Source organism: Acinetobacter sp. Ver3, assembly GCF_000632455.1.
Lineage (GTDB): Bacteria > Pseudomonadota > Gammaproteobacteria > Pseudomonadales > Moraxellaceae > Acinetobacter.
In genome coordinates this window covers 57,672-104,826 of the sequence record NZ_JFYL01000003.1, presented here as the reverse complement: position 1 = coordinate 104,826, position 47,155 = coordinate 57,672, and the positions used below count along the sequence as shown (strand labels likewise).

Annotated in this window: 51 protein-coding genes; 26 read left to right on the top strand and 25 right to left on the bottom strand. The window is 39.6% G+C overall.

Features of this window, described 5'->3' with window-relative positions; all coding sequences use genetic code 11:
- Positions 1 to 16: 16 nt before the first annotated feature.
- The 6 genes from bfr to gmk form a co-directional block, all read right to left on the bottom strand.
- Positions 17 to 481 carry a heteropolymeric bacterioferritin subunit Bfr gene (bfr, locus tag CL42_RS01830; protein WP_035264352.1) on the bottom strand — a complete coding sequence of 155 codons (465 nt, stop codon included), beginning with the start codon at positions 479 to 481 and terminating at the stop codon, positions 17 to 19.
- Between the two features lie 231 nt (positions 482 to 712).
- Complete coding sequence (locus CL42_RS01825; RefSeq protein WP_035264349.1) at positions 713 to 907, bottom strand: bacterioferritin-associated ferredoxin; 195 nt, start codon at positions 905 to 907, stop codon at positions 713 to 715.
- A gap of 153 nt (positions 908 to 1,060) precedes the next feature.
- Positions 1,061 to 1,444, bottom strand: a complete 384-nt coding sequence (locus CL42_RS01820) for a RidA family protein (protein WP_035264336.1) — start codon at positions 1,442 to 1,444, stop codon at positions 1,061 to 1,063.
- A gap of 76 nt (positions 1,445 to 1,520) precedes the next feature.
- A complete protein-coding gene (locus tag CL42_RS01815) occupies positions 1,521 to 3,623 on the bottom strand; it encodes a RelA/SpoT family protein (protein WP_035264334.1) in 2,103 nt (700 codons plus the stop codon).
- Positions 3,624 to 3,826: 203 nt separating this feature from the next.
- Positions 3,827 to 4,108: a DNA-directed RNA polymerase subunit omega gene (gene rpoZ, locus CL42_RS01810; RefSeq protein WP_035264331.1), complete on the bottom strand. Its 282-nt coding sequence runs from the start codon at positions 4,106 to 4,108 to the stop codon at positions 3,827 to 3,829.
- A gap of 75 nt (positions 4,109 to 4,183) precedes the next feature.
- A complete protein-coding gene (gene gmk / locus CL42_RS01805; RefSeq protein ID WP_035264330.1) occupies positions 4,184 to 4,804 on the bottom strand; it encodes a guanylate kinase in 621 nt (206 codons plus the stop codon).
- A 134-nt stretch (positions 4,805 to 4,938) separates the two neighbouring features.
- Here gmk and ispH point away from each other — a divergent pair, with 134 nt between their 5' ends.
- The 12 genes from ispH (at position 4,939) to rplS (ending at position 15,696) form a co-directional block, all read left to right on the top strand.
- Positions 4,939 to 5,889, top strand: coding sequence for a 4-hydroxy-3-methylbut-2-enyl diphosphate reductase (gene ispH / locus CL42_RS01800; protein WP_035264328.1), 951 nt, complete (start codon positions 4,939 to 4,941; stop codon positions 5,887 to 5,889).
- Between the two features lie 154 nt (positions 5,890 to 6,043).
- Positions 6,044 to 6,475, top strand: coding sequence for a pilus assembly FimT family protein (locus CL42_RS01795; protein WP_035264326.1), 432 nt, complete (start codon positions 6,044 to 6,046; stop codon positions 6,473 to 6,475).
- Positions 6,475 to 6,993 (top strand): type IV pilus modification protein PilV, encoded by a 519-nt coding sequence (gene pilV, locus CL42_RS01790; RefSeq protein ID WP_228133218.1) that lies wholly within the window; start codon positions 6,475 to 6,477, stop codon positions 6,991 to 6,993. Before CL42_RS01795 ends, pilV begins: the two co-directional genes overlap by 1 nt.
- On the top strand, positions 6,993 to 8,030 hold the full coding sequence (locus tag CL42_RS01785) for a PilW family protein (protein WP_035264319.1): 1,038 nt from the start codon (positions 6,993 to 6,995) through the stop codon (positions 8,028 to 8,030). The genes pilV and CL42_RS01785 overlap by 1 nt, the downstream gene beginning before the upstream one ends.
- Positions 8,027 to 8,770 (top strand): pilus assembly PilX family protein, encoded by a 744-nt coding sequence (locus tag CL42_RS01780; RefSeq protein WP_081403224.1) that lies wholly within the window; start codon positions 8,027 to 8,029, stop codon positions 8,768 to 8,770. The genes CL42_RS01785 and CL42_RS01780 overlap by 4 nt, the downstream gene beginning before the upstream one ends.
- Positions 8,771 to 8,782: 12 nt before the next feature.
- Positions 8,783 to 12,454, top strand: a complete 3,672-nt coding sequence (locus CL42_RS01775) for a PilC/PilY family type IV pilus protein (protein WP_035264316.1) — start codon at positions 8,783 to 8,785, stop codon at positions 12,452 to 12,454.
- 9 nt (positions 12,455 to 12,463) lie between these two features.
- On the top strand, positions 12,464 to 12,961 hold the full coding sequence (locus CL42_RS01770; protein ID WP_035264313.1) for a type IV pilin protein: 498 nt from the start codon (positions 12,464 to 12,466) through the stop codon (positions 12,959 to 12,961).
- Positions 12,945 to 13,409, top strand: coding sequence for a type IV pilin protein (locus CL42_RS01765; protein WP_035264311.1), 465 nt, complete (start codon positions 12,945 to 12,947; stop codon positions 13,407 to 13,409). The genes CL42_RS01770 and CL42_RS01765 overlap by 17 nt, the downstream gene beginning before the upstream one ends.
- Positions 13,410 to 13,553: 144 nt before the next feature.
- Entirely contained in the window at positions 13,554 to 13,811 is a 258-nt protein-coding gene (gene rpsP / locus CL42_RS01760; protein ID WP_035264308.1) for a 30S ribosomal protein S16, read from the top strand.
- Positions 13,812 to 13,829: 18 nt separating this feature from the next.
- Positions 13,830 to 14,378, top strand: coding sequence for a ribosome maturation factor RimM (rimM, locus tag CL42_RS01755; protein ID WP_035264305.1), 549 nt, complete (start codon positions 13,830 to 13,832; stop codon positions 14,376 to 14,378).
- A gap of 26 nt (positions 14,379 to 14,404) precedes the next feature.
- Complete coding sequence (gene trmD, locus CL42_RS01750) at positions 14,405 to 15,145, top strand: tRNA (guanosine(37)-N1)-methyltransferase TrmD (RefSeq protein WP_035264302.1); 741 nt, start codon at positions 14,405 to 14,407, stop codon at positions 15,143 to 15,145.
- A 179-nt stretch (positions 15,146 to 15,324) separates the two neighbouring features.
- A complete protein-coding gene (gene rplS / locus CL42_RS01745; RefSeq protein WP_004787066.1) occupies positions 15,325 to 15,696 on the top strand; it encodes a 50S ribosomal protein L19 in 372 nt (123 codons plus the stop codon).
- Positions 15,697 to 15,757: 61 nt separating this feature from the next.
- Here the strand turns inward: rplS and CL42_RS01740 are convergent, their stop codons facing one another.
- From CL42_RS01740 to CL42_RS01710, 7 genes are all read right to left on the bottom strand, one after another.
- The gene (locus CL42_RS01740) at positions 15,758 to 16,738 is read right to left on the bottom strand and encodes an esterase/lipase family protein (RefSeq protein ID WP_035264296.1); all 981 of its coding nucleotides are present in this window, start codon (positions 16,736 to 16,738) and stop codon (positions 15,758 to 15,760) included.
- A 143-nt stretch (positions 16,739 to 16,881) separates the two neighbouring features.
- Positions 16,882 to 17,859, bottom strand: a complete 978-nt coding sequence (locus tag CL42_RS01735) for a lipase family alpha/beta hydrolase (RefSeq protein WP_035264294.1) — start codon at positions 17,857 to 17,859, stop codon at positions 16,882 to 16,884.
- Positions 17,860 to 18,087: 228 nt separating this feature from the next.
- Complete coding sequence (locus CL42_RS01730; RefSeq protein ID WP_035264290.1) at positions 18,088 to 19,062, bottom strand: esterase/lipase family protein; 975 nt, start codon at positions 19,060 to 19,062, stop codon at positions 18,088 to 18,090.
- Between the two features lie 158 nt (positions 19,063 to 19,220).
- Positions 19,221 to 20,210, bottom strand: coding sequence for a lipase family alpha/beta hydrolase (locus CL42_RS01725; RefSeq protein WP_081403225.1), 990 nt, complete (start codon positions 20,208 to 20,210; stop codon positions 19,221 to 19,223).
- Between the two features lie 221 nt (positions 20,211 to 20,431).
- The gene (locus CL42_RS01720; RefSeq protein ID WP_035264289.1) at positions 20,432 to 21,415 is read right to left on the bottom strand and encodes an esterase/lipase family protein; all 984 of its coding nucleotides are present in this window, start codon (positions 21,413 to 21,415) and stop codon (positions 20,432 to 20,434) included.
- Positions 21,416 to 21,697: 282 nt separating this feature from the next.
- The gene (locus CL42_RS01715) at positions 21,698 to 22,684 is read right to left on the bottom strand and encodes a lipase family alpha/beta hydrolase (protein ID WP_035264287.1); all 987 of its coding nucleotides are present in this window, start codon (positions 22,682 to 22,684) and stop codon (positions 21,698 to 21,700) included.
- A 37-nt stretch (positions 22,685 to 22,721) separates the two neighbouring features.
- Positions 22,722 to 23,762: a lipase secretion chaperone gene (locus CL42_RS01710; protein ID WP_035264286.1), complete on the bottom strand. Its 1,041-nt coding sequence runs from the start codon at positions 23,760 to 23,762 to the stop codon at positions 22,722 to 22,724.
- Between the two features lie 146 nt (positions 23,763 to 23,908).
- On the opposite strand from CL42_RS01710, the gene truB reads away from it, so the two are divergent.
- The 3 genes from truB (at position 23,909) to CL42_RS01695 (ending at position 26,201) form a co-directional block, all read left to right on the top strand.
- The gene (truB, locus tag CL42_RS01705) at positions 23,909 to 24,814 is read left to right on the top strand and encodes a tRNA pseudouridine(55) synthase TruB (RefSeq protein WP_035264283.1); all 906 of its coding nucleotides are present in this window, start codon (positions 23,909 to 23,911) and stop codon (positions 24,812 to 24,814) included.
- 12 nt (positions 24,815 to 24,826) lie between these two features.
- Positions 24,827 to 25,594 (top strand): sulfite exporter TauE/SafE family protein, encoded by a 768-nt coding sequence (locus tag CL42_RS01700; RefSeq protein WP_035264281.1) that lies wholly within the window; start codon positions 24,827 to 24,829, stop codon positions 25,592 to 25,594.
- Positions 25,595 to 25,742: 148 nt separating this feature from the next.
- Complete coding sequence (locus tag CL42_RS01695) at positions 25,743 to 26,201, top strand: hemerythrin domain-containing protein (protein WP_035264279.1); 459 nt, start codon at positions 25,743 to 25,745, stop codon at positions 26,199 to 26,201.
- A gap of 38 nt (positions 26,202 to 26,239) precedes the next feature.
- Here CL42_RS01695 and CL42_RS01690 read toward each other — a convergent pair whose 3' ends face one another.
- The 3 genes from CL42_RS01690 to serA all read right to left on the bottom strand — a co-directional run bounded on the left by CL42_RS01690 (position 26,240) and on the right by serA (position 29,469).
- A complete protein-coding gene (locus CL42_RS01690; protein ID WP_035264278.1) occupies positions 26,240 to 27,118 on the bottom strand; it encodes an EamA family transporter in 879 nt (292 codons plus the stop codon).
- A gap of 113 nt (positions 27,119 to 27,231) precedes the next feature.
- Positions 27,232 to 28,101, bottom strand: coding sequence for an EamA family transporter (locus tag CL42_RS01685; protein ID WP_035264275.1), 870 nt, complete (start codon positions 28,099 to 28,101; stop codon positions 27,232 to 27,234).
- 135 nt (positions 28,102 to 28,236) lie between these two features.
- On the bottom strand, positions 28,237 to 29,469 hold the full coding sequence (gene serA, locus CL42_RS01680) for a phosphoglycerate dehydrogenase (protein ID WP_035264273.1): 1,233 nt from the start codon (positions 29,467 to 29,469) through the stop codon (positions 28,237 to 28,239).
- Positions 29,470 to 29,821: 352 nt separating this feature from the next.
- Between serA and CL42_RS01675 the strand changes: the two genes are divergently transcribed.
- From CL42_RS01675 to CL42_RS01665, 3 genes are all read left to right on the top strand, one after another.
- Complete coding sequence (locus tag CL42_RS01675) at positions 29,822 to 31,231, top strand: FAD-binding oxidoreductase (protein ID WP_035264271.1); 1,410 nt, start codon at positions 29,822 to 29,824, stop codon at positions 31,229 to 31,231.
- Between the two features lie 77 nt (positions 31,232 to 31,308).
- Positions 31,309 to 31,737, top strand: coding sequence for a hypothetical protein (locus tag CL42_RS01670; protein ID WP_035264268.1), 429 nt, complete (start codon positions 31,309 to 31,311; stop codon positions 31,735 to 31,737).
- Between the two features lie 236 nt (positions 31,738 to 31,973).
- Positions 31,974 to 32,333 (top strand): hypothetical protein, encoded by a 360-nt coding sequence (locus CL42_RS01665; RefSeq protein WP_228133217.1) that lies wholly within the window; start codon positions 31,974 to 31,976, stop codon positions 32,331 to 32,333.
- Positions 32,334 to 32,394: 61 nt separating this feature from the next.
- Here CL42_RS01665 and CL42_RS01660 read toward each other — a convergent pair whose 3' ends face one another.
- The gene (locus CL42_RS01660) at positions 32,395 to 33,123 is read right to left on the bottom strand and encodes a YoaK family protein (RefSeq protein WP_051586500.1); all 729 of its coding nucleotides are present in this window, start codon (positions 33,121 to 33,123) and stop codon (positions 32,395 to 32,397) included.
- 305 nt (positions 33,124 to 33,428) lie between these two features.
- Here CL42_RS01660 and CL42_RS01655 point away from each other — a divergent pair, with 305 nt between their 5' ends.
- Both CL42_RS01655 and CL42_RS01650 read left to right on the top strand, forming a co-directional pair.
- Positions 33,429 to 34,310 carry a pirin family protein gene (locus CL42_RS01655; protein WP_035264267.1) on the top strand — a complete coding sequence of 294 codons (882 nt, stop codon included), beginning with the start codon at positions 33,429 to 33,431 and terminating at the stop codon, positions 34,308 to 34,310.
- Between the two features lie 170 nt (positions 34,311 to 34,480).
- Positions 34,481 to 35,704 carry an MFS transporter gene (locus CL42_RS01650; protein WP_035264265.1) on the top strand — a complete coding sequence of 408 codons (1,224 nt, stop codon included), beginning with the start codon at positions 34,481 to 34,483 and terminating at the stop codon, positions 35,702 to 35,704.
- Positions 35,705 to 35,732: 28 nt separating this feature from the next.
- On the opposite strand, the gene CL42_RS01645 is transcribed toward CL42_RS01650, so the two are convergent.
- The 4 genes from CL42_RS01645 to CL42_RS01630 all read right to left on the bottom strand — a co-directional run bounded on the left by CL42_RS01645 (position 35,733) and on the right by CL42_RS01630 (position 38,872).
- Positions 35,733 to 36,023, bottom strand: coding sequence for a DUF3817 domain-containing protein (locus tag CL42_RS01645; protein ID WP_035264262.1), 291 nt, complete (start codon positions 36,021 to 36,023; stop codon positions 35,733 to 35,735).
- Positions 36,024 to 36,291: 268 nt separating this feature from the next.
- Entirely contained in the window at positions 36,292 to 36,870 is a 579-nt protein-coding gene (gene sodC, locus CL42_RS01640; protein WP_035264260.1) for a superoxide dismutase family protein, read from the bottom strand.
- Positions 36,871 to 36,991: 121 nt separating this feature from the next.
- Positions 36,992 to 38,101, bottom strand: a complete 1,110-nt coding sequence (locus CL42_RS01635; protein WP_035264258.1) for an AI-2E family transporter — start codon at positions 38,099 to 38,101, stop codon at positions 36,992 to 36,994.
- A gap of 126 nt (positions 38,102 to 38,227) precedes the next feature.
- A complete protein-coding gene (locus CL42_RS01630; protein ID WP_035264379.1) occupies positions 38,228 to 38,872 on the bottom strand; it encodes a ParA family protein in 645 nt (214 codons plus the stop codon).
- Between the two features lie 132 nt (positions 38,873 to 39,004).
- Between CL42_RS01630 and CL42_RS01625 the strand changes: the two genes are divergently transcribed.
- Positions 39,005 to 39,472, top strand: a complete 468-nt coding sequence (locus CL42_RS01625) for a Holliday junction resolvase-like protein (RefSeq protein ID WP_035264256.1) — start codon at positions 39,005 to 39,007, stop codon at positions 39,470 to 39,472.
- Between the two features lie 30 nt (positions 39,473 to 39,502).
- Here CL42_RS01625 and CL42_RS01620 read toward each other — a convergent pair whose 3' ends face one another.
- A complete protein-coding gene (locus CL42_RS01620; RefSeq protein ID WP_035264378.1) occupies positions 39,503 to 40,135 on the bottom strand; it encodes a class I SAM-dependent methyltransferase in 633 nt (210 codons plus the stop codon).
- A gap of 244 nt (positions 40,136 to 40,379) precedes the next feature.
- Between CL42_RS01620 and CL42_RS01615 the strand changes: the two genes are divergently transcribed.
- Positions 40,380 to 40,946, top strand: a complete 567-nt coding sequence (locus CL42_RS01615) for a hypothetical protein (protein WP_171076732.1) — start codon at positions 40,380 to 40,382, stop codon at positions 40,944 to 40,946.
- Positions 40,947 to 41,025: 79 nt separating this feature from the next.
- A complete protein-coding gene (locus CL42_RS01610) occupies positions 41,026 to 41,463 on the top strand; it encodes a protease inhibitor I42 family protein (RefSeq protein WP_035264253.1) in 438 nt (145 codons plus the stop codon).
- 49 nt (positions 41,464 to 41,512) lie between these two features.
- Here the strand turns inward: CL42_RS01610 and CL42_RS01605 are convergent, their stop codons facing one another.
- Entirely contained in the window at positions 41,513 to 42,088 is a 576-nt protein-coding gene (locus tag CL42_RS01605) for a hypothetical protein (protein ID WP_035264249.1), read from the bottom strand.
- A 53-nt stretch (positions 42,089 to 42,141) separates the two neighbouring features.
- A complete protein-coding gene (locus tag CL42_RS01600) occupies positions 42,142 to 42,915 on the bottom strand; it encodes a class I SAM-dependent methyltransferase (protein WP_035264246.1) in 774 nt (257 codons plus the stop codon).
- Between the two features lie 121 nt (positions 42,916 to 43,036).
- Between CL42_RS01600 and CL42_RS01595 the strand changes: the two genes are divergently transcribed.
- The 3 genes from CL42_RS01595 (at position 43,037) to CL42_RS01585 (ending at position 46,369) form a co-directional block, all read left to right on the top strand.
- Entirely contained in the window at positions 43,037 to 44,299 is a 1,263-nt protein-coding gene (locus tag CL42_RS01595; RefSeq protein ID WP_035264244.1) for a hypothetical protein, read from the top strand.
- A 305-nt stretch (positions 44,300 to 44,604) separates the two neighbouring features.
- A complete protein-coding gene (locus CL42_RS01590) occupies positions 44,605 to 45,345 on the top strand; it encodes a TetR/AcrR family transcriptional regulator (protein ID WP_081403222.1) in 741 nt (246 codons plus the stop codon).
- A 70-nt stretch (positions 45,346 to 45,415) separates the two neighbouring features.
- Entirely contained in the window at positions 45,416 to 46,369 is a 954-nt protein-coding gene (locus tag CL42_RS01585) for a 2-hydroxyacid dehydrogenase (protein ID WP_035264243.1), read from the top strand.
- Positions 46,370 to 46,480: 111 nt separating this feature from the next.
- Here the strand turns inward: CL42_RS01585 and CL42_RS01580 are convergent, their stop codons facing one another.
- Positions 46,481 to 47,113 (bottom strand): hypothetical protein, encoded by a 633-nt coding sequence (locus tag CL42_RS01580; protein ID WP_155756940.1) that lies wholly within the window; start codon positions 47,111 to 47,113, stop codon positions 46,481 to 46,483.
- Positions 47,114 to 47,155 lie beyond the last annotated feature (42 nt).

Here is a 47,155-nt window from a genome sequence, read left to right as displayed (position 1 = left end):
TTTTTTATTTCAATCATTAAATTTGGCTTTGAATATAATTCTCTACACCAACTTGATCGACAAGATCGAGTTGAGTGGTCGCCCAATCTAAATACTCTTCTTCTTTTTCTAAAATCTCTTGTACTAAATCACGTGTAACATAATCGAGTTGTTCTTCTGCTAATTTCACAGCAGTTTGAATCGTTTCAATATTTTCTTTTACTTTCCGAACATCGCATTGCAGCACTTCAATGGTGTGTTGACCAATATAGAGCTTACCCAGATGTTGCAGATTTGGAAGACCTTCTAAAAATAAAATGCGCTCAATGATTTTATCTGCATGCTTCATTTGACGGATAGATTCTTTATATTCCGCTGAACCGAGTTGTTCGATGCCCCAATCATTAAACATACGTGAATGTAAGAAATATTGGTTGATGGCTGTAAGATGGTGGTAAAGCACCTGATTTAACTGATGAATAACGTCACGGTTGCCTTTCATGATCTTAGCTCCAAACTCAAAATTCAGCCTATCATAGAAGGCTATCGATAGAGATTATCTTAACCCAACTTGCTAAAGCCTGACGAGTAATTTATTGAACAGCAAATGAAAATCGCAATCAAATACACTTTTGCAAAAAATAACCCCACTGAGTCAAAGCGGGGGGGAGAAATTGGAAATCTGAATTATAGTTATAGAATGAGTTGTTATTATTTTTTAGCACATTCTGAGTTAAGCGGCGATTGAAATTCTGGCAGCTATTTCAGCAAGTTCTTCATTAATAATACTGCGTGCTTCAGGAACACAGCGTCCGCAACAAGTGCCTAGATCAAGCAAGTCACGAATTTCACGATAAGATTCAGCGCCATTTGCCATAGCATCTTTAATATCTTGATCTGTAATTCCACGACATAAACAAACGTACATTTCTGCTCAACCACAAGGATAAATGCGATAGTTGATATTATTGATAATTATTATCGTTTGTCAATGAAATTCATTTAAAAATGCTGTTTAATTCATCGGTTTTCCAGATAAAAAAATACCACCTCATAGGTGGTATTTTTTAAGATATTGAAATTATTTAGAAATAATCACAACACCATCCATTTCAACCAGTGCGCCTTTAGGTAAACTTGCAACGCCTAATGCTGCACGCGCTGGATACGGCTGAGCGAAATATTCACCCATAATTTGGTTTACCAGTTGAAAGTGAGATAAATCAGTGAGGAAAATATTCAGTTTGGCAATATCAGCTAAAGAACCACCAGCAGCTTCACAAACTGCTTTTAGATTATCAAAAACACGACGAATTTGAGCTTCAATGCCCTCAACCAATTCCATGCTATATGGATCTAATCCAATTTGTCCTGAAAGATAAAGTGTATCGCCGACAAGAATGGCTTGAGAGTAAGTACCAATTGCAGCAGGTGCATTTTCAGTATGAATGACTTGGCGGGACATCTATTTCTCCATTATTCAAATCTAGCTTCATCATAAAGGATGAACACTATAGGTGAAAGCTCTAATCTGTATTTGTTTAGCAGGCTTGTGAGACTTCTTCAACGGCAAGAGGGGCTGACATGCGTGAAATACGCGGAAAACCAAATTGCATGCGGAGTTCACGAATGATTTGCGCAATTTGCTGACGACTATGAACAACAATACTCAGATAGGTTTTTGATTCGTATTGTCGAACGGACTCGATTCCTATTTTTGATTTACGGCAGATATAAATCAGTTCTGAAATTTGCTCATCACTTAATAATAGATCGATACATAAGTAAGCATTGAAGTTGATTTCTGATTCACCTTCATCTTTCCAATGCAACGGCATAATATTTTCAGGGTGTAACTGTTGTTCGTGTAAAAGGTTCTTACAGCGAGCACGGTGAACAATAAGACCGCGGCGAGATAAATGTCCCTGAATAGGATCGCCTAGCACTGCATTACAACAATGGGCATATTTTACATCTACACCATCAGTACCTAAGATCAGGCGACTTGATGCTTGATCTTGATGATGATCTTGAGCAAAGAGATGGTTCGCCACAAGTTGTGGGAGCAAATCACCTACAGCAATTTGTTCAAAAAGTTGATTCTTGGTTGGAATATGGCGCCATTGTAATAGTTCAGTCCAATTTTGATCGGTTAGATCATGAATAGACGTATTAAATAACTTTAATGCACGATTTAAGGCTTGTTGACCGACAAGGCGCTGTTCATCAATATCTTGGTCTCGCAAAATATTTTGAATAGAGCGTCTGGCTTTTTGAGTGTTGATAAAGCTCAGCCAATCCGGGTTGGGTGAAGCGAGAACATCGGTAATCACCTCAATGACTTGACCACTTGAGAGTGGTGTAGAAAGCGGTTTGATTTCACCATCAATTTTACAGCCGACGGCATGGTTACCTAAGAACAAGCTTGCAGAATAAGCGAAATCTACTGCTGTCGCTCCTTGTGGTAACTCATGTAAGTGACCTTGAGGAGTATAGACCCATATTTTTTCTTGATGTAAATAATCCAATAGATCATTAAACGTGGTCTTAGCACAATCGCCACCGACTAAGGTATGCAAATTCTGCATAGATGCTTGAATGGCAGATCGGCATGTTTGAGGAGCATTTTCACCTAATACTACCCCAAATCGCGCAGCCTTACGCATAAGTTCAGTTTGTATGGTGAGCGAAAGCGTTGTTTTCTCGCCTTTCAAACGCAGCATCAAGGATTGATTGCCACCAGGGAGAGGGCGGCGGATATGATCTTGGTAATTTAAAACTTGGAAGTTATCTTTTAGTAACTCAACTAAACGATCGCAATCGGCAATGGTCTGGAGTACGATTTCAAACGCATGACTATGTGTGAGTTCTTGAAGGTTAATTTCGTTTTTAACAAAGTGGCGTAGCAATTCAATGTTATTGTTTTTCTTTTTAATCCGCCCAGGAATATTGGAGTTTTCCAAGAGGTCACTCAAATGCTTTTCCCAAATGGCTTGGTACTTACAGCGCTGCGGTTTGGTTTGCGCCAAAGCATCTTGAACATCATTGAACATATCTAAATCAAGATTTTGATAGCAGAGGTGTTCAAGGTTGTCAGCCATTTCATTCATGCCGACCAAACGCGCCATTGGCACGAATATATCAAAAGTTTCTTGCGCAATACGGGCACGTTTATCCGGTCTTAAAGCTTCCAAAGTCGTCATATTGTGATAACGGTCTGAAAGTTTAATGATGATCACACGAGGATCTTGCAATGTGGCTTGTAGGATTTTTCGGAATGAGGCTGCTTTATTATATTCTTTGTCACTAGAGTGGCTTAATTTCGTAACACCATCGACCAGCTCAGCCACTGTTTTGCCAAATTTTTCAGTAATGTCTTCTTTGCTAAAGTCGGTATCTTCAATGACATCGTGCAGTAGTGCTGCCATCAACGTTTCTGGGTCTAGGCGCATATGTGCCAGAATACAACTTACGGCTATCGGATGCAGAATATAGGGTTCACCGCTTTTGCGTGTAATACCATCATGTGCCATGTCAGCATAATCGCAGGCCACAAGCACTCTGTCGACGTCCTTTTCAGATAAATACGCGTCGATGATGACTTTTAGCTGTTGCTTAGCTTGGCTGACCAATGGGCCTGGCATACTACACCTTTGAATCCGTGGAAGAGAGTAAAAAGTAAAAGACTTTACTAAAAATTCATATTGCTACAATGCTCTATTTTTAAATAGAGAATAGCTCTAATTTTTTTAACAAATTTTTTCAATTTTGTCGAATCATTCTCTAAAAAATTCAATAAAAAAAGCCTAGTCATTGGACTAGGCTCTTTTAAATGCAGGTCTTAAGCTTATTGGAAAGAAAAACCATCTAAGTTTAAGTTATTTGCAGAAAGTGCTAAATCTAAGCTAGACGTTTGATAATCTTGCTCACGTTGTTTCAAGATATCTTTAGTGACATGACCTTCAGCGATTTCACGTAAAGCAACCACTGTTGGTTTGTCATTGTCCCATTCTACAGTTGGTTCGATACCTTGACGAGCAAGTTGACGCGCGCGTTTGCTTGCCACTAGTACAAGCTCAAAGCGGTTGTCTACATGGTCTAAACAATCTTCAACGGTTACGCGTGCCATAAGAGTTCTCGTATGTATGAAATTTTTTAACAGACTGCGCAGTATAAAATGCTTTTTCTATAGACTCAAGTTTAATCACGAATTCGGTGTGATTAATTTTTGAATTAAATCTTTATGTCGGTGAGCCTGTTGTGATAATGAAAGACGGTTCGCATTAATGACAGACTCAAGATCATGTAAAGCTTTATTAAAATCATCATTCAAGATGATGTAATCGAAGTTTACGTACTGTTGCATATCTTCTACCGCACAACTTAAGCGATGTTCAATCACTTCAACAGAATCTGTACCGCGGTTTGATAGGCGTTGGCGAAGATCAAATTGAGTAGGTGGAAGAATGAAAATTTGTTTTGATTCAGGAAAAAGTTTGCGAACCTGTTCTGCACCTTGCCAATCAATTTCAAGTAAAACATCATGACCCTTTGCAAGTTGTTCTTTTACAGTCGCTTGTGAAGTGCCGTAGTAGTTACCGAAAACTTCCGCGTATTCGATGAAACCACCTTGATTCACTTGCTCAATGAAAGATTCTTTGCTGGTAAAGTGATAATGCACACCATCTAGTTCACCAGGGCGTTGACCTCGAGTAGTGTGTGAAACAGAAACGTGTAAATTGCTTACGCGCTCAAGTAGGGCTTTAACTAATGATGTTTTGCCAGTTCCAGAAGCAGCTGAAACGACAAACAAGAGACCCGACATGATATTTTTCCTGATATGATAAAATATCTTCTCTATTTTAGAGCAGAGTGCTTTTAAACTAAATAGCAATTCGCATTTGTTTTAAAAAATATTCTGATTCATTGATCAAATTTTAGCGATCGTTTGAGGGTCTTATGGAAATTGTTTTAGCTAATCCACGTGGTTTCTGTGCTGGTGTAGACCGCGCTATTGCGATCGTTAATCGTGCACTTGAAAGCTTTAATCCTCCCATTTACGTTCGTCATGAAGTGGTACATAACAAATTTGTTGTGGACGATTTACGCCAACGTGGTGCAATTTTTGTAGATGAATTAGATGAAGTTCCTGATGACAATATCGTGATTTTTAGTGCACATGGTGTATCAAAAGCTGTGCAGCAAGAAGCTGAGCGCCGTGGATTAAAAGTATTTGATGCCACATGTCCTCTCGTGACAAAAGTGCATATCGAAGTCACAAAATATGCGCGTGAAGGGATTGAAGCCATTCTGATTGGTCATGAAGGGCATCCTGAAGTTGAAGGCACCATGGGTCAATATGATCTAAAAAATGGTGGTGCAATTTATCTGGTTGAAGATGAAGATGATGTTGCTGCTTTACAGGTGAATAATCCTAATAAGTTAGCATTTGTCACTCAAACGACACTTTCAATTGATGATACTGCAAAAGTCATTGATGCTTTACGTGCTAAATTCCCAGCCATCCAAGGGCCACGTAAAGATGATATCTGTTATGCAACTCAAAACCGTCAAGATGCGGTCCGTGATTTAGCGACTCAATGTGATGTCGTTTTAGTGGTTGGCTCTCCAAACTCCTCGAACTCTAATCGTCTTCGTGAGTTGGCAGAGCGAATGGGTAAGCATGCTTATCTCGTAGATAATGCGGATGAGCTGAAAAAGGAATGGTTTGCTGAAACCACTAAAATTGGTGTTACCGCAGGTGCTTCAGCACCTGAAATTTTGATTAAACAAGTGATTCAGCGTCTACAAGATTGGGGCGCTACGTCACCACAGGAATTAAATGGGCGAGAGGAGAATATAATCTTTAGCTTGCCTAAAGAATTGAGAATTCAAGTTACTCAAGCTTAATAATTAATTATCAATGACATAGCAGGGTAAGTGAGCAGATTGTAAAAAGTGTGACCTTATCCTCATTTTAATACCATTTGTCATAACTGTGTTGGCTTTATTATTATAAAATATTACTTTTGTAACATTAATAATTAAATACAAAAGTTTGAATATGAAAGACTTACAACGGGGCTTTACCATTATTGAGCTGTTGATTACCACAATTGTGCTATCAATCACAGCAACCATGGCTATTCCATCTTTTAAAAATATTGTTGCGCAATATCGCCTAAATTCAGATGTACGTGAATTATCAAGCGTGCTGATGATGGCGCGTAATCAAGCAACATTGTTAAGAAAAGATGTGACTGTAGATCTTCAGTCGAATCAATCAGATAGCAATACAATCTTTCATTGGACACCCAAAGCGCAAAATAAATTGACTTCATCACAAGAAAAAGTCACATTCTGGGTGGATGGGGGAATTTCTGACTTTACATCTGACATAAATTTTTCTATTTGTAATAAGGTGTTAGGTGTTTCTAAAACGATAGCAATTACAAGAATGGGAACACAATATTTAAAAGCAGAGGGGACATGCTAATGCGTGCTGCGCAACAGGGGGTAGGAATGATTGAAATTCTAGTTGCCTTATTGGTTTTGGCCATTGGGGTATTGGGGTTTTCATTTTTACAAATGCGCGCAATTGATGCTTCACATGAAGCAATGTCTAAATTACAAGCCATGAATTTAGCGCGTGACTTATCTGAGAAGATACGTGCGAACTCAAATGCTTATACTCAGTATCAAGCCAGAATAAATGCAGAAACACAAACAACTACAGCCAAATCATGTGTGCAAAAAGGAACGACGAATCCATGTGTTCAAGCAGCCGATTTTACCCATTATGATGCTGCCCAGATAATAAAAAATGCCAATGGTCTTGGTATGAGTATCAAAATGCCGAATTGCCAAGTCAGTAATAATTTGCAATCTCGCCGATGCATTTACGTAGCATGGGGAAAAACCAAACCTATTGATGATGCTTCTGCAAAAGATGCATGTACCCATGTTGGAAGTTATTTACCAAAGGCGCAATGCATTGTTATGGAGCTTTATTGATGCAGCATCGTAGGTATACGCAAAAAGGTTTGACGCTAGTCGAGCTTATGATCGCTTTGGTGCTTGGATTATTGATTACCGCTGCTGCGGTACATCTGTTTTTTACAGGGCAGATGGGATTCACGATGCAGAAAGGGATGTCGGAGGTTCAAGATAACGGCAACTTTGGTCTGCGCTTTCTTACTTATGAAATTCGTAAAGCAAATTATGGTCAAGTAAATATCATTAATGATCGTTTGACGCATGGTGGCATTGTTATCACTTCAGCTCAGTCTCCAGTGGTGCCTACATCTGGTGATTTGGCATTTAATGCGACCAATATTCCCGTCAATATTTCACGAAATATTCCAAATACGGAGGTTGTGCCTGTATCGCAATCTGGTATGCCGAGTAATATAGAGTTGGTTTCAGCTGAATCTTCACAACCTGCTCAAGCGGGAATGAGCGACCAATTGGTCATGCAGTTTTATGCTGATACACAAGGTGTGGATTGTGAAGGTAATAATTACGATGCTGGACGATATATTGTTCAACGTTTTTTTCTACGTAAAGATGCAAATGCAAATATTCAAAAAGAACCACACGATGCATTGGTCTTGGCCTGTGAAGCAGGGTGGTACACGCGTAACAGCACTCAAATTCTAAAAAATTTTAATAATAAACAGACTGTCTTTGGAACAACGAATGGTGAAATTTTGATGCATCGTGTTGATCACTTTCACTATCTGTTGGGGATTTCTAATGACGATAATACGGCACAGCAAAGATATATAAGTATTGAAGATTATAAAAAGCTCAATGTTTATCCACGGCCACGCATCAATTCAATACAGGTCGGTTTATTAGTAAGGTCATCTGAGAATGTAGGTCAAAATCAAGCAATTTCTCCTCATCAAGAATTTGAAGTTCTTGATCAAAAAGTAAAATTAAAAAAAGCACAAAAAACCGTCGCGACTAAATTTATTCGACAAGTCATTACACAAACGATCGCGATTCGAAATGGTATGAGTGTGATGGATTCAGCGGAGGGCTTATGATTCAACATCAACGTGGTGCAACGCTGATTGTGGTACTGATTATGTTAGTTCTGCTCACCATTATTGGTACTTGGGCGATTCGACAAAGTATGGTGAGTTTGAATATCACCACCAACAGCCAAGCGCAACAATTGTTAATGCAATCTTCCGATACTGTTTTTTATCGATTGGGGCATGGCGGCTATGCTGCCTCCAGTGGTAACCCTCTGAGCTTAATTGGTTACTCGATTCAGAATGAAGGTGACGAAGTCGTATTCTGTTTTAGAAACCAATCCAATAGTGCGATGTTTAATGTTTCCAACAGTAGTGTATTGCGTTGGAATGAAGCAATGAGTGATGTCTCAGTCGATGGTGTTTCTGGGTTTTGTTCCTTATCAAACGATGGGGATTATGCCAGTGCTCGTAAGGCGCAATTAACTCAGGTGTCTGTAATCGTAAGCCCTCCATCAGACAGTGATCATGATATCCCACTTTCAAACGCAAACGTTGGAACTGACACTGAAAGTATAGGACAACCTTCTGATACTAAAAAAATAACAGTCTATTCAACATCGCTCTTACCCGCATTGTCTTCGACAGATTTAACGGATGAAATCCATCTTTGTTTGCGCCGACCACATACAGCACCATTGGTGGGTAATGCACAAACCATTTCATCTTGTTTAAAGGATATTGGTGTGCCCTATAACACCCAAATTCAAAGTTACATTTTTGATGCTTATCAGCGCGCTGAATCTTAATGGGGATGTATTGTGAATAAAAATATAAAGAATCATTTTACAAAAAAGATGATTGCGCAAAGTATTGCAGTCGTGATGGCATTGGGTGCGATCCCATTGCAATTGAGTGCCAGTGATCTACAAATTTATCAAAATCCTGTAGCAAAAAATAATCCGATTATCATGTTGGCGATTGATAACTCGATGAGTATGAGTGCAGTAGATGCAACTTATAAAGGTCGAAGTGTTAGCCGTTTGAATGCATTAAAAAACTCATTGGTAGATGCCTTAAATGCAAAGGACTTATCAGGAAATTATCGTATTCCAGATAATGTTTATATTGGGGTATCGGTGTTTACGTCAACGGGTGAAATAGGGACAACAGAAGATTGGTTAAGCTATGGTGAAAATGCTCGTTCATCTAAAATCTTACTAGAAGCAAAACAACTTACACCTGCTCACCGTACGGATTTAATCAATAAAATTAATAGTATTGGAGCCGTAGGTAGTACGCCCACACCACTATTACTCTCAGAAACTTATGCGTATTTACTAGGAAATCGTACCTTTGGGGCTAACCTAAAAGGCATCGATTTACTTCCTTCATCTAAATATTCTAATTATAGCCGTGGTTTATCTGGAGCATCATTTGCGCCAGCGGACATTCGCAAAGCGGATGGTAGTTATAGAGCGCCACTCAACAAGTTGAATAACAGTGATGCCCAATGTAGTACGCAAGGTGTTTTTTTCTTAACAGATGGGGCGCCAGTTGGTTTGAGACCAAAGACGGTACTCCCTGTCATGCAAAATGCGTTGGCAGATGACAGCTTTACTTGTGAAGGCTCGCCCTTAAAAGATGTCTATTACAATTACGGTAATGCCAAAGGTGCCAGTGGTGCCGCGACCTTCAATGGTGAGTTTAAGGAAATGGCGACGCAGCCATATCTTTTTTATGAAGATGATATTGGTAATGCTGTGTCAGCCAATCAAACCACCTGGCAAAACCGTAGTTCATGGGCTTGCGTAGGTAAGATGGTTCAGCGTTTGGCAAATCAAACACAGATGACCAGCGATGCGAATCAGAAGCGTGTTTATACATCTACTGTAGGTTTTGGTCCCTTATTCCAAAAGCATCCACGAGAAACCTGTCGTGATTATGACAATGACGGGCTATACGATCATTGTACTTTTGATAGTAACTATACAGGTTCTGGAAATGACATTTCCAATAGTATGAATGCTCAAGCATTAAAACAGTTGGGGAATGTGATTGGTAAAGGGGATACCTACGGGACTCGCCAAGAAATTGGGGGGTATACCCAAGCGACTTCTGGTGAAGATATTCAGAATGCATTGAATACCTTCTTGGTTGCCGTCTCTCACGGTAACTTTGAGGCTGCTAGTTTTGGTACTTATGTGGTGCCATTTGACCGTTTATCAACAAGTTCAGCATATCCTTATGTGTTCGCACCGCAGTTTCAACCACAGGTGAGCACAGCAAATTCGGTATTGGCTTCCACACATCAATTATGGTTAGGGAACTTAAAGAAATACAGTATTAATGCTCAAGCTGTGATGATTGATCGTGCGGGGAAAGAGGTACTTGATCGATCAGGTGCAATACGAACCAATACGCAGGATTTTTGGAACAATACTGGAATAGATGATGGTTTGAGTGCAATTCAAGGGGGCGTGTTCTCTCGGATTGTCACACCTTCACCACTAGCAGGTGTTACTGCTACAGACAAAATAAAAACGCGCCCTTTATTCACCAATGCAACGATTGCCACAACGGGTGATCAAGCAAAACGATTGGTAGGTTCTGAGAATGGACAACTGACGAAATTAACGACACAGAATGTGCTAGCCGCGACCTATATTGATTCAACCAAGTCGGGGTGGCGACAAAATGTATATCAACCCTATTTACTGTCGGCTTTGGGTTATCGACTTGATAAAAACTACTTAAGTAGCTTACCTGCTGGATACATTTGGAATGATCTAAATAAGGTTAAAGATCTTAAGGTGATGCAGCAAATGGGAGGCGTTGTTCACTCGGAACCATTGTTGGTGACGCTCGAAGCAAAATATAACGCGGGGTCTGGTACCATTTTAGCGAATACCCGTAATGCGACTCATCGAAAAGATTACGTGGTATTTGGGACGATGCAAGGATTATTGCATGTTGTGGATCAAGAAACTGGTGAAGAGGCATTTAGTTTCTTAGCTCATGAAATGGTTCAAGATCCAAGTCGACGAGACGCGTTACTTGAACAGTCCAATACATTATTGTCATCTGCGCATCCTATTTATGGCATGGATGGATCATGGACTTCAGATGTTCAATATAAGATTGATCAGAACAACAATAAGTTTATTGCTGCGAAAGCCAACATTTATGGTGGTATGCGCATGGGTGGGCGTAGTTATTATGCCTTGGATATGAAAAATCCGAACCAACCTGAATTACTTTTCCATGTTGATCCAAGTTCTGGAACGATAAAGAGTAAATCAACATCAGTGAGCGGCACAAATCAATCAGATGCCTTAAAAGCTATGGGATATAGTTGGTCTAAACCTACCATTGCTAAAATTCGTTTTGACGGCAAAGTTAAAACGGTCATGATTGTGGGTGGTGGCTATGATATGGCCTATGAAACGGATGGTTATCAGCCTCAATCTGCATTAACTGGTCAACGAGCTAATCAAGGGGCGGGCGTCTATATTTTTGATGCTGAAACGGGCGAATTATTGTGGAATGCACGCTATGGCAACCAATCGAATCAAACCAGTGTTGATGTTAAGCATGCTGAGATGAAATATAGTGTGGTCAGTCAAATTAAAGCATTTGACCGCAATACGGATGGTTTGATCGATCACCTATATTTTGGTGATTTAGGTGGGCAAGTGTGGCGCGTCGATCTCAATAATCGTCTTGGAACGAATACAACCGCGTTTGGACGAGTGACACGTCTTGCTGATTTTAGTGCGTATCACCAACGTTTTTATGAAATGCCTGCTTTGACCATCCATGATCTGAATGGTGAGCGATTTGGTGCGGTGAGTATTGCGTCAGGAAATCGCAGCTTTCCTTTAAATACCAGCAATATTTATGACAATCGAGTCTATGTGTTACATGATTATGACTTGGCACAACCGAATTTATTTCAAGCGAATTTTGCTAAAACACAAAACCTTACCGAAGCTCATTTAACTGCATGGTCTAATTTATCAGGTACAACAGTGCCACATCTGATGAACCGTAATAAGCGTGGTTGGTTCTATGTGCTGCAACGAACAACGTCTAAAAACGAAACAGCGAATACTGGTACAGTTAAAGCATTAAATGGTTATATTGCGATCGCAAATAGTCAAAGTCATTCAGATTTATATGTGTCTTTATACAATCCAAATGATGCGTCGTCACAACAACCGAACCAATGTACTGGGGGCATTAAAGGAGCAAGTCGTACCTTAAAGCTTTGCTTGCCGTATGGTGTTTGTGGAGATGCTGGATCAACGTCTAATCTTCAAAATAAAATTGTGGCAGAAATCTCAGACACTAAGTCTGATGGGATTAGTAAGCTAAACAGCGTACCTATTGTCCAGAATGGTAAAAAGAAAACGACTTTGCTGGGCGGTGGTTATACCAACTACATCACAACCAAAGTGCTGAAAGCTTATAACTGGTTTGAGCGTCAGTAGGTGGTTACCATGAATCAAAAAGGTTTTACGCTGATTGAGTTGATGGTTGTTGTAGTGATAATTGCCATATTGATGACAATCGCAGTGCCATCTTACCAAAGTTATTTAAAACGTAATGCTGCTGCACAGGCTCAGCAAGAAATATCCAAAATTATTGAACAACTTGAACGCTATAAAAGTCGTAGTTTTTCCTATCGAGGTTTTGATGCGAAGTATATCTACGATCAAGATACTTCAATGACGAGTATTTCCCTGCCTGATGCGAAGAAACCAAAATATGTGATTAGTATTGCCGATATCAGTGAAAAAACACCTAAAACCTTATTAAGTTCAGATCAGGGCTTGGGACGGGCATGGGGGATTCGAGCTGTACCAACGCAGACAGGCTATGATGCGTTTTTGGCGACGAGTCAGGGTATTCGTTGTAAAACAGAATATTTGGTGGAAAATGACTTAAAAGAAGTCAATGCATATACAGGATGTGGTGCAAATGCAAAACAATGGTAATTCAGGATTTACTTTAGTAGAGATTATGATTGCAGTGGTCATCATTGGAATTTTAGCCATGATTGCCTATCCGTCCTACCAAGAATATGTTCGTAAAACTAAACGTGTCGAAGTAAAAACCACATTGGCAGATATTGCAGCTCGACTTCAGCACTATCAGGTTGCGAATTACAGTTATATTAAACCGGATGGCAAAGCAGTCACGTTGGCTGAATTGGGATTTCAGACCAATGCGCAAAATCGAGTTGAAGTTCCGTATTATGATCCTGTCTATACGGTTGGTATAGCAGATGTAACCAACAACAGTTGGGTGTTGAGTGCAGTGCCTGTGAGTGGAAAATTGATGCAAACAGATGGTCACTTTGTCATAAATGAAGCCAATGAAAAATGTTGGGTGAAAGCAGCTTCTTGTACACCTTCTTCAAGTACAAACTGGGATGGAAAATAAATTTAAATTCAAAAATGTGGATAAATAATTTTTGAGCTTTCAATCGGATCAAAGTTCACGTAAAATACTGCCCTCTATGAAAGGGGTTTGAAATGTATCGATGGTCGGTGCAGGGATAATCCGTAAAAACTATAAGGTTCTATCATGGTTGTTATTCGTCTTGCACGCGGTGGTGCTAAAAAACGTCCGTTCTATCAAATCATCGTGACTGATAGCCGTAATGCACGTGACGGTCGTTTCATCGAACGTATCGGTTTCTTCAACCCTACAGCTCAAGGTAAAGCAGAAAAACTTCGTTTAGATGCTGATCGTTTCGCTCACTGGGTTGCTCAAGGTGCTCAACCTTCTGAACGTGTTGCTTCATTAGCTGCTCAAGCTAAAAAAGCTGCAGCTGCTGTTTAATACGGTAGAAGCTAGCCCATGACACCAACACAGAATGTTCCCGAAGATCGTATTCAGATTGGACAGCTACGTTCAGCTTATGGATTAAATGGGTGGCTCTGGGTCTATTCCAACACAGAACCTATGAGCAACATATTTGACTATCTGCCTTGGTACATCGAGACCAAAGCAGGTTGGCAAATTGTAGATGTGAAACGTTGGAAGCCACATGGTAAAGGCTTAGTTGTTTCGCTGAAAGGTGTGAGTGATCGTACTGCAGCAGACAATTTAGTTGGCGCAAATATCTGGATTTCTAAATCGCAACTGCCTCAACCAGGCGTGGACGAGTATTATTGGTCTGATCTAAAGGGTCTAACAGTGTTAGGTCTGGATGATGAAGAGCAAGAAGTCAATCTTGGTCAAATCCACGAATTGTTTGAAACAGGTGCTAACGATGTGATGGTAGTTCGCGCAACTGCTGACAGTGTCGATGGCGAAGAGCGAATGATTCCATGGCATAAAGATGTGGTGCAACGCGTTGATCTCGAAACTGGTCGTATCTATGTCAATTGGGGCGTAGATTACTAATATTTTCGGAAATACGGGAGTCTGCGATGTTTTTTGCAGTCATTACGCTTTTTCCTGAAATGTTTGAAGCGATTACAAGTTTTGGTATTAGCGGTCGCGCAGCGAAACGCGATTTAATGCAAATTCATTGTATTAATCCTCGTGATTTTGCAACAGGGAACTACAAACGAGTGGATGAGCGTCCATTTGGTGGTGGTCCTGGTATGGTGATGATGGCTGAGCCATTGGCAAAAGCAATTCATCGTGCCAAAGAGCTTGCAACGCAAGCAGGTGCTGTTCATGTACCTGTGGTGTATATGTCGCCACAAGGTAAAACCTTAAATGAACCTTCAGTACAAGATTTCGTGCAATATGACGGATTAATTGTATTGTGTGGTCGTTATGAAGGTGTTGATGAGCGTTTGATCCAAAAATATGTTGATCAGGAATGGTCCATAGGGGATTACGTTTTATCTGGGGGAGAACTGCCTGCGATGGTTTTATTGGACAGTATTATTCGGAGACTTCCGGGTGCAATGTCTGATGAACAATCACACGTTCAAGACTCATTTGTGGATGGTTTACTCGACTGTCCGCAATATACAAAGCCAGATCATTTTGAAGGTTTGGATGTGCCTGAGGTACTAAAATCAGGTCATCATGCAAATATTGAAAAATGGCGTTTTTTGCAGCGCTATCAACGAACGCTTGAACGTCGACCTGAATTGATTGAAAAAGTTGAGTTGACTAAGCAGCAAAAGAAATGGCTCAAAGATTCGCAAAAATAAATCTTTTAGATTTATTTAAGCAAATATGACCTCAAGCATATTGCTTGAAGTATTAAATAGGCTCTTTATGCATTGAAGCGGTCAAGCATAAAGGGAAAGTCAATCGGGTCTATGCGCCTTAGCCTCTAGCCCCAGTGGATATCAGACCTCTTCTGACCCACACATATTGGAGATACCCCATGAGCGGTAAGCATCCTTTAGTACAAGCTGTAGAAAATGCTCAGCTTAAACAAGACATCCCAGCTTTTGCACCAGGTGACACAGTAGTTGTCCAAGTAAAAGTAAAAGAAGGCGACCGTGAACGTTTACAAGCGTTCGAAGGCGTTGTAATCGCTAAGAAAAACCGTGGTTTGAACTCTGCGTTCACAGTACGTAAAATTTCTAGCGGTGTTGGTGTTGAGCGTGTTTTCCAAACTCATTCACCAATCGTAGCTAAAATCGAAGTTAAACGTCGTGGTGACGTTCGTCGTGCTAAACTTTATTACCTACGTGAACTTTCTGGTAAAGCTGCACGTATTCGTGAAAAGTTACCAGCTCGTAAACAAGGTTAATTTTAGCCTTGCTTCGAAGCAAAAAAATGCGCCTTTTGGCGCATTTTTTTATGATCAAAACTTACAAACCTTGAATCTTCAAACGATTGGCATGTTGTCTAAAGATTGATACTGGATCAGGAGCAAAGAAGCCTTTAAGCCCAAGTATTTGATTGACTTCATCAAAATGATTTAAGTTGTAATTATCACGAATTACTTTGCCGTATTTAGCACTACAAATAGGCACGAGACCATCGTGATTGCGTTCATTAGGCATAATCGCTGTCCCTAAGACAACAATTGCGGTATCTAAAATATCGAGAACATTGGTCACCTTTGAAGAACCAATCCAAGAATAATGATATACGCCGTTAGCCGTTTGTGATGAACCGTTAGAATTACAGTCTTTCGGGATCGCAGCGGATGGGAACGTTTGATTAAATTCTAAAGAACCTTTTACAGAAAGATCATACATGGATTGTTCGTAATTAACGCTAAGACTTGGATTACCTTCCATAATTGAAATTGCAGGTGCCAAAATATCACCAATAACTAATTTTGCTACACTATTAAGCACTTTACTATTTACGAAAGTATCTCCTAGGGGAGAGCCCTTAATACTGCCTGCAACAGCAGTTAGAGAAGCAACTTTCTTAGGAGCAATCGCTTCAACGTAACGTACAGTAGGTCCTCCATGACTATGGCCGATCAAATTGACCTTGTCTTTACCCGTAATAGCTAAAGCTGTTTCTACTTGTTGTAACAGTTGCTCACCACGAACCACAGTTGATTCGACAGGAGACATTTGAGCGACAAAAACACGTGCACCATTTCGTGCGAGGTCAGGGGTAATTTGATAGAACTGATCTAAACCGAAATGTTCTGTACCAATGCGGCTAAAACCTAATGCAAAGCCATGGGCCATAACAATAGGGTACTTAGTTTGCGCATAATTGGTATTTACGTATTTAGCTTCGACATCGATCAGGCCGGAAGCATATGTAAGTTGAGATAATCCTACCAGACTTAGCAGAAGTGCTGGGATCATTTTTTTTGTTTTCATTTTTTCTTCCTTAAAAAGACAATATTTATTGTCAAAAAATATTGTAAAGAAAAACTAAACAAAAAATAAGATAAATCCGACTAAATGTTAATCATTGTTAAACTGAAAGAAAGGGTGAAAAGCTCACCCTTTGTGTTTAGGTTTTATAGCCCTTGGAGTTTAAGTCGATTTGCATGCTGACGATAAACATCTACAGCGCTTGGTGCAAAAATGCTTTTTAAACCGAGTAGATGGTTAATTTCATCTAAATGATTCCATTTATAATTATCACGAATGACCTTGCCAAATCGAGCGGAGCAACGTCCTACAATTCCATCTCCATCTTTTTCAGCCAAAAGAGAAGAAGCTAACATGCCATAATCAGATGGATCTAAAGCGGTATTAAATGGAGAGTTACCCATAAATGAATAATAATGAGTATTGTTGACACGATAAGCCCCTTCACCACATTGGGTTGTAGGTACACCATTTGGAAAATTCTGACTAAATTTGAGTGATTCTTTCGTTCCTAAACTTTGTAGGGCTGCTTTAGCATCATAAGGAAAGACTTTTCGATCAAGACCAGATGCGAATGTAATCACTGGCGATACCAGATTGTCAAAAATCGCGCGAGCAGGTGCTTCTAAAATATTACCTACCAGAACACCTTCTAGTATATCAGCCATTCTTGCTCCTTGATTTCCAGAAGCAATTGTCGTAACAGATGCGACATGATCAGGTATAACACCTGCAATATATCGAACAGTCTGACCACCATGACTATGTCCGATTAAATTCACTTTTTGCTTACCGGTAATGGCAAGTATCTCTTCAACTTGACTCAGTGCTTGTTCGCCTCGCACTTCACTTGAGTTCATCGTTGAAACACGTGTTTGCCAGATGTTTGCACCATTTCGAGCAAGATCAGGAGTGATCTGATAAAAGTAGTCAACACCGACCATACTACCAAAGCCAAATAAGCCATGGGCAAGCACAATAGGGTATTGGGTTTGTGCATAATTTGATTTAGGTGTTTTGACGGTATGGTTAACGGCTAAATCTTTGATTTGCGTTGAGGCTTGTGCAACAGGAAGAAAACATGAACCTATGCATAGGCTCATGACTAATTTTTTTAGTTTCATTTTCGATACTCATTCAGTGATTCGTTTATTTTTATGATTCAGACGATATCCATCGCCATAATTTAAGATACTAAAATTGTGACTTAAGTCTATAAAAAAGAGATAAAGTGCAAATTTATTGATATAAATTGGATGGGTGACTCATTTATAGGATAGATATGTCATGCTAATGAGGGCTATTTAAACAGTCTGGACCCATCTAGAGATGAGTGCAGACAAAAAAATATATTACAGACCTTGTTGTTTAAGGCGATTTGCATGTTGACGATACATCGAGACTGGATCTGGCGCAAAGACACTTTTTAAACCAAGCACTTGATTGACTTCATCTAGATGATTCCAATTGAGATCATCACGGATGGTTTTACCGAATTTCGCACTACAGCGTGAAACGAGGCCATCATTCTCTTGACCACCATCAATTAATAGACTGGTAATTTTTAAAGCTGAGTCTACATCAAGTGGGTTTGTGACCGTTCCGATACCCGTAAAGGAATAGTTATATATTCCTTGTTCACGATATAAACCTTCAGAGCATGAGTTTTGAGGAACGCCTATAGGATATTTTTGATTAAATATTGCTGATCCTGCTAAACTCAAACTATTGGCTCCCGCAAGTGAGTCATGAGGGAAGGATGCTGGATCAAGTCCCTGTGCCCAAATAATAGCTTTAGACAGTAGATTGACTACAGCCACAATAGGTGTTTCAAGGATTGGTGCTGTATCACGAATTTTTAATATAAAATCAGACACTGGTGAGCCTTGATGTGGCGCCCCAATCGCTGTCATTGATGCGACTAATTCAGGTCTTACACCTGCGACATATCGAATTGTGGGCCCGCCGTGAGAGTGACCGATTAGATTGACCTTAGGCGATCCAGTGAGTGCAATGACTTCTTCAACTTGATGTAAAAGTTGCTCACCCCGAATTTCTGATGAGTTAAATGGCGATACACGGGAAGCCCATACATTTGCACCGTTACGGGCGAGATCAGGTAAAATTTGATACCAATAATCTACACCGAGTGGATCAGTGCCAATACGGATAAAACCAGACATTCCGTGACTAAATACGATTGGATACTGGGTTTTTGCATAAGTAGTTTGAAATTTTGAAGTCACTTGTTCAGGTGCTGTAGCAGCGTAACTCGTGCCAATTAAACATGCGAAAGAGAGGCATGTCCCCAAAATAAATTTTCTCATCTCTATTCCTTAGATGGATTGAAATACTCGACAATTTCCGTTGTCACAATAAGAGTATAGCGAAGCAAAAGGAAAGAAAAGTGGATTTAAACTTTAGGGAACAATTTTTAAGATAAGCCTCCATAATTTCGTGATGAGTGTATGGAGGCTTGAGAAGATTATAGTCCTTGAAGTTTCAAACGATTTGCGTGTTGTCGATAAACCGATACTGGATCTGCTGCAAAAATGCTAGTCATCCCCATCATTTGATTGACTTCATCTAAATGATTCCAACGGTAATCATCCCGAATCGTTTGTCCGAAGCGAGCACTGCAAACTGGGACTAAACCATCATTTGCACCTTCCTTAGATACAATGAAAGATGCCGCTTGCATTGCATAATCCGATGGGTCAAGGGCATTGGTAAACGGTGTATTACCAGTAAATGAATACATACGCATGCCATTGACTTGATATGCACCCTCACCACATTTTGTGGTTGGTACACCCGCAGGGAAACGTTCTGTAAATGCTAATGAGCCTGCTGTAGATAAACTTTTAGCCGAGGCAAGCGAATCATGTGGCAGGCTTTTCGCATTTAATCCTTGTGCCCAAACAATTGCTCCCGAGACAAAATTCATCGCTGTCGCAAGCACAGTATCAAGTCCTGTTCCTTCTGAACGCAAGATAAAGTCTGCCATAGGTGATCCTTTATTCACACCAGCGACAGTGGTCATGGATGCCACATGTTCAGGAATTGTTCCACCAATATAACGTATTGATGGTCCACCTTGACTATGCCCAATTAAGTTCACTTTTTGTGCACCAGTAATGGCTAAAATATCTTCAACTTGTTGAAGCAATTGCTCTCCACGAATTTCGTTGGAGTTGAATGGAGATACTCGTGTAGGCCAGACATTAGCACCATTACGCGCTAGATCTGGCAGGATTTGGTGCCAATAATCTAAACCAAAGCTCTCTGTACCAAGACGGACAAATCCTGTTAGTCCGTGTGCAAATACGATTGGGTATTTAGTTTTTGCGTAGGTATTGTATTTGCCAAGTGTCGAGGTTACAGGTTTCACTTCTAATGCAGAAGCATTAGATAATTGAGTCGTTAAGCAAGCTGCAGACGTAAGTAGGCACGCCATAATTTTGTTGTATTTCATCATCATCCTCAACTTTTTATTATCAAACCCTAATCCTAGAGTTAAATTGATTATAGTGATGTAAATCACATTTTAAATATCGAATAGATGAATGGTAAATTTTTAAGGTTAAAAAAGAGAGGTAGATTTGATCAATGAACTATCTTGATGAAGATTTGAATCTGCTTTCAAATCCAGCCTAATGAATTTGAAAGCAATTACTCAATTAAAGAGCTAGAGATTTAAAGTCCTTGTAATTTAAGGCGGTTGGCGTGCTGTCTATAAACTGCAACTGGGTCAGGAGCAAAAAATCCTTTAATTCCGAACAGCAAGTTCACCTCATCTAAATGATTCCACGGAAAGTCATCACGAATAGTTTTACCAAAATGGGCACTACAAACTGGAACGATGCCATCATTTTTTCCTGCTTTATGAACCGACAAACGGTCAAGTAGAACCATGACAGGGTCACCTAGATCCAAGGCATTCGTAAAAGGCTTGTTTCCTGTCATTGAATATAAATGAATTCCTTTTTCTTGATAAGCACCTTCGCCACAGTGGGTTAATGGTAAACCGAGAGGGAATTTTTGATTAAACAAGGCAGTTCCTTCAACAGATGTACTCACACCAGCGGCCATCGCATCATGTGGGAACGTATCAGCAGGAAGACCTTGCGCCCACATAATGACTTTACCAAAAGTGCTGATGAGAACATTCAGTAGCTCTGATGTTCCTGTTTTATCTGCGATTTTTAATACATCTGACGCGATGATTGTACCTTTGTTGGCACCGGCTACAGTCATCACCGATGCAACATGTTCAGGCATTACACCTGCGGCATAACGAACAGAGTTTGCACCATGACTATGACCAATCAGATTGAGTTTGTCAGCACCAGTAATCGCCATGACTTCTTCAAGTTGTTGAACATATTGTTCACCTCGGACTTTAGAAGAATTGAAAGGAGACATTCTAGCCGCCCATGTGTTTGCACCGTTTCTCGCTAGATCAGGTAAAATTTGATACCAGTAATCCATGCCTAGATTTTCAGTGCCCAAACGTATAAATCCAACCATTCCATGAGCGAATACAATAGGATATTTCGTTTTGGCATAATCAGATTTGACACTTGAGACTTTGATCTGTTGAGCTTGAGTAGCATAAGTTGTCGTAGATGTTAGACATAGCGCTGTCACCAGCGAGCCTAGAATGTGTTTTATTTTCATTATTATTCCTAGTTTTTAGTGAATCTATGATGTTCTTCCAGATGAACATACAGAAGACCTTAAAAGATGTTATTGAATGCAACAAGATACAAAAAATGCCAATTTAGCTTGCCGAATTAACATATAAAAAGCAAAAAAGAATCAAAAGTTGAAATAATTAAAGGATTTAATCATTAGCAAATGTGTTCAAAAAGCATTATTTAAATTTTGTCGAGAGTCGCTGATGGTCGGAAAAGCTATTCTGATGAATAGCTTTCCATTTAACTGCGCTATTTTGTGCGTCTAGAGTCCTGTCAGTTTCAAACGATTGGCATGCTGGCGATAAAGTGAAATAGGATCTGGGGCAAATAAACCTTTGAGACCGAACATCATATTAGCTAAATCGGTATGATTTAGTTTGTAATCATCACGAATTACACGTCCTATATGCGTGCTACAGCGCCCAACCATGCCATCATTATCTTTATTGCCATACGCTAAAGGCCCTAGCTGCATTAAAATGGTATCGATATCTAAGAGGTTGGTGGTTTGTGCAACACCAGTCCAAGAATAATAAAAGATTCCGTTGTCTATTGGGCTGCCTAAACGAGTACAACTTGACGCGAGAGCTTTTGTTGGAAAACGTTCATTAAATGCAGCAGAGCCTGTTTCAGTTAATGATTTCATCGAAGCATCAAAGCTGATCGGCATATCAGGACGACCTTGTGCATAAGCAATTAATGGGGGAATGATGTAATCCCCTAAAATATTAAATATTGTTCGAGTTGCTTCATTATTTTGAATTTTATCTGCGACCATAGAACCTCTGAAAGTCCCTCCTACACCAGTAACAGAAGCAACATAGTCGGGTTTTACTGCTGCAACATAACGCACAGTCGGTCCGCCGTGCGAATGACCAATCAGATTGACCTTTTTCTGCCCAGTAATCGCAATTACTTCTTCAACCTGAGAAATTAATTGTTCTCCTCGAAATTCAGTCGTATGAGCAGGTGAGAGTTGTGCTGCAAAAACGCGTGCACCATGGCGCGATAGATCAGGTAAGATTTGATACCAATAGTCAATATTGAATGTTTCATTGCCTATGCGAGACCAGCCTAACCAACCGTGTGTCATCACAATAGGATATTTGGTTTTTGCGTAACTACCGATCTTTGTCTCATTTACTTCGAGTAATCCCGGACCTGCATGGGCAGTGAATGAGCTTGATAAGCATAGCGTTGTGACGAATGCTAACGTTGTAGGTATCAATTTAAGTTTTAAGTTTTTCATCGTTCTTCCCTGTGAATGAATGTGTTCCTTGAAAAGATTAATCGGCAAAAGGAAGTTGACCGCCTTGATCATGAACTTGCTCGAATGTTTCTACCCGAAGTTGCTCTTGTGAATTATTAAAATGTTGAGAACGGAGGTGTTGTACAGCTTCCTGCTTTGCACTAGGGCTCATATTACTTTTTACAATGCTGTCACGTTCAGATAAATATTGATTGACCTTGCTTTTCCAATTTGAGCGCTGTCCATCAAGATTTTCTAGACGTTGTGTTGCTTCAGGACCCACTAAGCTGAGACGCATTTGACGAATTTCTTCTGCACTACCACCACGAGCTTTAATTTCTGCAGTTAATTGACGAAGATCTTCGAGTTGAGAAAGTTGTTTTAAATTTTCTTTCCAATCTTCAGGTAGATCATTGAACAGATCTTTTAATTTATCGGCTTTTTGTTTTTCCGATAAATTTTTATCTTCCATGACACTCATGCGAGCCAAGGTATAATCATGATATTCATCTTCTATACCAAATAAACCTTCAATTTCATAGTCTGAAAAAAATTGTTTACGCAATGATTTCATCTGATTAAAAATAGCTTTGTAATACTGCGCACTTTCTTTGTCATGGTTTGGTGGTGTTAGGTCACCCATTTTTTCACGATATTGAACATAGCGTGACCATAAATCTGTCAGTTGACCTAGTAATGGTTCTTGATAGGTGCTTTGAGCAAATTTAATAAAATCAGCCTTGATTTGCGGAATCTCTTTTTCGCCGTATTGGGTAATAAAAAACTCAAAACAGTTCTTAGTATTTTCATTCACAATCAAACTGTTGGCGTTATCGGTTTGGATTTGACAATTGATTTGAATATCTTGCTGACTTTTACTTGCAAAGCTAGAACCATTCACGGTTGTACTTTGTTGTAGCGCCATATTTTCTGATTGAATTTCGGCATCTTGTGCTGCTCGTTGTGAGTTTTCAGCAGATTCAGCTGAGTCAGGTTTCAACCATTGAAAGAGAAGGAATAAAACGATCAGACACGCCAGAATCAGCAGTGTAATTTTCAATTTAGCTTTTGAATTCATTTCACATCCTATGAAATCATTTAGTTATTATTAATGGTGTAGAATAATTTGCCACAAATGTCACATTTTATGCATAAAAATTTAATCAATATTCGATAAATGGATTTGATAAAATAGCAGTATTTTACTGATCTGAATATTATCTAATGTCTGCTAAATCTCCAAAAATTACTCGACGTCATATAAGTGGTGTATTTCTACTCAACAAACCTTTGGGGATTAGCTCAAATGCAGCATTGCAAAAAGTGCGTTGGCTCTATCGTGCTGAAAAAGGTGGTCATACTGGCGCTTTAGATCCATTAGCATCAGGCTTACTCCCGATTTGCTTAGGTGAAGCGACCAAGTTTTCACACTTTTTACTGGAATCTACTAAACGTTATCAAACGACGATTCAATTGGGAAATAGTACAACTACAGGTGATGTCGAGGGTGAAGTTTTGCTCGAGGCACAACCGATTGAACTTAACGAAGATAAAATTCAAAGCGTGATTCAGCAATTCGTTGGAGACATTCAACAAGTTCCTCCAATGTATTCTGCTTTAAAGAAAGAAGGTCGTCCTTTGTATGAGCTGGCGCGTAAAGGAATTGAAATCGAACGTGAGGCTCGTCCAATTCATATTTTCGCGATTGAACTGATGTCTTTCACTCAAGATTCAATTACTTTGGATGTGACATGCTCAAAAGGAACGTATATCCGAGTATTGGGAGAGGATATTGCTCAAGCTTTAGGAAGTTATGGGCACTTAACATATTTACATCGTATTCAAACTGGGCATTTTGGTATTGTGCCAGAGTACACTATTGAATATTTAGAAAGTCTAACTGAACAACAACGTGAAGCATTATTGTTGCCTGCTTATGCGCCTGTCGATCATTTTCCAAAGGTTCAAGTACCAGAAGGTCGTGCAGAATATTTCTGTCGTGGGATGGAAAGTAATATTGATCATCCTGCCGAATCTCAAGTCCTCGTATTTGATGAAAAAAAGTGTTTAGGTTTAGCTGAAATTACTGATAAAAAACGTCTAGTTCCTAAACGTGTATTAAATTTATAAGCGAACTCAATTATGGAATTAGACATCATCCTCAGCCTGATTTTTTTTGCATTTTGCGCAGGCGCGATTGATGCAGCAGTCGGTGGTGGTGGTCTCATTCAGATTCCAGCATTGATGAGTGCTTTTCCTCATATGGCGCCAGCAACATTATTTGGCACCAATAAGCTAGCTGCGGTTGTTGGAACAGCAACATCCGCGTGGACTTTCGCTAAAAAAGTTAAGTTTGAATGGAAGTTATTACTGGTGGTGGCGATATGTGCTGCCATCAGTTCTTTTGCGGGAGCTGCCAGTGTTTCTATGATTCCGAAATCAATCTTGCAGCCCTTTGTCTTGGTGATGCTGATTGTGATGGCAATTTACACATTGTCAAAGAAGGAGTTTGGACAGGTTCAGATTGCACAAACGGTAAACACTAAAATTCTGATCTTGGCTGGAATAGGAAGTTTGGCGATTGGGTTTTATGACGGATTATTCGGTCCGGGAACGGGAAGTTTTTTTATTTTTTATTTTATTCGATATTTACAAGTCGATTTTTTGCATGCAGCAGCTTTGGCCAAGATTGGTAATGTGATGACCAATTTAGCCGCTCTTACATTCTTTATTCCTGCAGGCCACATTTTATTTGCAGTAGGTGCCATGATGGCTGTCGCTAATATGATCGGCTCGATTGTCGGGGTGAAGTTGGCGCTTAAATACGGTAGCGGTTTTATTCGTATTCTGTTTTTAATTCTACTATCTATTTTAATTGTTCGATTAAGTTATCAGATGTTCTTAATGTAAACCATTCTCAACATTAAACTTTTTTATACAAATCGCTTCTTAAACCTATCTCTAAGTTATCGCCTAAGCTCTTATAGTAAGTTGAGTGTTTTGAAGATCATTCAAGTTTTTCTTTATTCAAATCATATTTATAAGACAGGATAACAAGATGAATATTTTTGAAGCTTTACGTGAAAGTCATGATGTTCAACGTGAACTTGCTGAGAAGCTGGTTCAAACTTCAGGGGACACGCCAGAACGCCGAACATTATTTGAGCAGCTAAAAAATGAATTGTTTGCTCATGCAGTGGCAGAAGATCGATACTTCTATATTCCACTGATGATGACCGATTCAGGTTTGAATATTACGCGTCATGCATTAGCTGAACATCATGAAATGGACGAATTACTTGAGCAACTCACCGAAACTGAATTCAGTAATCCAGGATGGTTAGCCATCGCGAAAAAATTGTCAGAAACCGTGCATCATCATCTTGAAGAAGAAGAGCATGGCTTTTTTCAGCAAGCAGGAAAAATTCTAGAGGATAAACAAAAGGAGAGTTTGGCTAAAAAATATCAAACTGAATATAAGAAATATAAGAAATTAGATAAAGACAGCTTGGTTTAACCCCATGATAAAAAAAAGATGGCATGTGCCATCTTTTTTTATGTTTCTATGCCATGTGATTTCATTCTAGCAGCGCGATAAGTAACACCAATTGATGCAATCATAATACAACCCAAAGCAACGGCTTGTAATAAGGTAATGTGTTCATTCAACAGTAACCAACCTGTCAATGCACCTAATGCTGGTGACAAACTTGATAGCGTTCCATAAGACATTTTACTTAAATTCTTTAATGCCAATAAATCCAATGCATAGGGAATAGCAGTAGCCAAAAGCGCAATGACGATGGCTTGTGGCCAATATTCAAATTGAACTAATGCGGATGGATTATAAACCATACTGATCGGCAATAAGGTCAATGCTGAGAGGACGATTGCAATACTGAGAGCATGCATGCCGATATTCTGCCGAACGACTTTCTGTCCAAAATAAATATAGAATGCCCAACAAATGCCTGCACCAATGGCCATAGCAGCCCCAAGATATGAAAAGTTAGTCGCATTGGCATCTTGCCAAGGCACCATCAGTGCTACACCGAAAATTGCCAGGATGACCCAAATGTAATCACTTCGATGTTGGATTGACAGTAAAGCCAACGTGAGTGGGCCTAAGAACTCAAGTCCTACTGCAATCCCTTGTGGTAGTTTTCCTAATGATGCATAAAACAAGACATTCATCAAAGCGACTGAACCACTATAAAAGAGAAGATCTTTCCATTTTAAGTAAGGAAGGCGACGAAGAATTTTCCATGAACGGAACATCAATACAACCATAATTGATGCAAAGCATAGACGTAAAGTGACCACAGTAAATGGATCTAAAACTTCAAAAAGCTGCTTTGCGAAGGATGCACTAATTTGATAGGCGATCATGGATAAGACCATGAACAGCACGGCAGTGAGTTGAGCATTTGGCATTGGGAAAACGAAGCCGAATTAAAAAGAGTGAGACTGCTCAAATTTTAACATTATTATGATGACCACAGTGCTTCAATCCATCATGGAAAATGTAGTTTAAATTAAGTATGAGATCATTCTTGTTTGGCGTGTTGAGTGGTATAGGTGCAGCCAATTGAGGCACAAATGATGGTAAACAATGCTAGCCATTGATTCCATAACAATTGCTCACCCAAAAATACAAACCCAGATAATGCGGCAACAGCTGGTTCAATACTCATCAGGGTACCGAAACTTAATGCTGTTAGATTTCGTAGTGCAATCATTTCTAAAGTAAAGGGTAAAGCACTGGCGAGTATCGCTAAAGTGATGAATAACATTAGATGATTAATTTCAAATACGCTTGCTGGCAAGCCGATACTGAGGGCGATCGGCATGAGAATGATACTTCCAACAAACATGCCTAAACATACGGTGTGATTACCTGAAACTCCCGAAGGCCGCTGACCAGCAATAATATAAAGTGCCCAACATGCGCCAGCTGCCAACGCAAAAAATACACCAAGTAAATCCAAAGGTTGTTTGGCTTGGTCAAAGGGAAATAAAAGGATCAGTCCAATAATGGCCAAACTAACCCAAATAAAATCAAACTTTTGACGCGCATAATATAAGGCCACACTGAGTGGACCAATAAATTCAAATGAAACTGCTAAACCGAGTGGAAGACGATCAATGGCAAGATAGAACAACATATTCATGCCAGCTAATGCGACACCATAACTGACAATGGCTGTCCATTTAATTTGTTTAAATTGAATTTTCCAAACTTGAAAAATAAGCGCCAAAATCACAGCACTAAATGTCAGACGTAGAGCTGACACAGTAATGATCGGGAATTGTTCAAATAAAACTTTTGCTAATGAACCACTACTTTGTAGACTGATCATGGCGATCAATAACAAACCGAGTGCTTGTAACTGCGGGTTTATTTTTAACAAAGACATGGTTTTAAACGTATGGTGGTTAGATTAGAAAGGGATATCTTTCATCTAAGTTGGCGGAGCCTACGTCAACTCAGATGAAACACCATAAAAAAACCACAGCTCGAAAAAGCTGTGGTTTTCCAAACGTATTAGAGATTAGAACAATACGCGAGCGCGGATTGTACCTTCTACGTTATGAAGTGTATCAAGTGCTTCAGCAGAAGCTGTAGCATCAACGTCCATGACTAAATAACCCACATCACCTTTGGTCATAAGAGACTGACCTGAGATGTTAATGCCGTGTTCAGCAAACAGGTTGTTAATTTTAGACAACACGCCTGGAATGTTTTTGTGAATGTGAAGTAAACGGTGTTTACCTTCAGTCAATGGAAGCGCAATTTCAGGGAAGTTAACTGCTGACAATGTCATACCTTTGTCAGAGTAAGCAACGAATTTCTCTGCAACTTCTAGACCGATGTTTGCTTGAGCTTCCATCGTAGAACCACCCACGTGCGGTGTTAAAATCACGTTCGGGATATTACGTAGTGGAGAGATAAACTCTTCACCGTTCGCTTTAGGCTCTTTCGGGAATACGTCAACAGCAGCACCAGCCAAATGACCTGATTTCAGAGCATCAGCTAAATCTTCAATTACTACACATGTACCACGTGCAGCATTGATGAAGATTGAACCTTGTTTCATCTGAGCAAATTGCTCTTTGGTCATGAAATTACGTGTAGAAGGAACATCTGGCACGTGTAGTGATACAACATCAGCATTTGCAAGAAGTTCGCCCATTGAGCCAACTTGGCGAGCATTACCTAAAGGTAATTTTGTTACTGTATCAAAGTAAATCACTTTCATACCCATGCTTTCAGCAAGTACAGAAAGTTGTGAACCAATTGAACCGTAACCCACAATACCTAAAGTTTTACCACGTGTTTCAAATGAACCTACTGCAGATTTGTTCCAACCACCTGCATGTGTATCTGTAGATTTTTCAGGTACACGACGAAGGAGAAGAATAGCTTCAGCTAATACAAGTTCAGCAACAGAACGAGTATTTGAGTATGGTGCGTTGAACACTGGAATACCACGGCTCATCGCAGCATTCAAGTTCACTTGGTTTGTACCAATACAAAAACAACCGACCGCGATCAATTTATTCGCAGCTTCAAAAACTTCTTCAGTTAATTGTGTGCGCGAACGAATACCGATGAAGTGAGCATCTTTAATCGCTTCTTTCAGCGCTTCACCTTCAAGCGCAGTTTTACGATAGTCGATGTTGGTGTATCCAGCAGCATTCAAAGTGTCGATTGCGTTTTGGTGAACGCCTTCTAACAATAGGAAACGAATTTTATCTTTAGGCAAAGAGAGATGTTGGCTCATTACGGCTCCGCTACAAAGGCCAAATTTAGTGGCAGTATGATAGCATACGTGAGCGTGCTATATACATTTCCTTTATGACTTGAGCTATGGATATTTTTGCAAGATATAGTCCTTATCAGACAAACTGCGGTTGAATTAACTGCATCATATCTAAGTAACATTCGCAAAATGTCTGATTTTATCGGGGTTTCATGGGAAAATGCTTTATAATGCACAATCGTGAAATTGACTCATCCAGTCGTGGTGATATTTTCTTCACATTCGCTTAACAAATACGCTTTTAAAATCTTGATTAAAGGTTTGTTTTTTAAGCAATCTACAACTTGTATCTTTCTTGCTAGGTCTGCAAACGATGAATGCTCCAGTTGCTTTAACCCCAGAGTTATTGACTCAATTAACGTCAATTGTTGGTGAAAACCGTATCAAAACTGATACGGACAGCCTACAAAATTGGGGACGCGATCACACTAAACATTTTGATCCAAACCCATCAGTCATCGTTTTTCCTTCGACGACTGAACAAGTTCAGGCAATTGTGAAACTAGCAAACCAATTTAATGTTGCTGTGACACCGTCAGGTGGTCGTACTGGTCTTTCTGCAGGGGCTGTCGCTGCCAACGGTGAAATCGTGGTCAGCATGGACAAGATGAACCAAATTTTGGAATTCTTCCCAGCAGACCGTATGGTACGTGTACAAGCAGGTGTGGTGACTGAGCAACTTCAGAACTATGCTGAAGAGCAAGGTATGTATTATCCAGTTGATTTCGCTTCAGCTGGTTCATCACAAATTGGTGGTAACATCGGTACTAATGCTGGTGGTATTAAAGTCATTAAATACGGTATGACACGTAACTGGGTACTCGGTCTGACTGTAGTCACTGGTAAAGGGGATGTGCTGCGTTTAAACAAAGGCATGATCAAGAATGCGACAGGTTATGCGTTGCAACACTTATTTATTGGTGGTGAAGGTACTTTAGGTTTAGTGACTGAAGCGGAAATTAAACTTGAGCGTCAACCACAAGATCTGCAAGTAATGGTGCTCGGTGTACCTGACTTTGATGCAGTGATGCCAGTTCTTCACGCGTTCCAAGCGAAAATTGATTTAACTGCGTTCGAGTTCTTCGGTGAACTTGCGATGCAAAAAGTATTGGCAAATGGTCACGTGCAACGTCCATTTGAAACTGAATGCCCATTCTATGTATTGCTTGAGTTTGAAGCGCCATTTGAGCCAATTATGGACAAGGCAATGGAAATCTTTGAGCATTGTATGGAACAAGGTTGGGTACTTGATGGCGTGCTTAGTCAAAGCTTAGACCAAGTAGAAAGCTTATGGCGTCTGCGTGAAGATATTTCTGAGTCAATCGCACCATTTATCCCATACAAAAATGATATTTCAGTGCTCATCACACACGTACCTGCATTCATTAAAGAAATTGATGCAATTGTTGCTGACAATTATCCTGACTTTGAAATTTGCTGGTTTGGTCATATTGGCGATGGTAACTTGCACTTAAATATCTTAAAGCCTGAAAATTTAACCAAAGATGAATTCTTTGCGAAATGTCAGGTGGTGAACAAGTATGTATTTGATACTGTGAAAAAGTATGATGGTTCAATTTCTGCGGAACATGGTGTGGGTATGACGAAGAAGCCATATCTTGAGTACACACGTTCAGCTGAAGAAATTGAATATATGAAAGCACTCAAACAAGTATTTGATCCAAATGGGATTATGAATCCAGGTAAATTATTTGATTTGTGAAACAAAATCTATCTATAAATAAGGTCTAAAAAACAGCATGCTTGTCATGCTGTTTTTTTATTTCATGAGAAATTTTAATGTTAAAAAGAATAATTTTTCTAAGTGCAATTGCACTTTCACTTAATGCATGTATAGGTCAAAAACAGTTGAATGAGATCAATACTAAAAATCATAATTCTGAAGCTGGTCAAGTAGAAACGTCGAAACAAAATGCCAATTCTGTTCAAAACTCTCCTTTAGATCAAGTGTATCGGAAAATTCAAAGCTTTGAAGATATGAGAACAGTAGATTTACAACAGGAATTCGATACACCTGAATCTGGAAAATCTCATGCAAAAGTAACTGTCACCTATGGTGGACTAGCGGATGACTCTGTTTCTGCACAACGTGAAACTTACCAATTTGAATATATTAATAGTGAGTGGAAAGAAATATCAAAAGATGAAACTTGGAAATGTGGTCGTGGACCAGATACTACAAATTTTCATAATAAATTATGCCCTTAAAAATTTACTTTCGAAATTTTCCATAAAATTGTTACGAGCGTCATTTGAACTGTTTAAATTCAAAAATGTAGCATCAATATGCTGCATTTTTTATTCGTATTTCTCGTTCTATTAATCATTTTTAATGAGCTTTAGAAAAAATAACATACATATCTGTTCTTTTTTGTCACAACAGTTCAGAACATCATATGTAAAAGATCAATGGCGAACTGAGTAAAACAATGATGATGAAAATAATGACCACAGTTGGTCTAGTTAGTATGATGCTCACGGGGTGTGCTACTACGAAAAATGTTATTTCTAAAGTACATGGGAATGACACTCCTTTAGAGCAAGTCTTGAAGCTACATCCTGAATTACGCAATGAGCTTGCGACTGTTGAATTACGTCAGTATTTTAATCGTGCCGAAGCACCGACCGTAGCCGAAGTCAAAGTGACACAAACAGGCTTGATGGATGACTCAATTGCTGCCGAGCGCTTTATCTATAGTTTTAAATTGAACGATGGTAAATGGCAGCAAGTTAATAAGAAAACGGAATACAAATGTGTGCGAGGAAAAAATACAAAATCTTTCCAAACTGCGCTTTGTCCATGACATCAGACCAGAAATTCGGTTTAAAAAGGCATAGTGAGTTATGCCTTTTTTATTGCATGCACTATTGAGTCGAATAAGGATGAGTAGACGAGAAGCGCCACTCACGATAGCAAATATAGCCCATCGCTAAAATGGGAAAAATCATACATAAGAAGCCAAACAACATATAAGTAATCGCACCTAATATTGCACCTGAACTGAAGGATAAAATAGTCGGTAAGATTTTTAGAATATTTTGTTTGGCAACTTGTTTGCGTTCTTCTGATACATGAGGCGCCCCATAAGCAATAGTAAAATCAATGGTTAGTTGAGCAAGATTGCCCGTCATTAAGGTTGAGGTGGCCATTGTAGATAGTAATGTTCGGATAATGGCATTTCGAATTCCCATTGCAGCAATGCCCAATGTTGCGGTAAGTATTGCGCCAAATTCAGCCAAAGTATAAAAGGGGCTGAAATTAAGTCCTGCCAGCATGAAGAGCGTTAACAGTATTGTCTCTGCAATAAAGAACCCCAGTAAGATGTTCGGATACTTGTCTTTCCAACGTTGTTCACACCACGCAGTAATACCAATCGTAACTACGAAAATGCCAATAAAAAGAGCCCACAGTCCTAATCCTCCCAAGATCGTTTCTTTGCCTGCAGTCACGATATAGCCAGTAACATGATTGGTATAAATGCCAAATAATGAAATAAATCCAACGGTATTTAGCCAACCACCGACGAGCGATAGAATCGAAGCTTCATGATGATGTCGCCAGCGATTTTTAATTGGTATGTAGCATTTTGACATAGTTCTAAAAGCTCAAGGTGTACTGAGAGATTACTTCGACAAAACAAGTGTTTTATCGAGTCTGCAGATCCTTTGCTTTGTGGAATTAATCCACATGAACATTAAGTAATTAAAAGTTTCATATTGATCAGTGGTGAATGTTCAGATTAGATGATTTCTAACATTTTATATGTTTCAAATTGCATCAAATTTTGATGACAAAAATATTTCAATTGATAAAACACAACTGAAAGCATCATAAAATTAACGTAGAGGGAAATCTAAAACCGCATTAAACTAAAGTCATTCAATAAATAAGATAAAAAATGAAAACACTCGCTTTTATCCATCGTAACGACAGTCATTTTTCAGTTGGAGACTTTAATCCGGTTGTGTCTGTTTTTTCACACTATGAACTCGGAAATACAGTATCCCCATTTTTACTTCTCGATCATATTGGTCCCGGTATGTTGAAACCCTCTCAACTGCGTAAAGGCGTTGAAGAGCATCCGCACCGTGGTTTTGAGACAGTCACGTTCGTGTATGAAGGTGAGTTAGAGCATTGGGATTCGCAAGGTGGTGGAGGTGTTATTCAGAAAGGTGATGTACAGTGGATGACTGCTGCATCAGGCATTATTCATAAAGAAAAATTTAGTGAGTCATTTTCCCGAGAAGGTGGACGATTTGAAATGATTCAGCTGTGGGTGAATTTGCCAGCAACTGCAAAAAAAACGAATCCGCGTTATCAAAGCTTACTTAAATCTAACATCCCAGTTGTAGATTTAGCTCATGATGTGGGTACTGCGCGTGTCATTGCTGGGGCCTTTATGCAAGTGCAAGGACCAGCATTAGTCCACAGTCCTTTGCTGGTTTTGGATTTGGATTTAAAAGCAGGTCACACACTCACATTACCAGCAGGACATTTGGATACCACACTGATGTATATGCGCCGTGGTAAAGTTGAATTTGGTACAGATGATGAATTACTGACTGATCAGGGAATGGCGGTGTTTTCAAGTCATGGTGAAAATGTTGAATTCACCACATTGTCTGATAGCAAAATTTTATATCTCATGGGGCAGCCGCTGAACGAGCCTTTAGTCGGGCGTGGTTTTTATGTCATGAATACGCAAGATGAGATTGTTGAAGCGATTGAGGAAATGAAGCATGGTACTTTTTTGAAAAGTCATGCAATTGATGCCAAATGATGTCAATGTTTGGGTGAGAAATTGATTTACGATAAAGGCTAAATTTTCGTTTAATTTTCAGACTTTGTTTCGTAGTTCAGTGTTACAAAAACGCAAAACTTTGTCATGGCATTGTGATGCATTTCACGTAAACTACGCTTCCAAAAAATATTCAAACATGTGAAAAAAACATGCAAAAGGTGAGTAAAGCAACCTTAAGTCGGGCAACAATTATGTTTCCTTTGGCATTGGTGCTCTTCGAATTTTCAGTCTATATCTGTAATGATCTTGTACAACCTGCGATGCTTACGATTACACGTGAGTTTGGTGTAGGCAGTGAGTGGGCGCCATCATCCATGTCTTTCTTTTTATTGGGTGGAGCATCTTTGGCGTGGTTTTTAGGACCGTTATCAGATCGCTTAGGTCGTAAAAAAGTACTCCTTGGAGGTGTTTTCTTTTTTGTAGTCTGCTGTTTGCTCATTTTATTCACCCAGTCTATAGAGCAATTTCTTGCATTTCGTTTTTTACAAGGGATTGGGCTGACCATTATTTCAGCTGTGGGTTATGCTGCCATCCAAGAAATTTTTGAAGAAAGAGATGCGATTAAAGTCATGGCTTTAATGGCGAATATTTCATTGATCGCACCATTGCTTGGTCCTGTGCTCGGCGCATTTATGATAGACCATGTGTCTTGGCATTGGGGTTTCATTGGGATTGCCTTTTTAGCAGCCTTAAGTTGGTTTGGTCTTAAAGCAAAAATGCCTGAGCAGCATTTGAGTATTCCAAAGCAACCATTAAGTTATGTATGGGATGATTTCAAAGCCATTTTTAAAAATAAAAAATTTATGGGCTTGGCTTTGTCAGTACCCATGGTCTCAATTCCACTAATTTTGTGGATCGCTATGTCACCTGTAATTTTGGTCGAACAGCTCGGTCTGACCAATATGCAATATGGCTATGCACAGGTGCCTGTATTGGGTGGTTTAATTATTGGAAATATTGTCCTGATTCGTGTTATTGATCGCTATGCAGTAGGAAAGACCGTGGTAGTTGCATTGCCGTTGATGTTGGTTGGAACGCTTATTGTTTTGGCTGGTGCGATTTGGCAGGATTATTTATTATGGTGCTTAATTATCGGTATGACCTTAATCAGTTTTGGTGAGGGCTGCAGTTTTTCTGTGCTTTATCGTTTTAGTTTAGATGCTTCTGAGGTATCTAAAGGAACTGTTGCTGCCGCAGTAGGCATGATTATGATGATTGCATTCTTTGTTGTGATCGAAATTGTACGCATTATGTATGAATCCTATGGCACGATGGCATATGCATTGGCTTGTTTTATCCTTATTGCACTATGGTTTAGTGCTCCAAGAAAAATTGTTCATCAGATCATGCAAGAAAGAGCCACTTCAGCATAAAAAATCCTCCTTGTGGAGGATTTTTTAATCATTGTATTTGTTCGAGATGTTTGAGTTTACGATCAAAAATAAAAGGGGCAAAGGGTAGAACGGAAGCTATCAGCCCAAGAATAAATACATTGATAGACCACTTTTGCTTCTCGCATACCACAAATAATGCGACTAAAAACAGCACAAATAGAACGCCATGTCCCATGCCAATATATTTCACATAAATAGGCTGATCCAACATATATTTCATTGGCATGGCAAAAAAGAGCAGTAGTAGGAATGAAATCCCTTCAAGTAAACCAATAATACGTAAGGACTTAATATTCATTCTCAAACCCCACAAAAGAAGACATCCTATTTTACCTAATCGTTGTTGTAGCAAAGTTAGAATCTATGTGGACTAGATCGCATTGTTTAAGGGAAATATAATTTATAATAATCGTTTTTTATGATAGTAGATTTAAAAATAAGCTAATATGTCAATCATGTCTATAAAGATGGATATGAAGTGATACTCACAACATTTTATAGATCATCAGCGAAATAAAAAAAGGACTAAGCTAGAGCTTAATCCTTTGATGAGTCTTGAGTGTAGCTTAGCGTATAACACCACATGCTACACGATCACCCCCACCACCTAGTGGTTTAGGTTGGTCTGAATAATTGTCACCACCTGCATGTACCATGATGGATAGACCTTGAATGTCTGCAAGTGTGAGACGTGGTGCAATCACTTGTGTTTTTGCATTACCTGACGCGTCAACATTTAACACTGGTAAGTCACCTAGATGACCATCGTTTGGCGTACCATGCCCAGGCGCTTGATTTGGATTGTAATGTCCACCAGCGGCAAGCGCAGCCCCCATTTTGCCATCTTTTTCAGCAGGCTCACATGAGCCTTTTTCATGGATATGGAACCCGTGATATCCAGGTGATAATTTAGTTAAGTCCGTTGTGATCACAAGACCTTTGTCACTATCTTGGAAGCTAATCGTTCCAATTTGATCATGAACTCCTTGAGCACTCACCGCATTTACAGGAATGGTTTGGATTTTAGTGTTGGATTCTTTGGATGCAGATGTATTTTGCGTTGCTGCACATCCCACAAAGCCTAAACTCAGCAATGCACTGAGCATAGAAACTTTGAATGCTGAAACTTTCGATTGCATTTGCATGCTGTTCTATCCTTGTTCCATGTAAGTGATAACGCATTGAAACAAATTTGGCATTTAGCAACAAGAACGATTTAAGTATTTGATTGTATAGATTTCTTATCAGTAAAAAATAAAACACCACTTATGAGAGTGGTGTTTCATTGTCTTGATCGTAGGCCATCGTGGCTTTAGGCACGGGTTCTGGTTCCAGTGTTTCATGTAACCATTCACGCCAAATGGCTAAAAGAATGGCGAGAATTACAGGACCAATAAAGAGTCCAACTAAACCAAAGCTCGCTAAACCACCCAATACACCAAACATGATCAATAAGAACGGAATTTGAGTAGCACCTGAAATGACCAAAGGACGAATGACATTATCGGCTGTACTCACCACACAAACGCCCCAAGCCATTACGCCAATCGCCTCAACGGTCTGACCTTGTGAAAATAACCACAGTGAAACAGCACCATATGCCACTGGAGGACCAAAAGGAATTAGCGCCATGATAAAGGTCATAATGGTTAAAAGCATTGGATTTGGAACACCAGCAACGTAATAGCTGATTCCTGCCAATATCGACTGTGCAACGGCAGTCAAACCAACACCATATACCACTGCACGCGTTGTTTCAGAGATCGTGTCGATATAATGTTGGATACGTGGACCAATGACTTTCTCCATCGCTTTACTGACCTGTTGAACAATCGTTTGTCCATCACGGTAAAAGAAAAAGAGAGAGAGCATGGCAAAACCAAGTTTGACTAAATTTTTGGTAATTTCGCTAATCACGAATTTACCGTAATTTAGATGTCCTTGAATCCATACACTAATATTACTAAAAAGTGCATTTGGGTCGGCATTGATGTCACGTACAATTCGAGAAACTTCTTTACCTACAATGGGTAACTCACGTATCACGTCAGGGACGGTGATATGACCAGAAGCCAGTTGGCGCTGTAAATCAAAGAATAAGTTTCGGCCTTCATGTTGAAGTAAGAAGATAGCAAAGGTGAACGGTAAACCGACAACGAGTGCCAATAAGAACGTCATAACAGACGCACCCAATGTAGGTCGATTACCACACCAAGCGAGAATACGTTTGTATAAAGGCCAAGTCATATAGGCGATAATACAAGCCCATAACACAGGTACGATAAAGTATTTGACAATGTCATATCCCAAATAAAGCAGAATAAAAAACAAGCCAAATAAAAGTACACGCTGTAAAGTTGGATTAAAATCTTGCACTAAAGTCTCTGATCTATATTCTTGATTTTCAAACGTATCTGCCGCACATCTGATTCATTTCGAGTATGCATTTAACATCATATATGAAAATGAAAAAAAAGTGCGATGACAATCTGTATTCTTTATTTAGAACCAATCACTTGGATCATCAATTAAAACATCTAACAAGGGTTGCCATTGTTGTTGTATTGATAAATAAGTTTTTTGATTTTTATCAAAAATATTGAGACCCTGCATCGCCAATTGACCATAAGCTGTTCGTTCAGAAATCCAAGCAACAGGTTGTTGTTCAATCTTGGCAAAGAACTGTTGGATCTCTTGAGTACTCTGACTATTTGGTTTAACACGATTTGCCACCAAATGAACTTGAACTTTACCTTTCCGAATACGTTTAATGTCATGAATGTGTTTTAAGAAACGACGCGTGCTGTCGATATCAAAAAAAGAAGGTTGCAGAGGTGTGACCACTGCATGACATTCTGCAATTAATTGTTCTGCGTGTTCGCCTGTTAATGCACCTGGAGCATCAATAATCAGATAATCAAGATTCTTCGGTGCATCACCAATCGATTTTTCATGGCGCCAATCTAAACTTTGAATGTGTGTTGCTGATTTTGGGCGCTGCTTTAACCATTGCAATGCAGATTTTTGATTGTCCGCATCCGCCAATGCAACTTTATAACCTTTCTGTGCGAGTGCTGTCGCCAGTGTAATCGCAGAAATTGTTTTTCCACAGCCACCTTTTTGGTTGGCAATCAGTATCGTTTTCATGAGTTTAAAATTATACATGCTTCAAATAAGGTCTGATCTTAGCTTAGCATTAAAATCAGCCAAAACGCGCATACATGACAAAAGTTTAGTTCTTGTTTAAATTGTCCGCATAACAAGTCATAGAGAACGTCAATGTCCATTTGGATGGCAATGTTAATAGGCGCCTGTATTGGCGTGGTAATCACCACAATGATGTTGAGCTCAACCCGCAATGGCCGTATCAAAGCAGAATATGAACAATATATTGCAGAGCTTGAACTTGAGCATCAACACGCATTAGCTGCTGCTCAAAAACGCAGTGTAAATACCAGTCGTGCGGTGCTGAAAGGTAAAATGGCTGAACAGTTAGCACCGATTATGCCTGAATTTCAATATTTACCCAGTGATGCTAAATTCTTAGGTGATCCTGTCGACTATGTGGTATTTGATGGATATACAGATTTCCGTGATGGTGATGGCGCGGCAGAAGATATTGAAGTTGTATTGATTGATATTAAAAGTGGTGGAGCACGGCTCACCAAAGGTCAGACGGCAATTGCGAATGCAATTGCCGAAGGGCGTGTGCGTTTTGAGACGATCCGTATCGACTTTCAAGACTAGCTTGGATCAATAATCCACTATGTGAAGTGGTCAGTTGGTTTTAGTCGCACGAGCAAGCATCATGCGACGACCTACTTTGGGCACTTCTTCTGCTTCGAAATAATCGAGTTCAGAAATTTCAAAGCCAGCATCAAGCAGTGCTTGCTCGATATTTCTGTTCAAATGACAACCATCGGCAATCACTTTCTGTACTGGCGTTAAAAGATCTTGAAGACGCTTTAAACTCTTTTGCTGTTGTGCATCGTAAGCGACATGTTCAACCAAATGCAAAGTGCCACCGATGCGTAATACACGTTTAATTTCATGTAGAACTTGTTGAACATGACTCACACTACACAATGTCCATGTGCTGACGACATGTTGAATAGATTGATCTTCAAAAGGTAAATTTTCCGCTTTAGCATGAACATGTTCCACATGGAACGGTGCATCTTGAATACGTTGTTCAGCTAATTTGTATACATCTAGACTCGGTTCAAGCGCATAGAGACTGTCCACAGCTTGATAAAATGGCAGGTTAATTCCTGTACCAAAACCAATTTCTAATACTTCACCTTGAATCGGAAGCAGAAGACGGCGTCTGCTGTCCATCATACTTGGTAACTGCATGACTTGATTCAGAATATGAGGGAATACTCGTTGCTGATAAAATTTATAGATCATTTTTGTTCTTAACATCTTCCATTATTCGATTATTTTACACGCTGAATACACTTTTAACAGTAGACAAAATTGTGACTAAATCACGATAGATTGTTACTGTTCATCAATTTCCTTTTCAGAATGAAGTTCTAAGATAGATCATATAGATTTAGGTTAAATACAATTCAGTCGGATGTTGTCCATAGTAAATGTATGTGCTGCTGTTGAGTTGTTTTTGACACTTAGAAAGAAGGATGGATGTCTGTTGAAAAAGTTAGTTCTCGCATTATGTATCGCCCTTGGTGGTGTTTCGGCTTATAGCTCTGCCAGTGTGAAGTCGAGCGACTTTAATATTGCCAATGGTTTGCCCCCAGCATCCGCGGATCAAAAAATTTCGGTACTGGAACCTTTTGAAGGGGAATTTCGTATTCTTGGTTCAAAAGAATATACCGATGATCCGCAAGCCCAATTTTCACCCATCGACTATGCCGTGACCCGCGGTATTTTCACAGAACCTGAAATTGCACGACAAATTTCGATTAATCAGTATGACCGCTACTTAAATTGGAAAATGGCAAAACCACCGATTCACCCACGCTTAGCAACACAGTTGGTGAGTAACATGCACATTATCCCGGCTAATCCAGAAATTGCGAAAGAGATTAAGAAAGTTCAACGCGGTGATCTGGTGCGCTTAGAAGGGGAATTGGTGCAAATTAATGCCAAAGATTTGGTGTGGAAGTCAGCTTTGGATTGGAATGGTATCGGCGATGGTGCATGCAAATTAATTCGCGTCGAATCAATTGAATGGTTAGAAAAGCGCAATATTTAAACAGGATTTGAGATTGATGAGTTTGAAATGACTTTCAGCTCAAAGTCTTCATCATTAGAGAAATGAGAGAGTGTGGATCATGAGCGTTGGCAAGACATCCTTATGGATAAGTTTATGTATTGGCGTACTCGGGAGTAGTCTTGCCTCATGTCAAAATCCAGTCTCTGAAGTGCAAGCGGAGTCCCATCACTATACTGATCAGCAAAATTGTCCTGCACTATTGGTGATGAAAGTGGGTGAAACCTTAGAATTTAATGCAGCAGAAAATCCAAGTACGGGTTATCAATGGCAAATCATGCAACCGCTTCATCTCTTTAAAGTTGAAGAACAATATTTGGCGACTGAAAAATCAAAAGCGATGGTAGGCGTTGGAGGTGAAAAGACAGTGAAGCTGACTGCGCTAAAGCCTGGTCAGGAACTCATTGAATTGGCGTATGTGCGACCTTGGGAAGTTGCTCAAGACCGTACTCAAACAGATGCCCCAACATCGTGGCAATGTCGAGTACGTATTTCTTAAGCAGGCAGAAGACTGTTTCTAAAATTGTGCTGTACTTTTACTATGTACGCTATTGTTCTTTCGTGACACTAGTATTTTGACTCCAATGTTGGAGTTGGGCTTTCGCAGTATAATAATCACTCATATTTCGAATTGCATCTTTAGGATTTCGAAGCTCATCTTCGGGAGACTGTTCGAGCTCTTGATAGACCTCAATCTGATTTTCCCAGTATTGATAAAATAAGCCTTGAATATATCTACCTTGTTCCGTCTTAAGATCTAATTCTTTCAACATATTGAGGGAGGACTGAATGAGATCTCGTTTACGCTGAAACTCCATATCCGCATTTAAATTGCCATCTGCTTTTAATTGCTGAAGTTCTGCGTCTAGCTCACCACTTAATTGCTCAAAACTTTGATCATATTGATTCAGCAAAGCAACGTCATGTGCGTCATTTGGAGTGGATTCAAACGATTTGATCGGCTGTGCTTCAATTTGTGTTTTCAATTCAACAGATGGATCAACGGATTCTTTTTGTTCGGTCTGAGGGTTTTGTTCTGTTTTTTGACATCCAATGAGCATGAAAGGCATACTCAAGCAGAGTGCAAATATCGAAAGTCGAATAGGGTGAAGATTTGCCGTCATGAGAGTCAATCCTCTGTTGGTTTTTTTAATGAATGATCGAGATTAAGTTTAGTTTATCGCGCACGATAGTGATAGGCATAAGTGATATAAGGAAAGGAAACTTCATCATGGAGCATGAGTCCCGTATGTTCAAATACGATCGATTCAAATGCTGTCTTCATTTTTGCTTGGTCTGCCGCTGACATTGCCGCAATAAAACTGGTAGATAAGAGTCGTTTGCTGATGACCTGTTCAACACTGCCGACTTGATGCTGAGTGAAGGTGCTTAAACTTTGGAATTCAAATAATTCTTGCTGCTGAAATACATTTTGCCATTGGTTGCTATGAAAGCGTGGCGTATCGGACTCAAAAGGTGCGATGTAATCTGCCAATGCTTTGACCCAATCCACTGAGATATCTCGTTGGTTCCAGACTAGACCTAAATGCCCTTGGGGTTTAAGAAGGCGATGCATTTCTTGCAATGTTTGTCGTTCAGCAAACCAATGAAATGACTGTGCGCATAAAATAGCATCAACACTATGCGTTGATTGCGCAATTTGATGGCTTGATGCTTGTAGTGTCTTCACCTCAGGATGTACTATTTTCAATTGTTCGAGCATTGCTGGAATCGGTTCAACGGCGATTATGTTCGAGGTGACTTGTTTTAGATAGTGCAGGAATTTTCCTGTCCCTGAACCTAAGTCAATCGCAACTGCATCAGGATGAATATTCAACTCATCTTTCAACCACGTGACGATAGCCTGTGGATAATTTGGTCGGACTTGTTGATAAAGTTCAGCCGCAGAACTAAACCCATTTTCAGCAGCAGGATGAAGTGAATGTGTCATATTTTGCGCTTTTTAATCTGAACAGTATCTATAAAATATGACACCGACAATGTGATGTAAGCAAGTGAACGATTGATTCATTTTGCAAACCAGATGATGAGAACCCTTTTTTGGAATTGCAATGGATAAGCAAATAGTATTTGAAGACGAACACATCAGAGCAATTTATTTAAAAGGAACAACAGAAACATTGGTTCTCTCTTTTGGTGACTTGATCAGTCGTGCCAAAGGCAATGCCATTAATGCTGAAAAATCCTTAGCCAAATATGACTACAATGTCATAGGTATCATGCCAAAACAAAAGTCATGGTTCCCATCACAGAGCATGCACGCTTTAATCGAGCAAATATCACCTTTGTTGAATCAATTTCAGCGTGTCGTGGCTTATGGTGGTTCTATGGGCGGCTACGCAGCGATTAAGTACAGTAAGCGATTAGGCGCAGCACGTGTGGTCTCTATGGTGCCACAATATTCAATTAATCCCGCTGAAATCGAAGACCGCCGTTATACTGATTTTTACGATCCTAACGTCAATGCTGACATGCAAATTGACGTGACAGATATTGCGTCCGATGCAGAATATATCGTGGTTTATGATCCTTACTTTGATCTGGATCGCGAGCACTATGAAAAGATTAAGCCACTTATTCCTCAACTCAATACACTTCATTTACCTTATACAGGCCATGATGCGGTTGCTGTATTAGCAAATTCTGCGTTATTGCATGATTTTATTGAACATGAATTTGATGCAACCTACTTTTATCGCCAGATTCGAGCAGTTAAAAAGAACAGTAAATTTTACTATCGAAGCGTGATCGCACATCTGCTTGGCACCCACAATGAAGCATTGGGAAATATTTTAAAAACCATCGATCTACAACTAGACAGTAGCTTTTTTGATGCCAGTCTTAAACAGACGATTACCCGTATTTTGCTGACCAATAAACGAGTTGATGAGCAAGATCTACAAAAGCTTGGTATTTCGATTCATTTGCCGTTTGAAAATAAAACACAACTTCATGACAGCTTTGGCAAAGTGTTGGTCTTTAACGTGATCACCCAAAAACTAGAAAGCTATGAACAACATGTGATTGATATTAATGGTAAATATATTATTCCATTACATGTGGAAAGTACTGGATTGGCCCAGATTGAAATTAAAAAACAGCACTATCTCATTTGTATGAATGATCGCCGTGTCACCAAATTGATCAAAATGGATGATGCGCTCAGTGCGGATATGAGCCCTTTGATTGTGAAAAAGGGCGAAGGTTTCTTTAGCATCAGTTATAAGCATCTCTATATGCACTGCGATGAGTTAGGAAACTGTATTTTTGAATCAGATACTGTTGGTGAAGCAGAAAAATTTTCAGTGGAGTAAGGCTGAATTTTTCACAGTAATTGATCAAAGCGCTTCGGCGCTTTTTTTATCTTTAAGTAAAAAAGATAGAGTGTGTGATAGGTCTCAATCTGTCATAAAAAGTGATATTGTTTAAAATTTACCCGTGTTTATTTTGTAACGAAAGCGACGGAATGGCTCTGTTTCGTTGCTAAGATCAGGCAATATATAACGAATTTGAATGATTCAAATGATGATGTATTCATGAATATCAGAATATTCATGCATCTTTCACGTGTCTACTTGAGCACAAAAAAACCCATATAAATGGAATTTAGGTGGGACAAATGAATAAAAAGAAAATTGCAAAAACTGAAACAGGAATGAATCCTCCAAAACAATCGCGTACACATCGTCGTGTTATGCAGGTGATTCAAACCGCTGAAAAACTTTTAGTTAAAATGGGCTTAGAGTCAATTTCAATTCCTGAAATTGCCAATGCTTCAAACATTCCAAGAGCGAGTATTTATCAGTTCTTTCCGACAAAATATGATTTGTTGCATCATATGGCACAGTTGCATTTGCAGAAACTAGTAAGCTTGCTCAAGGAAGCTGGTTTAAACGTCATACGCGAACATCCGCACGAAAGTATGGCGGCTTATGGTCGAATGGTGGCTGCAGCTGTGATTGAAACCACTGCCAAGTTTTATAATGAATCTGCTGTGGCACGATTATTAATATTGTCAGGTCCACTGAACCGACAAGTGTATTTACGTCATCAAATGGAACTCAAACAGTTCAGTCAAGATTTAAGAGATGCACTTAAAGCAATTCGGGTAGATGATTATTTACCGCAACAACCTGACAGTATGTTGATCATTATTGAAATGATCTTTACTTGTATGAAACATGGTTATTACACAGAAGATCGGATTTCTGAACGTATTTGTGAAGAGGCGTATCGTTTGGCGACTGCATATTTAAATGCACTAAAAGAAGGTCAATTTTCCCTAAAAGCACAGCGTGCAGCAACGACGCAATCTGAGACAAAAAACCAGTCAAATCAACTATTGTTGACTTACAATTAAGCTTACAATCAGTTGAATTATCATGAAAATCTTGCAGTCGAAATGCAGATAAATATTGCTGAGGTTCAACGTGAAAGCTGTTTTTTTGGATCAATTCTCTCTCGATCAGAATGATTTAGATTTTTCGGGGTGGTATCAAGTCTTTGATGAGGTAACATTCTTTGAGCGCACTGATCCAGATCAAGTGCTTGAACGCATTGCGGATGTAGATGTGGTGGTGACCAATAAAGTGGTGATTACGGCAGACATGATGCAAAAACGACCGCAGCTTAAATTAATTTTAATTTCTGCCACAGGCACCAATAATGTCGATTTAATCCAAGCAAAAGCTCAAAACATTGTGGTATGTAACTGTCAGGCATATGGTACTGCCGCTGTAGCTCAACATACCATGATGTTGATGCTCAACTTGGCAACGTCTTTTATTCAATATGATCGTGCAGTTCGTGCGGGTGAATGGAATAAAGCATCACAATTCTGTTTATTAGATTTCCCCATTGCTGAATTGAATGGTAAGACCTTAGGGATTTTGGGCTATGGTGAACTTGGTCAAGCCGTAGCGAAATTGGCTGAAGCCTTTGGTATGAAGGTGATTGTGGCTCATTTACCAGGACGACCTGCAGCCGCTGATCGTGTCAGTTTAGAAAGCTTGCTGCGTCAATCAGACTTTATTAGCTTACATTGTCCATTAACTGAAACAACACGCGACTTAATTGATGCAGAAGCATTCAGTCTAATGAAAGAAAGTGCATATTTAATTAATTGTGCCCGTGGTGGCATTGTGAATGAACAAGCATTGGCGGAAGCACTAATAAATCGGAGAATCGCAGGGGCAGCGACTGATGTATTGAGTATAGAACCGCCTCAGCAAGGCAATGTGTTATTGAATTCGGATATCCCTAATCTCATTATTACACCACACAGCGCATGGGGAAGCGTTGAAGCACGTCAACGCATTGTGCAACAAGTACAGGAAAACGCAGCTGCATTTAAAGCGGGTCAGCCGATCCGTCAAGTCAACTGAAGTTAAGCGATAAAAAAAGGTACTGTGAGAAGCACCTTTTTTCTTGAAGAGATATAAATAAACTCAACCTAATAAATAAACTCCACTTAGGTTTGAATAAAACGACATGGTTTAACGTGGGACACCTGCATCATTGTCATCTACAGCTGGACTAGAGGTGGTAGCTCCACTATTAGGTAAAGCAACACTTTGACGCTGAATGGTCGGTTCTGCTTCAGGTGCTTGATTTTGACTTGCTAGCGTAGTGTTGGCTGATTGCGCAGTTTCAAGGTTAACTGAATTTTCTTGAACGGGTAAAGCGACCGATGCAGTAGTTGGAGCCGGGGAGGCTGTGACAGCAGGTGCTGTCGTTGGGTTGGGTTGACTCAAACTGCCTCTTTCGATGGGAACACCACCTGCACCGACGAGGTTCTGTTTAGCATGCTGCACAGATTTAACAGCTGTATCTACGCCTTGACGAGCACCGTCACGTAATGCAACCGCTTTTTCATTGGTGAATTCTTTGGTGTTTTGCCAAGCTGAATCGACGGATGGTTTGATTTTAGCAATACCACGCTTGGTCGCATCATCAACGGTGTTGGCTGTATTTTGCAAAGTCTCTTGTGCTTTGACTGCAAGTACTTTGGCTAAATTTGGATTGTCACCGTAAGCAGGATTGTTGCCTGTTAAAGTAGAGTCTTGAGCAAATGTAGTTGCTGAGCATAGCGTAATACAACTTACCAGCATCGTTTTCATTATGTTCATGAAGGATCCTCTTCTCAGTTCTGTATGGGTGGCGCTGTGACT

Bases quoted from the DNA above. Each gene is read 5' to 3' on its own strand.
- serA (WP_035264273.1), bottom strand. From the start codon at position 29,469: ATGAGCCAACATCTCTCTTTGCCTAAAGATAAAATTCGTTTCCTATTG.
- CL42_RS01735 (WP_035264294.1), bottom strand. From the start codon at position 17,859: ATGAAACTAAAAAAATTAGTCATGAGCCTATGCATAGGTTCATGTTTT.
- CL42_RS01815 (WP_035264334.1), bottom strand. From the start codon at position 3,623: ATGCCAGGCCCATTGGTCAGCCAAGCTAAGCAACAGCTAAAAGTCATC.
- CL42_RS01710 (WP_035264286.1), bottom strand. From the start codon at position 23,762: ATGAATTCAAAAGCTAAATTGAAAATTACACTGCTGATTCTGGCGTGT.
- ispH (WP_035264328.1), top strand. From the start codon at position 4,939: ATGGAAATTGTTTTAGCTAATCCACGTGGTTTCTGTGCTGGTGTAGAC.
- rimM (WP_035264305.1), top strand. From the start codon at position 13,830: ATGACACCAACACAGAATGTTCCCGAAGATCGTATTCAGATTGGACAG.
- CL42_RS01780 (WP_081403224.1), top strand. From the start codon at position 8,027: ATGATTCAACATCAACGTGGTGCAACGCTGATTGTGGTACTGATTATG.
- CL42_RS01660 (WP_051586500.1), bottom strand. From the start codon at position 33,123: ATGTCAAAATGCTACATACCAATTAAAAATCGCTGGCGACATCATCAT.
- trmD (WP_035264302.1), top strand. From the start codon at position 14,405: ATGTTTTTTGCAGTCATTACGCTTTTTCCTGAAATGTTTGAAGCGATT.
- bfr (WP_035264352.1), bottom strand. From the start codon at position 481: ATGAAAGGCAACCGTGACGTTATTCATCAGTTAAATCAGGTGCTTTAC.
- pilV (WP_228133218.1), top strand. From the start codon at position 6,475: ATGCGTGCTGCGCAACAGGGGGTAGGAATGATTGAAATTCTAGTTGCC.
- CL42_RS01610 (WP_035264253.1), top strand. From the start codon at position 41,026: ATGAGCGTTGGCAAGACATCCTTATGGATAAGTTTATGTATTGGCGTA.
- CL42_RS01690 (WP_035264278.1), bottom strand. From the start codon at position 27,118: ATGCCAAATGCTCAACTCACTGCCGTGCTGTTCATGGTCTTATCCATG.
- CL42_RS01630 (WP_035264379.1), bottom strand. From the start codon at position 38,872: ATGAAAACGATACTGATTGCCAACCAAAAAGGTGGCTGTGGAAAAACA.
- CL42_RS01715 (WP_035264287.1), bottom strand. From the start codon at position 22,684: ATGAAAAACTTAAAACTTAAATTGATACCTACAACGTTAGCATTCGTC.
- CL42_RS01765 (WP_035264311.1), top strand. From the start codon at position 12,945: ATGCAAAACAATGGTAATTCAGGATTTACTTTAGTAGAGATTATGATT.
- CL42_RS01645 (WP_035264262.1), bottom strand. From the start codon at position 36,023: ATGAATATTAAGTCCTTACGTATTATTGGTTTACTTGAAGGGATTTCA.
- CL42_RS01785 (WP_035264319.1), top strand. From the start codon at position 6,993: ATGCAGCATCGTAGGTATACGCAAAAAGGTTTGACGCTAGTCGAGCTT.
- CL42_RS01770 (WP_035264313.1), top strand. From the start codon at position 12,464: ATGAATCAAAAAGGTTTTACGCTGATTGAGTTGATGGTTGTTGTAGTG.
- CL42_RS01665 (WP_228133217.1), top strand. From the start codon at position 31,974: ATGACCACAGTTGGTCTAGTTAGTATGATGCTCACGGGGTGTGCTACT.
- CL42_RS01820 (WP_035264336.1), bottom strand. From the start codon at position 1,444: ATGTCCCGCCAAGTCATTCATACTGAAAATGCACCTGCTGCAATTGGT.
- CL42_RS01700 (WP_035264281.1), top strand. From the start codon at position 24,827: ATGGAATTAGACATCATCCTCAGCCTGATTTTTTTTGCATTTTGCGCA.
- CL42_RS01580 (WP_155756940.1), bottom strand. From the start codon at position 47,113: ATGAACATAATGAAAACGATGCTGGTAAGTTGTATTACGCTATGCTCA.
- CL42_RS01685 (WP_035264275.1), bottom strand. From the start codon at position 28,101: ATGTCTTTGTTAAAAATAAACCCGCAGTTACAAGCACTCGGTTTGTTA.
- CL42_RS01695 (WP_035264279.1), top strand. From the start codon at position 25,743: ATGAATATTTTTGAAGCTTTACGTGAAAGTCATGATGTTCAACGTGAA.
- gmk (WP_035264330.1), bottom strand. From the start codon at position 4,804: ATGTCGGGTCTCTTGTTTGTCGTTTCAGCTGCTTCTGGAACTGGCAAA.
- CL42_RS01625 (WP_035264256.1), top strand. From the start codon at position 39,005: ATGTCCATTTGGATGGCAATGTTAATAGGCGCCTGTATTGGCGTGGTA.
- CL42_RS01605 (WP_035264249.1), bottom strand. From the start codon at position 42,088: ATGACGGCAAATCTTCACCCTATTCGACTTTCGATATTTGCACTCTGC.
- CL42_RS01650 (WP_035264265.1), top strand. From the start codon at position 34,481: ATGCAAAAGGTGAGTAAAGCAACCTTAAGTCGGGCAACAATTATGTTT.
- CL42_RS01675 (WP_035264271.1), top strand. From the start codon at position 29,822: ATGAATGCTCCAGTTGCTTTAACCCCAGAGTTATTGACTCAATTAACG.
- CL42_RS01655 (WP_035264267.1), top strand. From the start codon at position 33,429: ATGAAAACACTCGCTTTTATCCATCGTAACGACAGTCATTTTTCAGTT.
- CL42_RS01725 (WP_081403225.1), bottom strand. From the start codon at position 20,210: ATGAAATACAACAAAATTATGGCGTGCCTACTTACGTCTGCAGCTTGC.
- CL42_RS01825 (WP_035264349.1), bottom strand. From the start codon at position 907: ATGTACGTTTGTTTATGTCGTGGAATTACAGATCAAGATATTAAAGAT.
- rplS (WP_004787066.1), top strand. From the start codon at position 15,325: ATGAGCGGTAAGCATCCTTTAGTACAAGCTGTAGAAAATGCTCAGCTT.
- CL42_RS01600 (WP_035264246.1), bottom strand. From the start codon at position 42,915: ATGACACATTCACTTCATCCTGCTGCTGAAAATGGGTTTAGTTCTGCG.
- CL42_RS01590 (WP_081403222.1), top strand. From the start codon at position 44,605: ATGAATAAAAAGAAAATTGCAAAAACTGAAACAGGAATGAATCCTCCA.
- CL42_RS01730 (WP_035264290.1), bottom strand. From the start codon at position 19,062: ATGAGAAAATTTATTTTGGGGACATGCCTCTCTTTCGCATGTTTAATT.
- CL42_RS01670 (WP_035264268.1), top strand. From the start codon at position 31,309: ATGTTAAAAAGAATAATTTTTCTAAGTGCAATTGCACTTTCACTTAAT.
- rpoZ (WP_035264331.1), bottom strand. From the start codon at position 4,108: ATGGCACGCGTAACCGTTGAAGATTGTTTAGACCATGTAGACAACCGC.
- CL42_RS01720 (WP_035264289.1), bottom strand. From the start codon at position 21,415: ATGAAAATAAAACACATTCTAGGCTCGCTGGTGACAGCGCTATGTCTA.
- CL42_RS01795 (WP_035264326.1), top strand. From the start codon at position 6,044: ATGAAAGACTTACAACGGGGCTTTACCATTATTGAGCTGTTGATTACC.
- truB (WP_035264283.1), top strand. From the start codon at position 23,909: ATGTCTGCTAAATCTCCAAAAATTACTCGACGTCATATAAGTGGTGTA.
- CL42_RS01620 (WP_035264378.1), bottom strand. From the start codon at position 40,135: ATGATCTATAAATTTTATCAGCAACGAGTATTCCCTCATATTCTGAAT.
- rpsP (WP_035264308.1), top strand. From the start codon at position 13,554: ATGGTTGTTATTCGTCTTGCACGCGGTGGTGCTAAAAAACGTCCGTTC.
- CL42_RS01595 (WP_035264244.1), top strand. From the start codon at position 43,037: ATGGATAAGCAAATAGTATTTGAAGACGAACACATCAGAGCAATTTAT.
- CL42_RS01740 (WP_035264296.1), bottom strand. From the start codon at position 16,738: ATGAAAACAAAAAAAATGATCCCAGCACTTCTGCTAAGTCTGGTAGGA.
- sodC (WP_035264260.1), bottom strand. From the start codon at position 36,870: ATGCAAATGCAATCGAAAGTTTCAGCATTCAAAGTTTCTATGCTCAGT.